The organism is Mesorhizobium sp. B1-1-8, assembly GCF_006442795.2.
Taxonomy (GTDB): domain Bacteria; phylum Pseudomonadota; class Alphaproteobacteria; order Rhizobiales; family Rhizobiaceae; genus Mesorhizobium.
Map to the genome: position 1 here is coordinate 458,819 of NZ_CP083956.1, position 53,387 is coordinate 512,205.

The following is a 53,387-nucleotide window of genomic DNA, read 5'->3' on the forward strand; positions in this document are numbered from 1 at the left end:
CGGGTGCGATGGCGTTGACGTTGATGCGGTGCTTGATCAAATCCAGCCCGGCCGATTGCGTCAGCGAAATGACGGCCGCTTTGGTGGCGCAGTAGACGGCGACCAGCGGCTCGCCGCGCCGGCCGGCCTGGCTTGCCATGTTGATGATCCTGCCACCCCGGCCAGCGGCGATCATCGAGCGGGCAGCCGCCTGCAGCATGAACAGCGTGCCCGCGACATTGACCGAAAACAGCCTGTCGTAGCTCGCCTTGCTGATCTCGACGATCGGCGCCAAATCGAAAAGCGCGGCGTTGTTGATCAGGATATCAAGGCCGCCGGTTTTCGCCTCGACCGCCTTCACCGCCACCGCGATCGAGGACTGATCGGTGACGTCGAGCTTGACCGCATGGGCGGCCGGACCGATCGCCTTGGCGGTGGCTTGCGCCGCTTCGAGGTTGATGTCGGCGATCGCCACCGTCGCCCCTTCGCGCGCATAGGCCTCGGCGAAGGCCCTGCCGATGCCGCGCGCCGATCCGGTGATCAGCGCCGATTTGCCTTTCAGCCTCACTGCGCCATCGCCTTGCCGTCGGCGCCGAAGCGATGCAGCTTGGCCTTGTCCGGCGTCAGGTAGATGGTGTCGCCATGCTGGACGGCGAGCTCGCCGTCGGCGCGCACGGTCAGCGGACCGACGCCGTCGGCCTGGACGTGCAGGAAAGTGTCGGAGCCGAGATGCTCGGCGACGCCGACGGTTGCCTTCCAGTCGCCCGCGGTGGTCGAGATCAGCATGTGCTCGGGCCGGATGCCGACCGTCTTGGCGCCGTATTTGGCTGCCGGCGCGCCTTCGATCAGGTTCATCTTGGGCGAGCCGATGAAACCGGCGACGAACAGGTTCCTCGGCGTCTTGTAAAGCTCCATCGGCGAGCCGACCTGCTCGATGTTGCCGGCGTTGAGGACGACGATCTTGTCGGCCATGGTCATCGCCTCGACCTGGTCGTGGGTGACGTAGATCATCGTCGTATTCAGCTGTTGGTGAAGCTCGCTGATCTCGAGGCGCATGGTGCCGCGCAAGGCCGCGTCGAGATTGGACAGCGGCTCGTCGAACAGAAAGGCCGAAGGCTGGCGAACGATGGCGCGGCCGATGGCGACGCGCTGGCGCTGGCCGCCGGAGAGCTGGCCGGGACGGCGCTCGAGGTAGTTGGTGAGGTTCAGGATGCGCGCGGCGTCCTTCACCTTCTTGTCGATGGTCGCCTGATCCTCGCCCGCCATCTTCAGCGGAAAGGCGATGTTCTTGGCTACCGTCATATGCGGATAGAGCGCGTAGGACTGGAACACCATGGCAAGCTTGCGCTTGGCCGGGGCTTCGCCGGTGACGTCGCGACCGTCAATGTTGATGGTGCCGCCGCTGGTGTCCTCCAGTCCGGCGATCAGGCGCAGCAGCGTGGACTTGCCGCAACCGGACGGGCCGACGAACACCACGAACTCGCCGTCCTCGATGACGAGGTCGATGTTCGGAATGATTGTCGTCGACCCGAAGGACTTGGAGACGTTCTTGAGCGTGATGTTTCCCATGGTTTCCTCCCCGGGGTATTTTTCGTCGTCCGCCGCTAGGCAGGGCTGTTACTTCACGGCACCAAAGGTCAGGCCGCGCACCAGCTGTTTCTGGCTGAACCAGCCCATGATCAGGATCGGCGCGATCGCCAGCGTCGAGGCGGCCGAAAGCTTGGCCCAGAACAGGCCTTGCGGACTGGAGAAGGAGCTGATGAAGGCGGTGAGCGGCGCGGCGTTGGTGGTGGTCAGCCGGATCGTCCAGAACGCCTCGTTCCAGGCCAGGATGATGTTCAACAGCATGGTCGAGGCGATGCCCGGCACGGCCATCGGCGTCAGCACGTAGATGATCTCGTTCCACAGCGAGGCGCCGTCCATGCGCGCCGCTTCGAGGATCTCGCCCGGGATTTCGCGGAAATAGGTGTAGAGCATCCAGACTACGATCGGCAGATTGATCAGCATCAGCATAACGGTGAGGCCGATGCGGCTGTCGAGCAGGCCGGTGTTGCGGAAGATCAGGTAGATCGGGAACAGCACCGCGACCGCCGGCATCATCTTGGTGGAGAGCATCCACATCAGGACGTCCTTGGTGCGCTTGGACGGCGAAAACGCCATCGACCATGCCGCCGGGATGGCGACCAAGAGGGCGATGATCGTCGAGCCCACCGACAGGATCACCGAATTCAGGAAGAACTTGAAATAGCCGTTCTGCGCCTGGACCTCGGAATAGCTTTCCATGGTGCCTGACGGGATCAGGTTGAAGCCCTGGATCGCCTCCTGCTCCGACTTGAACGAGGTGATGATCGTGTAGAGGATCGGGAAGAAGATCAGAAAGGCGACGATCCAAGCCGCGGCCGTGGCGATCGTCTTGTGCTGGGTGGTGACTGCGCGGGCCATCTTACCCTCCCTTACCTGTCGAGGTTCTTGCCGACGGCGCGCATGGCGAAGAAGGCAACGATGTTGGCGAGAATGACGGCGATGACACCGCCGGCGGATGCCTGGCCGATTTTGAACTCAAGCAATGCCTTCTGGTAGACGAGGAAAGGCAGGTTGGTGGAGGCGTAGCCGGGGCCGCCATTGGTGGTAACCAGGATCTCGGCATAGACCGAAAGCAGGAAAATCGTCTGGATCAGGATGACGACGGTGATCGCCCGCGACATGTGCGGCAGCGTCAGATACCAGAATCGGCTGAGGAAGCCGGCGCCATCCATCTCGGCCGCTTCCTTCTGCTCGCCGTCGAGCGACTGCAACGACGTCAACAGGATCAGCGTCGCGAAGGGCAGCCATTGCCAGGCGACAATGATGATAATTGCGGTGAGGGGATGCTGGCCGAACCAATCGATCGGCTGCAGGCCGAAGAAGCGCGCAATGTCGGCGAAGACGCCGTATTGCGGGTGCATGATCATGTTCTTCCAGACAAGGGCGGCCACCGGCGGCATGACGAAGAACGGCGAAATCACCAGAATGCGAACGATGCCCTGGCCCCACATCGGCTGATCGATGAGCAGCGCGAGAAGAATGCCGCCAACCACGGTGATCACAAGCACGCTGACGACGATGGTGAGCGTGTTGAGGATCGAATACAGGAAGGCCGGGTTCGAATAGAAAAGCTTGTAATTTGCGAACCAGACGAAGCCGTCACGGATCGGATTCAGCGGGTTGTACTGGAGCAACGAAAACCAGATCGTAAAGGCCAGCGGGACGATCATCCAGACGAACAGCAGCACCACGGAAGGCGCCAACATGAAACGCGCAAGCGAACGGGTTTGCTGAGTAGCCATGACGGTACCCTTCGACGGTCAGCGAATGTTTCTTCAGAGGTGAAAGAGGCCGCCCGAACTGGGTTTCGGACGGCCCTGGCCGGTCATGATGCGCTACCGGCTCTCGGCACCGGGAGGAGCCTTACTTGATATAGCCACCTTCGGTCATCGCCGCGGTCGCGGCGTCCTGGGCCTGCTTCAGCGCGTCGTCGACGCTCGACTGGCCGGCGAGGGCGGCCGAGAAGAGCTGGCCGACGGTGGTGCCGAGGCCCTGGAATTCAGGAATGGCGACGAACTGCACGCCGACATAGGGCACCGGCTTGACGGTCGGATGCGTGGGATCGGCGGCGTTGATGGAGTCCAGCGTCATCTTGGCGAAGGGTGCTGCCTTCTGGTACTCCGGATTGGCGTAGAGCGAGGAGCGCGTGCCCGGAGGAACGTTGGCCCAGCCTTCTTTCGAAGCGACGAGCTCGGCATAGTGCTTGCTGGTCGCCCAGGAGACGAACTTCTCGGCGGCGTCGGCCTTCTGCGTGCCGGCCGGAATGGCCAGCGACCACGCCCACAGCCAGTTGCCGCGCTTGCCCAGGCCCTTGTCGGGCGCCAGTGCGTAGCCGACCTTGTCGGCGACCTTCGAGCTCTTCGGATCGGAGACGAAGGAGGCGGCGACGGTCGCGTCGATCCACATGCCGCACTTGCCCTGCTGGAACAGCGCCAGGTTTTCGTTGAAGCCGTTGGAGGAAGCGCCTTCCGGCCCGTCGGCCTTCATCAGGTCGACATAGAATTGCAGCGTGTTCTTCCATTCCGGCTGGTCGAACTGCGGCTTCCAGTTCTCGTCGAACCAGCGGGCGCCGAAGGAATTCGACATGGCGGTGAGGAAGGCCATGTTTTCGCCCCAGCCGGCCTTGCCGCGCAGGCACACGCCGTTCACGCCGTTGGCGCGGTCGGTCATCTTGTCGGCGGCCTGCTTGATGAAGTCCCAAGTCGGCGCGTCGGGCATCTTCAAGCCCGCCTTCTCCATCAGGTCCTTGCGATACATGACGAAGGAGCTTTCGCCGTAGAAGGGCGCGGCATACAGCTTGCCGTCGACCGAGAGGCCGCCGGCGATGGCCGGGATGATGTCCTTGGCGTCATAGTCTTCGCCGAGCTTGTCGAGCGGCAGCAGCCAGCTCTGCTTGGCCCAGATCGGAACCTCGTAGGTGCCGATGGTCATGACGTCGTATTGGCCGCCCTTGGTGGCGATGTCGGTGGTGACGCGCTCGCGCAGCACGTTCTCCTCGAGCGTGACCCAATTCAGCTGGATGTCGGGGTTAGCCTTGGTGAAGTCGTCGGTCAGCTTCTGCATGCGGACCATATCGCCATTGTTGACGGTGGCGATGGTGATGGATTCGGCATGCGCGGCGAAAGCGAAAGCGCTGGCCGACAACAGGCCCAGTGTGAGCGTGCGAAGTTTCATCAAATTCCTCCCATAAACCAAGATGAGCATTTGCCTTGGCTTTGAGCAATTACTCACCTAACATTAATTATGTCAAGCAGGAATCGATGCTGCAGCGCAGCACGCCATGAATGCCGGCGGCTAACCTGCGCATTGAAATTGCGTCGACTAAGCACAGCCGTGCCGAGTGCCAGATGAGGGAACAGAAAGGTCTCGGGCAGACCGAACCTTCAGCAGGCGATCTCGGCCAGCAGCCAGTCGCGGAAGGCCCGGATCTTCGGCACATTGCGGCGCGACTCCGGGTAGACCAGCCAGTAGGCATGGCCATCGTCGCCAACAAGGTCGAAAGGCTGGATCAGGCGGCCGTCGGCCAGTTCCGCCTTGAACAGCGCCCGGGTCAGGATCGCAACGCCATGGCCGGCGATTGCCGCATTGGCCTCGTAGGCCTGCGCGCCCATGCTGCTGCCGGGCCGCGTGGCAAGGTCGTGCGAATGAACGCCGGCGGCTTCGAACCACTGCGTCCACCAGATGTCGCCAGGATCGAGGATCGGCAGCCGCAGGAGGTCGGCCGGCTCCTTGACCCCGCCGATGCTCTGCGCGAGCTTCGGGCTCAGCATCGGCGTAAAATCGGCATCGAGCAATTTGAAAGCTTCAAGACCCGGCCACTTGCCGCCCCCCGACCGGATGGCGAGATCGACATCCTCGCGCGCGAAATCGGTCAGGCGGCTCGACGTATCGAGCCGCACGGCAAGCGTCGGATGAGCAACCTGGAAAGATCCTAGATGGTGCGCCAGCCAGTTCGAGGCAAAGGTCAGCACCGTGGTGATGCACAACAGCCCGTCGGCGCCGGTGCGGGCGGCGGCATAGGCGCTGCTCAGCAAGGAGAACGCCTCGCTGACGGCGGGCGCCAGGCGTTGTCCGGGCTCGGTCAGCTCGATCTGACGGGGACGGCGCAGGAACAAAGGCGCGCCAACGCGCTCCTCCAGCAGCTTGATCTGATAGCTGGCGGCCGCCTGCGTCATGCCGAGCTCCTCGGCGGCCTTGGTGAAAGAAAGGTGCCGCGCCACGGCTTCGAACACCCTGATCGCCTGCAGCGGCGGGAGTTGCGAAACCTGTCGCGAGCTGAGGTCAGGCATAAGGCCTCCTTATGGGCCATGATCGACGTTTGATTGGAAGCATTGTGCCGCCGGCACGATATTTGGGGTCGACGATCAATCCAGTTCAAGCATAGCGAAGGCTGACGATCATGGCCACGGTACAGGAAAAGCTCTCTTCGATCCCGGCACGCGGATTGTTTTCACTGCTGGCGCGTGAATTTTCATGGTTTGCCGGCCGCAGACGCCGCTACGTCGATCTCAGGGACCTGTCGCCGCATCTGCTGCGCGATATGGGTTTTCTGGACGGCAAAGACCCTCACGGGCGCCACGATTAGCCACTTCGAATTGATCGGTAATCAGCCGCCGAGCAGCGCCGTCGCGGTGCGCTCGTCGGTGATCAGGCCATTGACCAGCCGCCGGTTGACGGCGGCGAGGATGCCCGGCAGCTTGCGCTCGCCCATGGCGAGCGCAATGACCAGCGACCTCTCGCGCGACGGCAGCGCCGCCGACGACACCCGGTCGTTGGTGATGCCCTCGATCATGCGGCCTTCGCGGTCGAACACCCAGCCGACGATCTCGGCGATGCCGCCGGCCTTTTGCAGCGCTTTCAATTCCGCTTCGGAGATGAATCCGTCCTCGTAGAGCGGCGCCCTGGGCCCGAGGTCGCCAATGCCGACGAAGGTGACGTCGGCCTCCGCCGCCAGCGCCAGCGTCGGCTGGATCATCGGCTGGTTGAGCAGCATTTCGCGCTCCTGCGACGAGGATGCGATAACCGGCAGCGGCATCGGGAAGGAGCGCGCCTTGACGCGGTCGGCCATGGAGAAGATGACGTTGTAGAAGGCGGCCGAGCCGTCGGGCGAGATGTTGCCGGTCAACGACACCACCTTGTGATGCGGGCAATCCATCGGCGGCAATAGCTCGATCGCCGCCTTCAGCGTGCGGCCGGTGCCGATCGCCATGACAATGGGCGTCGGCGAACGCAGCCGCCGTTCGATCTCGGCCGCGGCCGCCTCGGCGACGCCGATCGTCGTCGAGGACGAGGTCGGATCGCTCGGCACCACCTCGACCAGATCGAGCGCGAAGCGCGACTTCAGCCGCGCTGCGAGGTCGAGGCAATTGGCGATCGGATGATCGACCCGCACCTTGATCAGGCCTTCCGACACCGCCAGCGATACCAGGCGCTGCGCCGTCTGCCTGGAGATGCCAAGTGTGGCGGCGATCTGGTCCTGCGTGTTGCCGGCAACGTAATAGAGCCAGCCGGCGCGCGCGGCGTCGTCCAACCTGGTGCTGCCGGTTTCCTGTCGCGAATTCACGTCCTGCCTCCCCAACCCGCGATGCTTCAGACGGGCGCCATAGCTTACAGCGAATGCAACGGCGCGCAATTGTCTATCGACAAGAGCAATTGCTTGCTCGATCCGGCTCGGGGCAATGGCTGAATTCGCCCCTGTGCCCACCATTTGCCGGCCGGGCGGTTTATCTCGGCCGGGAAACGCATTAAGGGGATGGCAAAAGGAGCCTCGCATGACGCCGAAAGCGGTTTTCTGGGACATGGACGGAACGCTGGTCGACAGCGAGCCGCTGCATGAGGCCGCCCTTGTCGCCGCGCTGCGCAGCGTCGGCATCGCGCCGCCGGCCGATCTGCACAACCGCGTGCTCGGCATCGCGGCATGGCCAGTCTATGAGATGCTGCGCGACGAGTTCGGCCTTGCGCTGCCCTTCGACGACTGGATCGTGCGCAAATACGACCATTATCTGCCAATGGCCGAGACGCTGAAGCCGCGCCCCGGGGCGATCGAGGTCTTCAATGAATTGCAGGCGCTGGGCGTGCAGCAGGCGGTGGTATCGAATTCCGATCGGCTGATCGTCGACGCCAATCTCAGCGCGGTCGGACTCACCTATCCAGGCATGCGGACGATCAGCCGCAACGACGTGATCGATGGCAAGCCGCTTCCAGAACCCTTCCTGCGCGCTGCGTATCTTGCCGGCGTCGACCCGGCGGACGCAGTCGCGGTTGACGACAGCTTGACCGGCGCCATGGCCGGACTGGCCGCCGGGATGAAGACGATTTTCTGGCCGGAGGCGCCGATGGAAGGCCCGCCGGGCGCGGTTGTTATCAACAGTGCGAACGAATTGCGGACGCAATTGGGGCTCTGAGGCGCGGGCGAGTTTGGCGCGGACATCCGTGGCTTCACGCGGACATCGTTGGCCCCGCGCCTCTACCTTTAGCCCAGCGCCGTCATCCTTGGGCTTGTCACAAGGATCTGCCGTCCGACGAGAATATGACGCGATCAGTCTTGGGTCGGTAGATCCTCGGGACAAGCCCGAGGATGACGGCGCGAGGCCCGAAGACGATTGCGGTAGGCCGGCAATTCCCGCTCCCGATCGCCGACCAGTCATTCCGAAACCCGCAGCCCTCAATTCCGGTAGACCGGCTCTTCCTCGTCGAGGATCGCCTTCAGTTCGGCAAGGTGGCGTTCGGCCTGGCCGGGATAGTCGTCCATCTCGCTGGCCGTCTTCTCGGCGATGGCATCGGACAGCGTGCGCAACGGCCGGCCTGTCCACAGCGCCTTGATGTAGGTCTCGGCGGCGCGCTCGAAATAGAACATGCGGTTGAAGGTGTCGGCGACGCTGTCGCCGATGACCATCACGCCGTGATTGCCCATGACCATGACCTTGACTTTGGGATCGGTGAGCAACTGCGAGCAGCGCTCGCCCTCCTCCTCGAAGGCCAGCCCGCCATAGTGAGGGTCGACGACATGGCGGTTGAAGAACATGGCCGAGTTCTGGTCGATCGGCGGCAGGGTCGAGTCGGCGAGCGAGGCAAGCACGGTGGCATGGATCGAATGCACATGCATGGCGCAGCGTGCATGCGGCACGTTGCGATGGATGGCGCCGTGCAAGCCCCAGGCCGTCGGATCGGGCGCATTGGGGCCAGACAGCGTCTCGGGATCGTTGGCGTCGATCAAAAGCAGGTCGCTCGCCTTGATGCGCGAGAAATGCACCTGGTTGGGGTTCATCAGGAATTTGGTGCCGTCCTCGTTGACGGACAGCGAGAAGTGATTGGCCACCGCCTCATGCATGTTGAGCCGAGCCGTCCAACGGAAGGCGGCGGCGAGATCGACGCGCTCTTCATAGAAAGGCAGATTGGTCAGTTGTTCCTTTTGCAGACGGGCAAGGCTCATCGAAAATCCTCCGGTTTCCGGGAGCATGCCGTGCGCGGCGCAGGCCAGCAACCGTAAACTGGTAGGTCAGACTACGCCAAGCTCAGGCCGCCGGGCGCGTCGATTGCAGCCCGCCATGCTCGAGGATGAACTCGATCACCTCCCGCAGGCCCTTGCCGCGCGACAGGTCGGTGAAGCCGAAAGGCCGCTTGCCGCGCATGCGGGCGGCATCGCTTTCCATGACATCGAGCTTGACGTTCACATAGGGCGCCAGGTCGCTCTTGTTGATGATCAGGAAATCGGAGCGGGTTATGGCCGGGCCGCCCTTGCGCGGGATCTCCTCGCCCTGGCAGACCGAGATGACATAGAGCGTCATGTCGGCGAGGTCGGGCGAGAAGGTGGCGGCAAGATTGTCGCCGCCGGACTCGATGAAGATGATGTCGAGATCGGGGAATTTCTTGTTCAACTCGGCGATGGCCCGCAGATTGATCGAGGCGTCCTCGCGAATGGCGGTGTGCGGACAGCCGCCGGTCTCGACGCCGATGATACGCTCCTCGGGCAGCGCCTGCAGGCGGGCCAGCATCATGGCGTCTTCCCTGGTGTAGATGTCGTTGGTGACGACCGCGATGGAAAAGTCGTCGCGCATGGCCTTGCAGAGCTTTTCGGTGAGCGTTGTCTTTCCGGATCCGACCGGGCCGCCGATGCCGATGCGAAGAGGACCGTTTTTCGACTTCATGCCGGAAACTCCGTGATGGCGAGGGTGGCGAAGCCTGCCCCGATCAACAGGCAGAGCGGCGAATAGAAGCGCTGATCGAGCCGCGCGAAAGGCTGTTCGGGTGCCAGCCGGCGCCACCAGGGCGTGAAGCCGGCGATGCCACGCCCAAGGAAGACGAGCCCGAAAAGCAGCGAGGTGGCGGCAAGCCCTTCTTTCGGGAAAGGCGCGGCGAAAACGCCTGCTAGCGCCAACGGCCACAGCGTAGCGAGCGCCAGGCACGCGGCGACGGCGAAGCTCGCAAAGGCCGAGGGCATTTCATCGACGCCGCGGAAGCCGACGACGGCACGCGCGCAGGATGCCTGATCGGTGCCGGGCCAGATGCCGCCAATGCCCCAATAGACATGCAGCGTGGTGATCAGGAGCAGGACGACAGAAAGGGCGAAGGCGAGAACGATCATGAGCGGAACAGCCGTGAATACTGGGTTTCGTGCTTCATCGCCATGATGTCGGAGACGAAGGCTGAGCCGCCGAGACCGTCGAGGGTCGAGCCGGCGGCGCGGGCGGCGGTCTCCAGCGCCAAAAGTTCGAATCCGGCCAACAATGAGACAGCGTCGTTCTGGCCAACGACGCCGAGCCTGATCGCAGCTTGCATGAGGTTTGAAAAGAAGGCTTGCAGGAAGGCGGCCAGCGATACCTGCAGGCCAATGCCATTGCCGCCGGCAATAGCGCCGACCGCGACGCAATACGGGCAATCGGCAGGCAGACGTGAGAGCACCAGGCTCGGCCAGGCAGAGGCCGCCTTGAGGAAGGCCGCGCCCTGCAGCATGGTTTCCATGTGGCGCTCTTGCGATCCGGCAAGCGCCTCGGCCAGCGCGGCGATCTCCCGCAGATCGCCGCCGTCACGCGCGCGCCGCCAGCTTTCGGCAAACAGCACCGCATCGTTCCATCCCGAACCCATCTCGACCAGCGTCTCCAGCCACTCGGCGAGATCGCCGCGATTGGCGACCAGCCCGTCATGCACGGCGCGTTCGAGACCGTGGCTGTAGGCGAAGCCGCCGACCGGAAAGGCCGGCGACAGCCACGCCATCAGCCGCAGCAGTGCGGTGCTCGACAGTTCAGTCATGATCGTGATGGTGGTGATCGTGTGAATGCGAATGGCTATGCGAATGCGATTCGCTGTGGCTGTGACCATGGCTGTGCGCCCCGGCGTGGGCATGAGCATGGCCGTGGTCGCCGGAATAGGCGCCGCGCACGGGCGTGAACGGCTCCAGGACCTCGCTGACCGTGGCGCCCAATCCTTCCAGCATCACCTTGATGACGCGGTCGCGCAGGATGAGCATGCGGTTCGCTTCGATCGCCGCGGCGAGATGGCGGTTGCCGATATGCCAGGCGAGCTCGGCCAGGTGCACGGCGTCGCGGGCACGGACGTCGTAGACTTCTTCCGGCGCCGCTACGATCTCGAGCTGCCGGCCGTCCTCCAGCACCAGCCGGTCGCCGTTGTTCAGCGCCACCGGCTCGGGCAGATCGACCAGCACCCTGTCGCCGCCTGCTGTCTCGACGGCGCGGCGGCGCAGATGCCGTTCGTCATGGGCAAGGATGGCCTTGTCGTAGGGTGCTTTCGCTCCGGCCTCGCCGGCGGAGAGCACTGACACGGCGCGCGGGAATTTGGTGAAATCGGTGGTGATGTTGAGCTTCATTTCATGGCTCCGCCATTAGAGCGCCGCGCGTCCTCTTGGACGCGCAAAGGACGCTCTAACACTTTTTAAATCTACGCATCGTGCTTTCCGAAAATCGGTTCCGATTTTCGGGCCGATGCGGTGGCTTGCGCCCGCGCCCGAGCGGGACGGGAAAGCACGCGATCGAGATAGGCGTTGACGCGTTCCGAGTCGATCGGAAACCGGCCGGCACGGGCCCAGCCGCCCATGTCGCCGAGCAGCACATCGACAGCGGAGAAACGGTTCCCGAGCGCAAAAGGCCTGTCGCCAAGCCGGCGGTCCAGCGCCTTCACCTCGGAGGCGAAGTCATAGGCCGCTGCCGGACCGACATCGACCCGCAGGTCCTTAGGCAAGAGGAAGCGGTGACGCAGCTTGTTCCACAGCGGCGCTTCGAATTCGCTCTGGGCAAAATGCATCCAGGAATCCATCTCGGCCCGGCCGGCAAGGCCGGGATTGGCGCCCATGCCTTTGTCGGGATGCTTGTCGGCCAGGTAGACGCAGATCGCCGCCGAATCCGTCACCTTCACCTCGCCGTCGATCAGGATCGGCACTTTCCCGGACGGATTGAGCGCGTAGGCTTCCGGCGAGCGCAGCCCGACCTCGACGAATTCATAGGGCTGCCCGAGCTCCTCGAGCATCCAGAGCACGCGGCTGACGCGGGACCCGCGCGATCCGACCGCCTTGTACATGGTTGAACCTCCTTTCCCGAAAACCTAGACGATCCTGAGCATCGGCCCAATGGTGGTCAGACGATGGTGTCGAAGAGCCGCAGGATGAACGAAATCTGATAGATGAGCGCGGCAACGACGAAAGCGATGTGAAAACGACGATCGCGCACCAGGATCGCGGCGATGCAGAGCGCGACGAAGACCGGCGTGCGGAACAGATATTCGATGCCGAAGCGGGCGAAATGCTCCGGACCTTTCAGCAATGTGTCGATAACGTCGAGCAGATAGGTCGCCGCCAGCAGGCCGAAAAACCAGGCGCGACGCGAGTAGAAATAGTCCTCGTAGCTGGTGTAATCGAGCATCGAATCCGGAAACAGCAGCGCGCAGAGCAGGAACAGCGTAATGGCGTAGAAGATGATGAAAAGGTATTTGCCGAAGGTCCAGGACTCGATGGCGTAGAGCCCGAACTCCCACCACCAGAAATGCACCAGCATCAGCAGCACCGAGCCGACCCAGGCCAGATGCACCGCATAGAGCCGGTACTGGCCGGGATGCTGGACGGTGCGGGCCACGCCGGACAACAGCCGGGTGACGCCGAGACCGATCACCATGCCCATGACGATGCGGATATGCGGGAAAATGTCATGCGGGGAGGCGATTTCGGTGGGCATGCTAATCACAATGCAACTGCTGCTTTGCCGCATATTGCGGTCTGCGCGCGCGAGCCGCAACGATATTTGCCCATTCACCGATCAGCCTCCTGTCAAAACAGGAAATACCGCTGCGCCATCGGCAGCACGGTCGCCGGTTCGCAAGTCAGCAGCTCGCCGTCGGCGCGCACTTCGTACGTCTCCGGATCGACCTCGACATGCGGCGTGGCGTCGTTAAGCACCATCGAATGCTTGCCGATGCCGCCGCGGGTGTTTTCGACCGCGACCATCTGTTTGTCGACGCCCAACCTTGATTGCAGACCCGCATCGAAAGCGGCCCTGGACACAAAGGTCACCGAGGAATTGGTCAGCGCCTTGCCATAGGCGCCGAACATCGGCCGGTAATGCATCGGCTGCGGCGTCGGGATCGAGGCGTTGGGGTCGCCCATCGGCGCCGCGGCGATCATGCCGCCGATCAGCACCATCTCGGGCTTGACGCCGAAGAAGGCTGGGTTCCACAGCACGAGATCGGCTCGCTTGCCCACGCTCACGGAGCCGATCTCCTTCGACAGGCCGTGCGCGATGGCTGGGTTGATGGTGTATTTGGCGATGTAGCGGCGGACGCGGAAATTGTCGTTGTCGCCGCTTTCCTGGGGCAGCGACCCGCGCTGGCGCTTCATCTTGTCGGCGGTCTGCCAGCAGCGGATCGCCACCTCGCCGACGCGGCCCATAGCCTGGCTGTCGGAGGAGATAATCGAGAAAGCGCCGATGTCGTGCAGGATATCCTCGGCGGCGATCGTCTCCTTGCGGATGCGGCTTTCGGCAAAGGCGATGTCCTCGGGGATCGACGGCGACAGATGATGGCAGACCATCAGCATGTCGAGATGCTCTGCCAGCGTATTAACCGTGTAAGGCCGGGTCGGATTGGTCGAGGACGGGATGACATTGGGCAGGCCGCAGACCTTGATGATGTCGGGCGCATGGCCGCCGCCGGCGCCTTCGGTGTGGAAGGCGTGGATAGTGCGGCCCTTGATTGCCGCGACGGTGTTCTCGACAAAGCCGGACTCGTTCAGCGTGTCGGTGTGGATCATCACCTGCACGTCGTAAGCGTCGGCGACCGACAGGCAGCAGTCGATCGCCGCTGGCGTCGTGCCCCAGTCCTCATGCAGCTTCAGCGAACAGGCGCCGGCGAGCACCATTTCTTCCAATGCCGCCGGCAGCGAGGCATTGCCCTTGCCGGACAGGCCGATATTCATCGGGAAGGCGTCGAAAGCCTGGATCATGCGCGCCATGTGCCAGGGGCCCGGCGTGCAGGTGGTGGCCAGGGTGCCATGCGCCGGACCGGTGCCGCCGCCAAGCATGGTGGTGATGCCCGACATCAGCGCTTCCTCGATCTGCTGGGGACAGATGAAATGGATATGCGCGTCGAAGCCGCCGGCGGTGAGGATTTTGCCCTCGCCGGCGATGATTTCGGTGCCCGGCCCGATGATGATGGTGACGCCATCCTGCGTGTCCGGATTGCCGGCCTTGCCGATGCCCGCGATGCGGCCGTCCTTGAGGCCGATATCGGCCTTGACGACGCCGGCAATGGCATCGATCACCAATGCGTTGGTGATCACCGTATCCACGGCGCCCCCAGCCCGCGCGACCTGGCTCTGGCCCATGCCGTCGCGGATCACCTTGCCGCCGCCGAACTTGACCTCCTCGCCATGCACGGTGAAATCCTTCTCGACCTCGACGAAGAGCTCGGTGTCGGCAAGCCGCAGCTTGTCGCCGACAGTCGGGCCATACATCTGCGCATAGGCGGCGCGGTTAATTCTGGCCATCAGCGATTGTTCCCGAAAATGAGGTTGATTGAGGTCCGGCCCCACATTGTCGCCACCCAATGGTCACGCAATGACCCGCTCGGCGACACTTTGCGCGCCAATTTGGGCGTTCCCATTTGGCCGTTAAGGTGGATGGGGCCATCCCGAAACGACCGTTTGCCAAATCGACGGAAGGATAATCCATGCGCAAGACGATACTTCTCGCCGCAGCCGCCACGCTCGCGCTGGCGGGCGCCGCCGGCGCCCAGCAGCAGCCCTCGCCGCAGCCCAGCCCGGCGCCGGCCGCCCCAGCTTCGCCCGAGGCCCGGCCACCGACGATCCAGAGCGTCAACATCGTCGATATCACGGAGCTGCCCAAGGACACGCAGACGCAGGTGAACCAGGTGGTCGCCCAGCGCGGCGATGCCGGGCTGCAGAAATTGCGCAGCTCGATCGATGCCACACCCAAGGTGAAATCCGCGCTGGAAGCCAAGGGCATGACTTCCGCCCAGGTGATCGCCGCCAGTATGCAGCCCAACGGCGCGCTGACGTTGATCACCAAAAAGGCAAGCTGATTGCGCGCGCCGGCGGGCCGGGTCTGCGCCCGCCGGCAATTTTGAAGGAACTTCTCCCCAACGAGAGTCGTTTCGCTTTTTTCGCCCCGCCACGAATTCTGCCAGGAGCGAGCGATGGCGAACGTCCCGCGCGTCAGAAATTGGTTCCCAGCCGTAGCTCTTGTCGCGCTTGTCGTGGCTGCTCCCGCACTCGCGGTGCAACCCCTGGACACCAGCAAGCCAGCCGCGGCGATCGTCGGCTCCGACATCCGTCAGGAAGAGGTGCTTTCCAGGACAGAAGCCGGAAAAGTCATAACAGCGATCGACCGCACGCGCGAAAACATCGGCACGGTGCGCAAGACGACCAAGCTCGACACGGTGGATATCGTGTTTCTCACCGACGCGGCGCGCAGCGAAGGCGGCCCGCCGCCGGCGATCGAGAACAAGGTCAAGCAGCACCAGGACGATGTCACGGAATTGCGCCAGGAGATCGAGGCCAACGCGCTGCTCTTCAACGCCATCGATTCCAGGCGCGTGCTGGCCGAGGATGTTCTCGCCGTCGACTTCGACAATCCCGGCAAGGTCGTCATCTATGCGGCCGCCAAGCCGCCAAAATGAAGTGAGCGCGCCGGCATCCTTCACAGCTTGCCCATCACCTTCTGCTGGAAACCGTAGACTTCGCGTTTTCCCCCGAGCGGCACCAGCGTGACGTCACGCTCCTGCCCCGGCTCGAAGCGCATGGCGGTGCCGGCGGCGATGTCGAGGCGCATGCCGCGCGCCTGCTCGCGGTCGAATTTCAGACCCTCATTGGTCTCGAAGAAATGATAGTGGCTGCCGACCTGGATCGGCCGGTCGCCGCTGTTGGCGACCTTCAGCGTCACCGTCGGCAGGCCTTTATTCAGCTCGATGTCGCCTTCCGCCGTGATGATTTCGCCCGGGATCATCGCTCCCCTCACAGCATGCCGAAGGCGAGGCCGGCACCGACGGCCGAACAGGTGGTGCGTTTTGTCGAAGCGGAGATCATCCGTCTGCCTTTCAAACTGGAGCAGTCCAGCGTTTTACCGAAACGCCGAACCGCTCTGACCATTTGTTTTTACGCAATTCCGGACGAAAAACCGTTACACACTTTTCCTGGAATTGCTCTGGGGATGTTCATGCGGCCTTGCGCGGCCCGCAGCCCTCTGCTTTCAGCACGCGCTTGGCCGATGGCGGATATTTCGTCAGCTTGGCCGCTGGCCGGATCGGCCGCGGCGAGAAATTGCCGCCGCAATTCGGGCAGACGCCGCCCAGCACATTGTCCACGCAGTCGGCGCAGAACGTGCATTCGAAGGTGCAGATCAGCGCATCGGTTGCTTGCGGCGGCAGATCCTTGTCGCAGCATTCGCAATTGGGCCTGAGTTCCAGCATCGGTTTTCTCCTCACCTGATCGGTTCGTGCACGGTCACCAGCTTGGTGCCGTCGGGAAATGTCGCCTCGACCTGGACGTCGGGAATCATCTCGGCGATGCCGTCCATGACCTGCGCACGGGTGACGACATGGGCGCCGGCCTCCATCAGCTCGGCAACGGAGCGGCCGTCGCGGGCGCCCTCGACGACGAAGTCGGTGATCAGCGCGATCGCCTCGGGATGATTGAGCTTGACGCCGCGCTCCAAGCGCCTGCGCGCCACGATCGCCGCCAAGGCGATGAGCAGCTTGTCCTTTTCGCGCGGCGTCAGATTCATACGTCTTCCCGGTATCACAGTGACCATAATTTGGGCAGGCCCGCCTGTCCGTTGAGCAGTTCGACCAGCGGAACCAGCCGCTTGCGGAGCTGGTAGCCGTCGCCGGCGGTGAGCCTCGCAAGAAGCTTGCCAGATCGTCCGACGCTCCAGCAACTGGCGCCGCCCCGATCGCCGACGATCGCCCGGGCCGGCTCCAGCAGGGCCTCGGCGCGCGGCGAAACGAGCAGCAGCGTAACCATCGCTAGCGCGCCGCCAGCCACGGCCGGTCGCCCTAATCGTGCCGCAATATCGGGTCCGATGCGGAAATCCTCGGCATGGATGAGCGCGCCGCCCCGGCGCACCCGCCAGCGGTCGTGGAAGCTGCCATCGATTACCCGCTCGCCCATCGCAAGCCGGCCGAAGAGCGTGGCCTCGAGCAGCAGCGCCTCGGCGCCCTCTTCAAGCTCGACATCCAGGGTGCGGGCGAAGGCGGCGCGGTCGAAGACGATCGTTTCCTGCGGCAGCCAGGCGACACGGCCGCCGGCGCCGACCCGCAGGCTGGCGCGCGTTTCGGCCCGGTCCGATGCTGCCCGGTAGACCTTCTCGCAGGCCTGGGTGGTGATGGAGGCCGAGGCGCCTTCGCCGACCTCGATCATCCAGCCCAGCCGGTCGCCGCCCGTCAGCCCGCCGGCGGTGTTGATCAGCACGGCCTCAAGCGGATCGCCTTGCACCGCGGGCATGCGGATCTTGGCCGATCCATCCTGGTAGAGGCGCTGGAGACGGGTCCGGCCGCCGGTCCTGCCGCAGAAAAGCCGGGCAGTGCCCGCAACACGCTGGGCGGCAGGCGGGGCGGCAGGCAAGCAAGCCGGGCTATTGTCGATCATGTCCACGGCGCTAAGGTTAAGCACTGCGGCGGCTTTGTCGATATATCGCTTGTTGCTTGACATCGTTTCGGTTTCTATAGAGGGAGGGCACCCTGGAGCGGTCACGCGGTGCCTGGCGAGGTAAGGCGACGTTCGAATCCGGGAATAAAGAGGCGCTGATCAGTTGGCGTCGAGAAACGACAGGGGAAGGAACCGAATGGCTGACCAGCTGACGACCGAGATCATCGAAAAGATCAAGGCCCATGCCGAGCCCGGCGGCGAGGAAATCACCACCAGCACCGATCTCAACACGTTGGGCATCCATTCGCTGGAGCTGACCGAGATCATCTTCGATCTCGAGGAAAAGTACGGCATCGAGATCGAGATGAACACGGTCGACGCCTGGAGCAATCTGAAGAACGTCGGCGACATGGTCGAGGCGGTTCGCGACCTGATCGCGAAAAAAGCCTGACCGTATGCTGAAGCGTGTCGTCATTACCGGCATTGGCGGGATATGCGGGCTCGGCAACGATGTAGCCGCGATATGGGACGCAATGCGCGCCGGCCGTTCGGCGATCGGCCCGATCGACAATCCGTCCCTGCATGACCTGAAGGTCAAGGTCGGCTGCGAAATCAAGGCCCTGCCAGATCACGGCATCGATCGCAAGCAGGTGGTGTCGATGGACCGCTTCAGCCTGCTGGCGGTGATCGCCGCGCGCGAAGCCATGCGGCAGTCCGGTCTGACGACGCATGCCGACAACACCTACCGGATGGGCGCTGTCGTCGGTGTCGGCGTCGCCGGCTTCGAGACGATCGAGGAAAACTATCGCGCGATCCTGGTCAATGGACGCAACCGCGCCGCCATCTTCACCGTGCCGAAGGTGATGCCGGGCGCGGCCGCCGGCCAGGTCAGCATGAATCTCGGCCTGCGCGGCCCGGTGTTCGGCGTCACCTCGGCCTGCTCTTCGGCCAACCACGCCATCGCTAGCGCCGTCGACCAGATCAGGCTCGGCCGCGCCGACGTCATGGTCGCCGGCGGCACCGAAGCACCGCTGGTGTGGGGCGTGCTCAAGGGCTGGGAGGCGCTCAGGGTGCTTTCGCCCGATACCTGCCGGCCGTTTTCCGCCGACCGTCAGGGCCTGTCGCTCGGCGAAGGCGCCGGCATGGCGGTGCTGGAAAGCTACGATCACGCCATGGCGCGCGGCGCCACCATCCTCGCCGAGATCGCCGGGGCCGGCCTTTCGGCCGATGCTTCCGATATCGTCGCGCCGACGATCGAGGGACCGGAAGCGGCGATGCGCTTCTGCCTTGTCGACGCCGGGCTCAACCCCGAAGATGTCGACTACCTCAACGCGCATGGCACCGGCACCAAGGCCAACGACCAGATCGAGACGACGGCGATCAAGCGCGTCTTCGGCGAGCACGCGCGCTCGCTCTCGGTTTCCTCGACCAAGTCGATGCATGCGCATTGCCTGGGCGCGTCGGGCGGGCTGGAGATGATCGCCTGCGTCATGGCGATCCGCGAAGGCATTGTGCCGCCGACGGCCAATTACCGCGAGGCCGATCCGGAATGCGATCTCGACGTGACGCCGAACGTGGCGCGCGAGCGCAAGGTGCGCGCCGCGCTCAGCAACGGCTTTGCTTTCGGCGGCACCAATGCGGTGCTGGCCTTCAAGGCAATCTGATACGGGCGATCTGACACGAACGCCCGCCATCGTCGCAAAGCTTGCATCCTCCTGGATTGCATTGGTTGACTGTCCGTGCACGGCGGGTCGATTGGCGGCATATTGATCCCGAAGGGCCGGGATCCTAATTCTTACCGACCCGCCTCGCGCGCCGCTCGGCGCCAGTCCGCACCGGAGCCCCCCGATGACCGATCTGTCCGCCTTTCCGATCGCCAAGCGCTGGCCGGCCAAGCACCCCGACCGGCTGCAGCTCTATTCCTCGACGACGCCCAACGGCGTGAAAGTATCGATCGCGCTGGAGGAGATCGGCCTGCCCTACGAGGCACACCGCGTCGACATCGGCAACAATGAGAGCTGGACGCCGGAATTCCTGTCGCTCAATCCGAACGGCAAGATACCGGCGATGATCGACCCGAACGGTCCCGGCGGCAAGCCGCTCGGCCTGTTCGAATCCGGCGCCATCCTGCTCTATCTCAGCGACAAGACTGGTAAGCTCATTCCGGCTGATCCGATCCGGCGCTACGAGACGATCCAGTGGGTGTTCTTCCAGATGGCTTCGATCGGGCCGATATTCGGGCAGGTCGGCTTCTTCAACAAATTCGCTGGGCGCGAGATCGCCGACAAGCGGCCGCTGGAGCGCTATCGCGACGAGTCGCGGCGGCTGATCGGCGTTTTGGAGACGCGGCTGAAGGGCCGCCGGTGGATCATGGACGACGATTTCACCATCGCCGACGTCTCGATGCTCGGCTGGGTGCGCAATCTGATCGGCTTCTACGAGGCGCGCGACCTCGTCGGCTTCGACGACTTTCCCGAAGTCGGGGCTTGGCTGGAGCGCGGCCTTGCCCGCCCGGCGGTGCAGAAGGGGCTTACCATTCCGGCCAAGGGCTGAAGGCCGTCTATTTCGCCTTGGCTTTTGCGCCGCCTCTGCCGAGAACGGAAGCGGCGAGGCGCGCGGTCGCCACCACCGCGCCAGCCGCGACGCTCGCCACGGTGCGGATCGGGCCGGATTTGCTCGCCGGCGGCGTGCGCGGCTTAGCGGCGTTTGCCGCAACCTTGTGTGTGGCGCCGTGCGCCACCTTCTTGGGCGCTGCCTTGCCGAAAGTTGGCTTGGCGTCTTTCGACCGCTCGGCGACCGCGGGACCGGCGCCGGCTTTTGCCTGGGCTGTCCTTGATCGATTGGCCCGGCTTCTTGCGGGCGCGGTTTTTCTGGTCTTGGTTGCCATGGGACACTTCCCTTACGCGGACAATCGGGGATAGGGGCATAACGACCCGAAAGTCTTAAGGTTCCCGTCAAAAAATCCTGAAAATTAAGCGGGTTAACCAATCACCAGATCGGCCGACCGGCGCCGCGCCAGGACGCGTTCGATGTTGGGCATGTCGTTGGAAGCGATCCAGGCGCGGGCGTCTTCGTCGGAGCGGCCAAGACCGCGCCAGCGCTCCATCAGCCGGCGCTCGAGCTCGCCCCGCGGCACATCGACGAAGATGGTGAAATCGAACAGCGGCGCCAGCCGCGACCAGGGCTCCTCGTCAAGCAAAAGATAGTTGCCCTCGACCAAGATGAACTTGGTGTCGGCGGAGACGATGGCGGCGGCGGCGCGCGACAATTCCATGCTGCGGTCGAACACAGGAATGGCAATATCTGGCTCGCCGGAGCGGATGCGCTTCAAAAGCGCCTCGAAACCGCCGAAGTCGAAGGTTTCCGGCGCGCCTTTGCGCGCCCGCAGGCCGCGGCGGTTGAGCACGATGTCGTCATAATGGAAGCCGTCCATCGGCACGATTTCGGAGGTGCCTTCGGGCAGCAATTCATGCAGCCTGCCCGATATGGTCGACTTGCCGGCTCCCGGCGGGCCGGCGATGGCGACGACGAAACGCTTGGCCTTGCCGGCGCGCTTGAAAATGGCGGCGGTAATATGGGCTAAGTCGGACATCGGCGCCTCTCCGCTCTTTGATGCAATTCCGGACGGAAAACCGTTTCACACTTTTCCTGGAATTGCTCTGGCGATCTCGGCCCACATCTTGGCGGGTGTGGATGGAAATTTCAAACCCGGATTGGCCGCAGGCCTTAGGCTAGAACGGAGCGGCCGATGCGCAGGAACTCGCCGTCGAACGGGATGTTCCTTGCCGTGCCGTCAATGGCCAGGATGCTCATGCGGTCGCGCGCGGTTTCGATGCCGCGCGGCGGCTCGACGTCCGCGGATGGGACGGCGCCGATGACGTGGCGGAAGGAAACCGAGCGCCCTTCTGCCAGCGCGAAGGCGGTCGCCACGCCTTCATGCTTGAGCCAATTGTCGCCGAGCGAGGCGGCATGGCCCATGGCGGCGCGGCCATCCTCGATGCCGAGCACGCCGAGATGGCGGCCGCTCCACGGCGCATAGTCGCGGCCGCCATTCGAGAACCACAGCATGGTCACCGGCAGTTCGGCCGGGTTCTTCAGCACCAGCACCAGATCCTGCTCGGCGCGGCGGGCAATGGCCGTCCAGCCCGGTCCGCCGTGATCGGCCTCGACCAGGGTGACGAAATCCTCCCGCTGGTCCTCCATGCGGTAGTCGGTGAGGTCGGTGGTGCCGCCGGCGGCGATCGGGAAATGCGTCAGATCGGCGGCGCGTGCCGGATAGGCAAGGCGTGTCCGGCCGCGCGCCGGGTCCGGCTCCAGCGAGGTGTCCGGCGTCGCCGCCAGCCGCTTCGGCGAGAACGCCAGCCGGCCGCCTTCGCGCATCGCCGTCATCGGATGATGGGCGACGGAAATGGCGCCGGAGCCGCCGGAAAAGACATGCTCCTGGTAGAGGAAAGGATGGCCGTCGCGCAGGGTAAAAATCTTGTCGACGGTAGCGCCCATGACCTTGCGGCGCAGCCGGAAGACGGCCCGCCGGCCACCGGCGATGGCGCCGTCCTCGACGACATCCCACGGGCTGTTGGCCGGCCAGCCATGCAGGGGCGCTTCCTCGACGTCGCTGGTGGAAAACGGCGCGCAGAGGAAATCGCCGGACAGGCGCAATGTGCCTTCGGGCAGGTTTTCCGGCAGGCTCTCGCGCGGCTCGCCGATCCAGGGGGCGCGGTGCAGCGGCTTCAGGACGCGGCCGCCGGCTTCGACCTCCATGCCGGCGATATGGCCGACAGCGAGGTCGAGCGAAACCGAGATGCCTTTTGCGCCGATCGCGACCGTGTCCATGGATGCCCTCCCGAATCTGCCGGTGCCAGCAAAGCCTGTGCAATGCCCTCCGCGCAAGCGGGGTGACAGGCATTTTGCATCAGATCGTCGCGCCTACGAAATCCCGTCTCTTGGGGTGTATCTAAAGGACAATGGCAAACGGCGGCGCTGCCCCTCATCCCCCTGCCGGGACCTTCTCCCCGTGAACGGGGAGAAGAGGGCTGTTTCCGATAATTTCGCCAATCGCCGACGTTGCAAGAAAAGCAGCAAAGTCGCGGCCAGCCACTTTCTCCCCGTGCACGGGGAGAAATGCCCGGCAGGGCAATGAGGGGCGGCGCAAACCTCTGAAACCTGGGCAGATGCCTTACTTCCGCCGTTAACCAAATGGACGCGGCAGATGCGTTACGTTAGCTTCGCCGCATTCTTAGCAACAGCCGTGTTCCTGCCCTTGTTCCATCCCTTCCCGCTCTTCCGCAAATTGATCGCCGTCTTCGCCGTGCTGGTGCTGGCGACCGGCTGCACGACCGCGGCGCCGCCGGAAAGCGTACTGACCGTGCCGGCGCAGCCGCAGAAATATGCGGCGATCGTGGTCGACGCCTCGACCGGCAAGACGCTGTTCGAGGTCAATTCGACGGCGCAGCGCTACCCGGCCTCGCTGACCAAGATGATGACGCTCTATATGCTGTTCGAGGCGCTGGAGAGCGGCCGCGTCAGCAAGCAGACGCAGATCCCGGTTTCGGAGCACGCCGCCTCGCAGCCGCCGACAAAGCTGCGTTTTAGGCGCGGCGAGACGATCGACGTCGATTCCGCCATCCGCGCCATGGTGGTGAAATCGGCCAATGACGTGGCGGTGGCGGTGGGCGAATATCTGGGCGGCTCGGAGGAGCAGTTCGCCGCCATGATGACGGCCAAGGCGCGCCAGCTCGGCATGACCAGCACCAGTTTCCGCAATGCCTGCGGCCTGCCCGACGACGGCCAGGTGACCAGCGCGCGCGACATGGCGGTGCTGGGCATGGCGCTCGAGCACCGCTTCCCGCAGCATTTCCACTATTTTTCCGAGAGCGACTTCATGTTTCGCGGGCGGCTGGTGCGCGGCCACAACGACATGCTCGGCCGGGTGCACGGCGTCGACGGCATCAAGACCGGCTATATCCGCGCCTCCGGCTACAACATCGTCACCTCCTACAATGCCGACGGCCGCCACCTGATCGTGGTGGTGATGGGCGCCAGCAGTGCGCGCCAGCGCAACGACCATGTCGAGGCGCTGATCCAGCGCAGCCTTGGGCCGATGACGGCTGACGCCAGGACAACGCTGATGTATGCCGGGCAGGCCGGTTCGCCGCTTACCGGCCTGGCGACGCCTGGTTTGCCGGCGCCTGGTTTGCCGGCTCCCGGTTTGCCCGCACCATAAGCAGCCGGCGGCGCTCCCCCGCTGCGCTGCCGCAGGCGATTAAAAGCCGACCAGAGGCGCCTTCCCGACATCACAAGTGCTTGCACGGACAGGCGAAATTCACCGGGACGGTGGATATGCCGCGCCGGCTTGGCGTATCGTGGCGGCAGCGACCAAAGGAGACGGCATCATGGGCACCGCCCCCAAGACCCCCGAGCATATGGATGCGGACAACGAGAACGAGAGCGGCGGCGAATATCTCGAGGCGGCCACCGTGCCCGAGGACGCGCATGAGGCGGCCGACGAGCTCCTCGAAACGCCCGACGTGCCGGATTCCGAGCCCGCCGCCCACGGCACGGCGCGGATCAAGCCGAAGAAGAAACCCTCGGCGATCAGCGGCAGAAAGTTCCGCAAGCGCGACCTGGTGCGCATCGACGATCTGAGGCCGAGCCTCGCCGACCGCATCCGCTCCGACCATCCCGACCTGCCGCGCGGCGCCCGCATCAGCCGCGAGGAGCTCGGCCGCTACCGCATGCGCTACATGGAGGAGTTGCTGCAGCAGGAGCATGGCGAATTCTCCGAGCTCGACCGCCAGGTGGTGGAATCGATCGCCAGGCAGGACACGATTTCGGAAAACTCGGAAGAGGAGTTCGAGGAGCACCGCTCCTTCGCCGACCGCGTCTCCGACACCATGGCCGAATTCGGCGGCAGCTGGTGGTTCCTGATTTCCTTCGCCGCCGTGCTCTTGATCTGGATCGGCATCAACCTCGTCGCCGGCACGATGCACGCCTTCGATCCCTACCCGTTCATCCTGCTCAACCTCCTGCTCTCCTGCATCGCCGCCATCCAGGCGCCGGTGATCATGATGAGCCAGAAGCGGCAGGAAGCCAAAGACCGGCTGCGTTCCTTCAACGACTACCGGGTGAACCTGAAGGCCGAGCTGGAAGTGCGGCACCTGCACGAAAAACTCGACTACCTGATCTCGCGCCAATGGCAGCGGCTGGCCGAAATGCAGCAGATGCAGCTCGATGCCATGCACGAGCTGACGGGCGCGAAGAAGCCGAAGCGGGCGGCGCGAGGGGTGCGGACAAGGGCGGTGAGAGGCGAGGCGGGGGAGTGACGCCCGAAAGCTCGGGTTCCTCGCCCCCATGAAATGGGGGGTCCGAAGGACGGGCGAGACCCGCGGCTCGCCCCGGAATGGTGGCTCGGCGAAACCGAGACGGAGGGCGCCATATCCGATTGGCCGCATCGGTGAGACCCCATCAAAGGGTGCCGCGCCGCACAATCGCCAATTGCCCGTTGAAGCCCGCCCCCGCTTCCGCTAAGAAGCCATGGCTGGCCGGCTCACCGGCCGGTTCGTTTTCCGGTTTCCCGGGAAGCACCCGTAGCTCAGCTGGATAGAGCGCTGCCCTCCGAAGGCAGAGGTCACAAGTTCGAATCTTGTCGGGTGCGCCAATTATTTCGGATATTTAGCCGAGTCTCACCGCTTCAAATGGTCGATTTGAAACGATTTTGCATTGCCGTATAGATCCGCGCGGTTGAGAGAGCTGCAGCGGAGGATCGGCGCTTCGGTTGAGGCAAGCTGCTACGTCACAGGCGATCATCCCGCAGAACGAGATGATCGCCTGCCGTATTGCTCTGAACGGCGGTCCGAGGACTTACATCTCTTTTTCCCACCAGCCGCGGGTGTTCACGTCAGCGGCGTCGGCGAGAGCTTCCAGGTCTGCAACGTCATCGCTGGAGAGCGTCATGCTGGCGGCCCGAACCAGACCATCGATATAGCTGGGCTTGGTGACGCCGATGATCGGCGTCGCGCCCTTTGCGATGGCCCAGGCTGTCGCGACATCGGGCGCTGCGGCACCCTGGCTCTGGCCGATCGAGGCGAGCTTGTCCGTCAGCGCCTTCAGCTGAGCCAGCATGCCGTTGTAATTTTCCGCCCGGCTGCTGCCGCCGCCGGGAGCGCCATCCCGGCCCATAGGCAAGACGGTGTCCGACGCCGGCGCCGGTCTGCTCGACGCGGCGCTGCGCCTGCTGCGCCTGCTCGACGATCCGGCAGCGCTGCCCGTGCTCGGGCCGCTTGCCGAGCAGGAAATTCTCTATCACCTGCTCGCCGGCCCGGACGGCGCCAGGATGCGCCACATCACCTCCAGCCAGGGTCGGGTGGCCCAGGTCGGCCGCGCCATCGCCTGGATCGGGAAGAACTTCCGGGACCGGTTCAGCGTCGAGCGGCTTGCCGCGGACGTAAGCATGAGTCCGTCGAGCCTGCACGAGCATTTTCGAGCCGTGACGGCGATGACGCCGCTGCAGTTCCAGAAGCAGCTCAGGCTGTAGGACGCGCGCAGCCTGATGCTGGTCCAGGACATCGACGCCACGACTGCCGCCTTCCACGTGGGTTACGAAAGCCCGTCGCAGTTCAGTCGCGAATATCGCCGCCACTTCGGAGAACCGCCGGCGCGCGACATTGCCCGCTTGCGCGCTTCGCCGGGCTTGGCAGTGGTAGCTTGAGTTCAGCCTGCCCGGCATCGTTCAAATCGGCGTTCATGCGCGTGCCAAAAACCAATTGCAAAATAAAATCAGTCGGCCTAACCTGAACTGATTGCATGGCGCAATCAGATTGCGCGGATGCCATTTGAGGCACAGGCATGGCCAAGCTCGTCTTCGGAATGAATCAGTCCCTCGACGGTTACGTCGATCACACGGAGTTCGGGCCAAGCCCTACGCTCTTTCGCCACTTCATCGAGGAGGTGCGGCGGAAGGCAGGGAGCGTCTACGGTCGCCGCATGTATGAAACCATGCGTTACTGGGACGACGAGCATCCCGAATGGGATGCCGAGCGACAGGCCTTCGCGGCGGCGTGGCGGAACCAGCCGAAATGGGTCGTCTCGCGCTCGTTATGGTCTGTAGGTCCCAACGCCAAGCTCGTCGAAGATGATCTCGAGGGCTTGATGCGCAAGCTGAAGGCTGAGCATGACGGCGAAATCGCGGTCGCCGGCCCGGATCTGGCGCGAAGCCTCACCGAACTTGGCTTAATCGATGAATATCGCATCTACCTGCATCCCGTGGTGCTTGGTCATGGCAAGCCCTATTTCGCCGGACCACGGCCGCCGCTCCGCCTCATGGCTCATGAGCGGATCGACCAGAATGTGATCCGGTTGACCTATGGTCCTGCCTGATCTTGCGACGCCCTCCCGTGCCGCACAGGACTGCTTGCCTGGAGCGTTCACGGTTTCACGGAAACGGCGAACCGCAGTAGAGCGATCGTCGAATGCAATTTCTCGCCCCGTTCGTGTTTTAAGGGTCGAGACCCCAAACATCGGGATTTCGTGCGAAATACTCGATCAGCGTTTCGATGAGGACCCGGACTTTCCGTGTGGGGTTCTTACCCGGCGGTCGGACGACATACGCGCCTGCCGAAAGTAGGGGATCGCGTGTCATCACCGGAACGAGCGCGCCGGAGGCCACATATTCGTGTGTGAGGCAATCGGGGAGCCAGGCGACGCCGAGGCCTGCCGCCGCGGCAGCGGCAAGCGCCGTAGCTTTGTCGGAGGGCCTGATGGTCGAAGACCTGCTTCACAGTCTCAGGTGAACCGCGCGCTTTGAAGTAATCCGGGCTTACGATAAGCTTTCCATAGATCGGCCCGACGCGCTTCGCGATCAGGTTGGAGTCCTGAGGTAACCAACCCGGATCGCACGATCGAAACCTTCGGCGATCAGATCGACGAAACGATTCGCGTGGAGCTGGGGGTGGTGTTGCGCCATTTCCGCAAGCACGGGCAGTCGTCTTGCCGACCGCTCACGACATTGAAGTTGGACCCTCGATCTCGTCGCCTTGCTGCATGGCCACCAACTGCCTCAGCATCCGCCTCATCTCCTTCACCAGGGCTTCCTTCTGCTCTCGCATGCGCTTGCTGCTGTTGAGCGTCATGTCGTATTTGCCACTCCACTCCGTCATCGCCAACAGAAGTGGAAGCAGGTCCGCACCCTTTCGAGTAAGCGAATAGAGCTCGCTTCGTCCGTCATCGGGGTCGGGCCGCTTTCGCACGATCCCTTCTCGCTCCAGGTAATCGAGTCGATCCGCCAGGATGTTGGTCGCTATGCGCTCGCTGGATTGCCGGAAAGCGCCGTGCGTGCGCTTTCCGCGCAGCAGGATGTCGCGCACGATCAGTAAGGACCATTTGTCGCCCAGCGCGTCGAGCGCGCAGCTCATCGGGCAGTTGGACCTGCGTCTCTGCTTCCGCATCGGAACTCGCCTCTCAATCCGCAGTTCGTGGCCTGCTCGGGTGTTTACCGAAAATAGTTTGCGTTTTGCAAACTAAATGAATAACGTCGCCTGGTCAAAGTCAACCAAACGGAGGCCTCCAATGAACATATCGTTGCGCAACCGTCCAACCGCCCTGGTGGCCCTCTACTGGGCGGCAACGGCCGTCATCTTCCTCGTCTTCATGGGATCCGGCATCGCGCTGCTTGCCGGCGCGCCGGCAATGGTCGCGGGCATGGCACATCTGGGGTACCCCGCCTATTTCATTCCTCTCCTCGGCGTCTGGAAAGTGCTTGGCGCGCTCGCCATCGCCGCGCCCCGACTGCCGCTCGTAAAGGAGTGGGCCTATGCCGGCATCATGTTCGACCTGACTGGTGCGGTCACGTCGCGGCTTGAGGTCGGGGATACCGGGATGGATGCGGTGCTTCCGGCGCTCTTCATTGTGGCCGCTGTCGCATCCTGGACGCTGCGGCCGACCGACCGGAGGTTGGTACCCGCGGCGAGCGTGCACAGGCCGTGAGTTCGGCGACGGCAAACAAGCGGCCATAAGCCGGCGTGCTGCTGCCGGCGATGCCCGGAGAGGCAGCGGCACGTGCTCTCGACTGGCGCCGAACCCGGCCTGTGGTCGAGTCGGTCGGGCGCGTCCCGATCGTCGCAAAGACCTATTGCGGCGCGTGCGCGAATCGTATAGCCATATGGCTATGCAAATCACGCCCACGAATTATGCCGCCGAGCTGCGCCGCCATTTGGACGCGACGCCGGAGCTGGTGTTCGCCGCCTTCGCGGATCCGGCATTGGTGCGCCGCTGGCTTACGCCAGCTCCGCAGGTGAGGCTCGAGGTGCTGAGCTTCGATTTCCGCGTCGGCGGCGCTTACCGGTTCGCCTATCATGTGCCGGGCGGCGCGATCATGCACGTCAACGGTGTGTTTCGCGGCATCGAACGGCCGTCGCGGATCGCCTTCTCCTGGAATATCGAGCCGCCGGATGAGCACGCAGGCGTGCAGTCCGAAGTGCGGGTCGCGATCGCACCGGACGGCGATGGCGCGCTGCTCCACATCCGCCATGTCAAGCTCGATCGCATCGGCGCGCCGCAGCGCCATGCCGAAGGCTGGCGCGGCGCGGCCGAGCAACTGGCTGGGCTATTGAGGGAGCGTGAGAATGGAAGCTGACGCCATCGCGGCCGCCGTGCGCACAGCGCTCGCGGCCATTGACGAAGTCAGGATGTTTGGCGGCGCGGGTTTCATGCTCAACGGCAACACGCTGGTCGCCGCCTCGAAGCGCGGTCTCCTTGGTGCGGGTCGGCAAGGACGCGCAGTCCGCCGCGCCTGCGCGTCCAGAGGCGCTCGCGCGGAAAACGAGGCGGCAGGAAAGAGGAGGAAAAACACATGATGCGCTTCGGGCTTGCCGTGCTCGCCTATGTCCTGCCCACTTTCGGGCTCGGCTTTGTTTGGCATCTTGTTCTGTTCGATGATTACTACCGCGCGCTGCATATCTACCGGGACGACATCATCATCCCGTTCGGCCTGCTTTCGATGCTCATCCAGGGCGGCATCTTTGCGTGGATCTACGGCAGGACACTCGCCCAATCGGCGACGAGCTTCGGCTCACGCGCGCTGCTTTACGGCCTGTTGGGCGCGGTCCTGTCATGGAGCTTCACGACGCTCGCGGTCGCGGCGAAGAACATCATGACCTCCGTGCCAGGCTACCTCCTGATCGAAACGGGTTTCACGCTCGCGCAATGGATCATGGTTGCGCCGCTGACGGTTCTGGCGTTCCGCCGATCGGTCAAGGACAGCGCGCTGGCGCAAGCCTGAACCCATGGCCATCCACTACACGGATACGCTGGACCGCACCTTTCATGCGCTGGGCGATGCCTCGCGCCGGCGCATGCTCGCCGCCATCAGCAGGAAGGGCACCTGCTCGGCCGGCGAGCTGGGTGCGCTATTCGACAGCGCACAGCCGACGATCTCGAAGCATCTGCGCGTGCTCGAGGAGGCCGAGCTGATCGCAAGGCGCGTCGAAGGTCGCCGTCATGTCTTCACACTCGCACCATCGCGCATGCGCCAGGCGCAGCACTGGCTGGAGCGGCATCTCGCCTTCTGGGAAGGCAGCCTGGATCAGCTCGAAGAACTGCTTGAAGAGTTGAAGAAGCCGCAGGGCAACGAAGACATGAATGAGTGAGCTGCCTACCTAAAGCAGGTCTCCCGAAAGTGTGCATTGGTTTCGGGACAAAAAGCGGGCGCGCCATTATTTCAAGTGCTTAGATGGATGCTGCGGGAGTCACGCTGACCTCGCGGCAGCCATCGTTCGATCCGCTCTCACGGAAGCGGCCAGGAACCTGCCGCCGATCAGATCGTTTCGCGATATCTGGCCAGATCAACCGGACGGAGAAGAGCTCGAAATTCGGCATGCTCGCAACCGCGCGGCACCGAACACCGGTCGGTCTGCCAGTTTAGGACTTGGCGCAATGTTGCATGACGTCGACTATGTCCTGCGAAAACTCGATTGGCTGCGCGCCGAAGGCATCTGGCCCAACGGCTTGCGGTATCTGTGGACCGATGCATTCGGCGTCGTGCTCTATGTCTCGCTTTACACAGAAACTGGCGAAGAGCGCTGGCTGGGCGCGGCCGACCAGCTGGTGGCCGATGTCGAGCGTGTGCTCGGCCGCCGGCGCGGATTGAGGATCGGCGAAGCGGCGGATCGCGATGGCCAGTATTTCCATTATCTGGCGATGTGGCTGTTCGCCTTGGCGCGTCTCGGCGATCTAAAGCCGGAATACCGCACGCGCGGCATTGCGCTGGCGCGTGACATTCACCCGGCCTTTGTGATCCCCGGCCGCGGCGTGATCTGGAAGATGCAGGAGGATCTGAGCAGCTCATATCCTGGCTACGGTCTCGGCAGCATGGATGCTTACGACGGCTACGTCTCTTACCGGATGCTCGATGAGGATGCACTGGCGGTCGAGATCGCGCAAATGCGTGACCTGATGGAGCGCGATTGGCGCACCCTCGACATCGAGCAGGACCTCGGCCTGGGCATGATGCTGTGGCTCGCCCATTTCTTTCCCGACGAGCCGTGGGCAGAGGCGCAGACGATGCGTTCGCTGCGAACCCTGGAAACGATGTGGGTCGACCCGCCCGGCTATTTCGCCCGCGCCCCATGGCTGGGCGATACCAAGTTCGCCTTCACCAATTACGGCGTTTCGCTCGGCCTGCAGGCCGCCGGTATCTGGCCGGGGCGTGTCGATAGGCTGAACGCCTTCTTCGAGGACTGGCGCTCCGGCGACGAATACGACCGCGAGGCGATCACTTGGGTGATGGCCTGCACCTCGCACCTTCCCGGCGCTTTTCTGACCCGGGGTGGTCGCCGTGCTTAACAACGGTGTCATCGGATATCAAAAAAGACGCCGAGATGGCCAAGTTCGGCCGCTACGCCGCGGCAGGGCACCTCTGCCATGTGGATCGCGCCGCAATTGCGCATGCCTGCGGCGGCTATAGGGAGCACGTGGACCGCGCGCGCGATCTCGATGCCGCGTTCGAGTCCGACAAACTGGCCTTGCTCGACGTGCTGACCGATCCGGAGCCCATTCGCCCATTGCGCTTCATGACGGCACGCTCGATCGGCTGGAGAACGGACGGGTGATCCAGAATCCAGTGCCATAGGGGCGTCGAGACGTTCTTTTGAGAATGCGCTGCGTGCACGGGATCACGCGACATCCTTTATGTGCTGGAACGAAACTTCAACGCTCCGCGCGAACCGGCCTGCGTGGAGCCACCACCATCGGCTGGAGCGCGGCGGCGCCGAAATCGCGCGCCGCCAGAAGCCCCTCGTAGTCGCTCGGCGCCGAATCGTTGGACAAGATAATTGAGCCTAAAATCAGTTGGGATGCTGGCGCATGTCACAATCGTCCAAACTGGCTCGTCATGGAGGTGTGAAACAGACTCGACAGGAGAAACGACATGCTGAAAAAGATACCATACGTTGCGCTGTTGGTAAGCGACCAGGACAAGGCGCTCGATTTCTACACGAACGTCATCGGTTTCGAGAAGCGGATCGACGCGCCAACGCCGGTCGGGCCGCGGTTCCTGACCATCGGCGTTCCGGGACAAGATTTCGAACTGGTTCTGTGGCCAGGTTCGCCAGCTCGAGCCGAGCTCGGTTCCGCGGTTTACACCATCGAGGTGGACGATTGCCGGTCGACTTTCGAAACGCTCGCATCGCGCGGCGTGAAGTTTGAGCCGGCGCAGGTGCTTGAGTTCCCGTGGGGCTACGCCGCTCGGTTCAAGGATCCTGACGGGAATCTGCTTCAGCTGCGCCAGGGCCGCGGGGCTGCTCAGCATTGAGCGAAAGCCACGAGCGGCGAAGTTACGAGATAGGTGGGCGGAATCATTTTATGTCCGGTGTCCGCATCAGCAAGCCTACGCCCAATGTGAGGACGCCAATCGCAAGCACGATAGCCCCGAGATAGGTCGAATAGATAAAGCCGTTCGGCGCCTTCGCGTCAGGACTTGCAACTGAAAGGAAGAAGCCGAGCGGCATCAGGATCGCGGCAATCGGAATGAAACTGCGGGCGATCCACTTCCAGAAGCCGGACAACGGCGTCTCGTCGACATAACGGAGCGCGACGAGCGACAGGACCAGAAGGACACCGGCATGAGCGTGTCCAGCCCGCCAAAGGTTCTGACGCAAAGGATTCGCCAAGTAGCTCGGATCATTGATAAGCATCGAAAGCAATGTGACGCCGCCGTACATCACTGTCGGCAAGAGAATGAGGAGCATTCCCGCCAGCCGTCGGGATTCGATTGTCATGGCCGTTTCGCTCCAGCTCGAGGAGCCGTCATTGGGACCGGGGCCGCCTTGTCGTCCGGAGCGGCGTCACCCACCTAACGTCTTGAGCGGTGAATGGTTTCCGGCGTTACGAGGAGATGCCGGCCGCTGCGTCCACTCGTCCATGAGCACGCGCGTGGGCATGGCAATGATGAGCGGCGGCACTCCAGCGACTGCGCACGGTTCCCCCGACTTCCGAATTATCCAGGCCTGATATTCTGGTTCAACCGGAAGAAATTGGTCGGGTCGTATTGCTTCTTGATGGCGGCGAGGCGCGCAAAGTCTGCGCCGTAAGCCTCCCGCACGCGCTCGTCACCCTCGTCGCCTAGATTGTTGGCATAGACGCCGCCGGTGGAGAAGGGTCTGACCGCGTTCCACAGGTCGCGCGCCCAGCGGATGTTGACCTCGTCATCGGCCGGATCGTCCCAGATGGCGATCGGGAAGCAGTCAAGCGCTGCATCGCGATTGGCGTAGGGCGAATGCGACGCCGGCACCCGAGCGATCGCGCCGCCGACCTGCTGCAAAACCAGCAGCGACGAGCGATTGGGGGCCTGCGCATAGCTGTTGAGCAGCGCGTCGATCGCACCGTCGCTGATCTCGCGCAGAAACTGCGCCTTCCAGTAATAGCGCCGTCCGCGAGGAAAGAGGCTATCGGCCGCCGATTGGATCTGAAGATAGGGAACCGCCTGAAGCCGGCTTTCGATGGGGGATCCGAATGCCATCAGCGGTGCGATGACGGCGTCGCCCGCTTCGGGTGCCCCGACATGGCAAGCCGAGATGCTGAAGGCTCGGTCGCCTGACGGCAGCGTAACCAGCGCGGCGTCGACGCTCAGCTCGTCCGGGGCATCACGCGAGAATTTGTCGTAAAACCGCATCGCCTCGCGCGCATGATCGTAGGCGTGCAGCACCGAGCCCACGAGAAGGTCCGGGCCGAGCGGATGCAGCCGGTATTCGAACGCCGTCACTATGCCGAAATTGCCGCCGCCGCCGCGCAAGGCCCAGAACAGGTCGGAATGCTCGGCTTCGCTCGTTCGCAACAGCCGTCCGTCGGCCGTGACGATGTCGGCGGCGACCAGATTATCGCAGCTCAGACCGTGCTTGCGCCCGAGCTTGCCGAAGCCGCCGCCCAGCGTGAGGCCGGCAATGCCGGTGTCGCCGTTGACGCCCATGGTCGTTGCAAGTCCGTGCGCCTGTGTGGCCGCGTCGAACTTGCCGAGGTTCAGACCGGCTTCGGCCCTGGCGATGCGGCGCGCGGGATCGACCGCGATCTTCTTCATGCGTGACAGATCGATCACCATCCCATCGTCGCAGACCGACAGACCTGCGACGTTGTGGCCGCCGCTGCGAACCGCCACGACACAGCCTTGCGACCTGGCATAGGTCACGGCCCGGGCGACATCACCGGAATCGGCGCAAAAGACGATTGCGGCAGGGCGTCTGTCGATCGCCCCATTCCAGACCCTGCGCGCCTGATCGTAGGCGGCGTCTGTCGGCAGCACCAGTTCGCCCCGCAAGCCTTGCCGCAGCTGTTCGAGCGCCGCGCCCGAAGAATGGGATTGGCCCAACAGCGCATCGATCTGTCGTGGAAGCTCCATCGGTATCGTCCCCGGTTCTCGGCGGGACGATGGTCTCACAGGGAAGCGACCTTCTGCAAAAGCGAAATTCTTGGCTGCCGGATGAGAAAAATTCATCTACGCTGCCGGCATGAGCAACCGCCCGCCGCTGCGCGCTTTGCACGCCTTCGAGGCCGCCGCCAGGCACGGCAGCTTCAAGGCCGCAGCGGCGGAACTCGGCGTGACGCCGACGGCAATCAGCCACCAGGTCCGTTTGCTGGAAGAAATATGCGGCCGCAAGCTGTTCCAGCGCCGGCCGCGCCCGCTCGTGCTGACGAGTGCGGGAGCGCGCCTGTTTCCTATCCTGCGCAACGGTTTTGATCTGCTCGCCCGCTCCCTTGCCGCAGTTGCCGAGCCGGATGTTCAAGCGCCGCTAAGGGTAACGAGCCCGAACGCTTTCGCGAGCCGATGGCTGGTGCCCCGGTTGCCGAAATGGCGAGAGGCCAACCCTGCCGTGCCGCTGGAGATCATCGGCACGGACGCGCTGCTCGATCTGCGCGGAGGCGCTGCGGATGTGGCGATCCGCTACACACGCCGCCCGCCTTTGGGCTTTGCCGCGCAGGAGATATGCCGCGATATCTTCTTTCCCATTTGCAGTCCCCGATTATTGACAAGCGACGGGCGAGCAATTGAGCGTGCCGCTGATCTCCTGCGTTATCCGTTGATTCATTTCGACTGGATGAACCGGGATCCGGATGCTCCCACCTGGTCCCGATGGCTGGCGACGGCCCGTTCGATCGATCCGGATCAGATCCCGGACAAAGCCTGGGATTTGAGCTTCCGCGAGGAACTGCATGCGATCGATGCGGTTGTCGCCGGGCAAGGCATTGCGATTTTGAGCGACGTCGTCGTCGGCCGTGAACTTGAAAACGGCTCGCTCGTCAAAGCGCATCCTTTGTCCTTGCCGGGCTACAGCTTTTATGTCGTATGGATGCACCACAGTCCGCGATCCACGGTGATAGAGTCCTTCCTGGCGTGGATGAGAGCCGTCATATGATACGAAGCTGGCGCGCCGGGTCGGCCCGAGGGATAGGCATTTCGGTCCCCCCTTCACCGACCTGTTTGATTTTATCAGCGCGTGCGGCGCCTTGCGCTTGAGAACGCGAACGCTGTCATTCCGCCAAGGCAACGAACCGTCGTCGTTATCCGCCCACAGTTCGACATAGGCTCAGTAGCTTGGTGGCTCTTCGGTTGCTCCGCCAAGCAACCTGACATTGAGCCGGCCGCCCGTGAACAGCATGTCGTCAAGGGCCTCCGCAAGATCCCTGGAGGTCACGACCTCTCCGTCGCCCTGCATGATGCTGGTTTGTGCGGCACGGCGCATAAGCTCTTTGATGAAGGCTGCGCTGACGCCCTTCGTACGCGCCACCGCCTCACTCACGATCTTGTCGGAAAGTTTCAGCCCACCGCCATAAAGGCGCACGAGCTTCTCCCGGCAGTCATCGTCCGGCAGCGGCACCTCGATGGCCTGGTCGATACGACCTGGACGCCCTGTGAGAGCACCTTCAAGTTGTTCGGGCCGGTTGGTGGTCAGCACGAACAAGATGTCTGCATTGTCCTTCAATCCGTCCATCTCGTTGAGCAAGGTATTGAGGAGGGATTCTTCGCACGGTCCCCCCATATTCTCGCGGTCGCGGGCAATGAGGTCCACATCCTCAATCACTACCGTCGCCGGCTGCAGCAGGCGTGCTAGTGTCATGTATTGCGACAGAAGGCCCATCTGGCCGGCAGTAATGATCAGCGTCGTATGTCCAGGGAGGTTGGCGGCGAGGTAGCGAATGGTGTGCGTCTTGCCGGTGCCTGGCGGGCCGTAGAGCAGGATGCCTTTGCGCGTCGATTGCCCAAGCCGCCTCAGCGCTTCTCGGCTCTCGATGAATCGGATCACGTTGCGATCGAGAAGCTTCAGGGTCTGTTCCGGCAGGATGATCGCTTCGCGTCGCACTTGCGGCAGGCGATGGACCATCACGCCTTTCGAGCGGCCCTGATAGTCCCCTTCAGTTTCGAGGGAAAGAACCTTGCCGCGGTAGGATCGCGCGGCATTGATGGCAGTCTCGAGCTGCGAGAAGCAGCGGTCCACAAGTGCCATACCATCCTCGCCGGCCGGCACGGCGATCTCGACGCAGGTCCCGGACTCGCGGCCGTATTCGCGGTGGAAGGACAGCACGACCGCGTAATGCAGGTCACCATCGCGATTGAGCCACAAACCGTTGTTGAGACATTTTATTGGCTCGCTCTCGCCGATATCGACATCTTGATATTGCGCGGCCGAGATGGTGACGGCGAACTGTCCATCTTTCGTCAGGGCGGCATAGGTCAGCGTCTCGTAACGATGTTGCTCGTAGAGGCCGAAGAAGCGAACGGGCGAGACTGAGAACAGTTTGTCGAGCGCTACCTGCACGTCGGCGCGCATATGACCGGGAAACTGGCGGGATGTTGTGACGATCTCGTCATGCGCCAGTCCTGCGAAATGCCAGGCGATTGCCTCATGGGCGTATTTGAACTTTTTGTCGCGCGAAGCCTGCGCCGGTTGGTCGGGTGAGGTTGCGTCCTCGGTTCCGCCAGGAGCGGCCGTGATGCGAAGTGGATGATCGGCTGCCTTGATGCGCTGCTGGGCCGTATCCAGCATCGCCTTCGCGACCGCGGAAGGATAGCTGCCGCACACAGCCTTTCCCTGCTGCGAGACCGTCGCGGTCAAGGCCTCGGCCTCCGACTCGGACCGGCTGAAGACCGAGCGAATCAGATCGGCGACAAACGCCCATGGAGTCTGGTCGTCATTGTGGATGACAAGTTGTAGTGCCTCGTCGGGTGTATGGCGCACTGTAACGGCTCGCTTTCTTAGGCTGCTGTGGGCCGACAATATCTGCGTCATATTGCATGATTTGTTAACAGATCAACGACCGACAGCTTGGGAACTATTCGGCTGGCAGTCGGGCGAGCGGAACTGCACGCCGCTGATCGTATCGCGCCCGTTGGCCGACTGCGGCTCGGCGCCCGTCGCGCTGACCGTCTGAGCTGGCGTCGCACTGCCAACAAGCGGCTACCGCGCCACAGTCAGCGCTGCAACCCCGGCAATCTCACAGATCAACCCCACGGATCGAGACTTCCATAAGGAGGTTGGTGAGCCGACGAAGTTCCTGTCCAGATAGCGTCTCATCTGCGCAGACGCTGGTGAACTGAGCCGCAAGTCTGCTGGCACCGCGCGCCTAATCGCCAATCGGTCGGATATCGGCATCGGCCACGCAATAGGGCGCGTAGCGGAAATCGCGGATGCCGGCGACCTGGTCGCCGCGCCATTCGAGCAGCATGAAGCCGCGCACGTCCCCATCCCCGTGCGGATCGCGGATCAGGATAGCCGGCTGGTTCTCGACGAAGCCGAGCGACAATGCCCAGTCGCTGATGCGGTCGTAGTTGCCGAAATAGGTCGAGGCCTGCTTCTTGCCGCTGAGGCGGATGCGGTTGACGACCTCGAGCTGGATGTCCTCGGCAATCAGCGCCCTGACCGCATCGAAATCGCGCGCGTTGAACAGGTCGACATAGCGGCGCAGGCGGCGTTCCTCGTCGGCTTCGAGTTTCGGCATGGGGGCTTCGTCCGGCACCGATGCCAGCGTTCTCAATTCCGCCCGGCCGCGATGCAGCGCCGCCTTGGTGGCGGCGAGCGTGGCGCTCGTCACCTCGCAGGCTTCCTGCAGGCTGAGGCCGAGCACGTCAACCAGGATCACGGCGCTGCGCTGCGCCGGCGAGAGCCGCATGAAGCTGCGCAGGCTGGTGGCCGCGGCAATCCGCGCGTCCGCGCTTTCTGCGGGGTCCTCTATTGTCGTCATGTCGGTCTCGATCATGCGCGAGCGCTCCCGCTGGCGGCGGCGCAGATGATCCTGCGCCGCGTTGTGAGCGATGCGAAAAAGCCATTGCTGCGGACGGTCGACCACCGCGCCGCCGTCGAGGGCCTGCAGCGCCTTCAGTACCGTCTCCTGCACGATATCCTCGCCGTCGATGACCGAACCGGCCATGCGGGCCGCGTAGCGGTGCAGTTTCGGCCGCAGGCCGGCCAGCATCGCTTCCAGCGCCGCGCGGTCTAGTTTTGCTGCGCTCATCGGTTTCCCTCTCCGCACGCGATCCGGCACGGCGCAAGGGCCGTGCCGGATATCGCTGGTCAGGCCGGCACGGTTTCGGCGGCGCCGGCCAGCATACGATAGTCGCCGACGATCTTCGCCGCCGATCTGGCAAGCGGCGTCGAGCGCCTTTCGCTATGATCGGCGCCGAAGGCCTTGAAGGCGTCAAGCTCTGTGATCGCCGAACTATCCTTGTCGAAGCCGACGAGATGGACGAATTCGCCATTCTCCAGTTCCAGCACGAGATAACGCACCGATTGCGGCTGCTTTTCGTTCAGCGCTTCGAACACCTTTGCCACCAGCGCGCGATTCTGCGCGATGCTGGCATCTTTCACGCCGTAGCGAATGAGGTTGTAGGCCATGGTTGGTCTCCTGTCTGGCAAGTCTGCACGAAGAAGACGTTCCATGTAGCCGAAAGGATTCTCTGCACCCGTCGGAATCTTTTTGGCCACCTCGATCGTCTTTCACCGTTGAGACCGCGTCGCGGTCTCCGCGATGAGGAGAGACATCATGCATATCCAGTTTGCCGAACTGCCGGTCTTCGACCAGGACCGCGCCAAAGCGTTCTACACCGGTCACCTTGCTTGCCAAGTCATAACCGACCAGCCGATGGGCGACGGCGGTTGGCGCTGGATCGAGCTGGCGTTTCCGCATGCGGTTACCAATCTGCATTTCATCAGGCGGCCCGACAATGCACCAGGCGCGGAGCCGGTGCTGGTTCTGGTCGATGAGGATGTCGAAGGGACGGTCGCGGCGCTGAAGGAGCGCGGCGTCGAGATCGTCACCGAGCCGCAGCAAGCGCCCTGGCAGCCGGGCCGCACCGTCGCCGAGTTCCGCGACAGCGAAGGCAACCGCATGATGCTGGCCAACCGTTAGAGCACGGCTCCCGAAAGTGTGCAGCGGTTTCGGGACTTAAAATCAAGGACCTGAAGCAGGTCGCGTGAATCCTTTTTCACGCGACATGTCAGGCGACCGCCTTGGCCATCGCCCGCCTGGCGCTGCGGCAAGCGCAGCGGTCGGATCAACGAGTTTAGGGCGTATAGGCCAGTGCCAAAATTCGTGGACGGGCGGTACAACGCACCAGCAAACGTCGGCCGGATGACGTGGCCGCTTCGCCTGATTTCAAATCCACGGAAATGTCATCGAATTCCAGCATTCGGCCGTCGAGCGGAAACGACGCCTTGTAAACTGCCTCTTTCGCCGCGAACAGCAGGCGGCCGCCTATTCCCTGATCGAGGTTGCCCAACCTGTCATGTGACGTGATCACAACAGCTCGGAGGTCGGGAGGCAATGGCAACATTGGCTCGACGTCGACGCCGACGCTTCTCACCGACGGACTTCGCATAGCGACCGCCGCGACTGCCAGCTCTTCGTCATGTGCGATGGAACCGACGATCCCCGGCGGCCACATGGGACTGCCCAAGGGGCCCCGGAGTACGGCTACATCCTCACATCGCAGGCGTCGCAGCAATTCATGCACGATCCTGCGACCCGCTCCACTCGCGGCACGAGCCTTGCGGTCGCGCGTGGCCATGGAATCGCGCTCCGCCGGCAGCAGGAACTGTTCGTCGCCGCCGCGAATGCGACGGCAACCGGTCAACAGGCCGGGCGGGCCAAGGGCTTTCAGTGCCTCGGCGACGGCTAGCTCGGATGGTGCACTGTCCGGCTGGATGGCCAACCCGTTATGGCCCCAGTTCGCGTACGGCGATCATCTCGTTCTCCTCGTCCAGCCCCTTCTCGACGAATCCGAAACTTGCATAAAGACGGCGCGCGGCCAGGTTTGCCGGCTCATAGCAGATCGAAATGCGGCGTACATGCTCCAAGCGCCCAATCTCTTCCAGCAGCCTCGTGATCGCGGCGCGGCCAAGTCCCTTGCCCTGTTCGCGGCGATCGATCATGAAACGGTAAATGGTTGCCTCATCGTCGTCTTCGGGCGCGCTGTACATCAAAAAACCGACGACGCGGCCGGTTGCGACTACGGCGCGAGCTATGGCTTCGTCGTCCTGCCGAGCCTCTTCCAGCGATTCGGCATTGGAGGCGACAAAGCCCTGTTGTTCAGGCATCAGTTCGAGATCGAGGACCGCGGATCGATTGCCTTCGCCGACAGGTTCAAGCAGAACCGGCTGTTCAGTGTTGCGCATTTCGGCGGAGCGCGTCACGGCGCCTGGCCGATTTTGATCGCGCGGGCATCTATCGGCGTCACGACGCTATAGAGCTTGGCCGGATTGCCGCGCCAAACAGTGTTGGGCTCGAGGACTTCGCCTTTCATCACGAAGCAGTCGACGTCAGCGACCGATCCTTCCCCCATGACTACCGCATAGTGGATGAAAGAGGAGGGGGCGAGGGTGCAGCCGTCGCCGATACGGATATAGTCGGACTTGAACGCACCTTCCTCCAGCGAATGCGCCTGGATGACGCAGCCCTCGTTGAGGGTCGCGTCGTTGCCGATCTCGACCAGCGACCGTTCGGTAATGATGCTTCCACCGTCATAGACGCGCCGCCCGACCTTCACGCCCAGCATGCGCAGGATGAGCGGCCTGAACGGGGTGCCGGTGAACAGGCCCATGATCGGCGAATCCGACAATTTCCAATGGCGTTCGTGCCGCCAGAAGACAGGGTCGTAGATTGTGGCCATGCGCGGCTTCAGCCGGCGGAACCCGAGGCTGGCGCGTTCGAGGAAGATGTAGAACGGAATACCAATCGCCGTGGTCAGCACCACCGCCACGAACAGAGCCGTCTGCCCCCATTCGGTATAGTAATTGAGCCCCCGGTCCCAAATGGCGAGCGTCAGGAACAGGATCAGCCATTGCGCTGCGACGAACAGCAACGCTGTGACGAGATTGTGGAGGTTCTTCAGCGGCAGGCGGCGATGCTTCTCCTTGTCGGAAATCAACCCGAGCAGTTCTTTGTCGCGGTTGACCATGCGCGGGATCTCGAACGGTGGCGAGCCCAGCAGGCCGACGTTCTCGCGGACAGGGCCATCCACCGGGACATGGACCTTGGTTCCGAGCAGGCAGTTGTCGCCGGTACGGGAATCCGGTGAATAGATGATGTTGTTGCCGAAGAAATTGCGATCGCCGACCCGCGTGTGCTCGAGGCGGAAGGAGTTGGCCGACTTTTGCATGTTGACCATGAACAGGCCGTCGGACACCATCGTATGCGAGCCGATTTCGCTCAGCTGCGGATTCTCGTGCCTCTGGTTGGTGCCGAAATTCGAGCCGGTCTGATCCACCTTGTTCAGTCGCCAGCCGATGGCGCGCAGATAGTAGACGACGGCCGAGCTGTCGCCGAACAGCACGTTCAGCAGGCGTACATTGCTGACCAGTTCCAGCATCGATTGCAGCCAATAGTGGAAGCCGTAAAGCGAATAGTCTCGGCCGGGTTTGAGCAAGAGGTTGAAGAGCCGCGGCACGATGGCGGCCAAGAGCACCCCGCCGACAATGAATCCGGCGACGGTGACCGTGGTGCCGATCGCTACGATGCCGATGGTCTCCTGATAGTCGTCGCCGACATTTTCCCAATAGGTGTGGAAGAGCAGCGGGAACGGCGTGACGATGGCGAAGAGGATGACGAGCTGGATCGTCTCATAGATGACCCGGCGCACTCGCGACAGCGGCATGTTGGGGACGGTGCAGTAGTTCGCGTCGGTCGGGATCGCCGGCGAACCGTGCCAACGCTCGCCGGCGGGGATAACCTGTCCGCGATGCAGCGAGGAGGCGTGGCCGAGTTGCGCGCCATCGCCCATCCTTGTGTCGATGTCCAGGGTCGAGCCGACGCCGACGAAAGCATTGTTGCCGATGTCGAGCGGCCCGGTGTGGATGTAGCCCGCCTGCGCGCGGAAGCCGAGGATCATCGAATCCTTGCGCAGGATCGAGTTGTCGCCGATCGTAATCAGGTCCGTGCAGACGGGAACGGAGCGGCACTCGATGACCGTGCGGTTGCCGAGCCGCGCACCGAGCAGGCGCAGATAGAGGCTGTAGAGCGGGCTGCCGCGAAACAGCACCACCGGCGCGCTGCGGACCAGCGTCTTTACGACCCAGAAGCGATAGTATCGCCAGCCCCAGATCGGGAACGTCTCGGCCTTCCAGCGGCCAACCAGCAGCCATTTGGCGACGATGGCAACGCCGCTGAGCCCGAAGAACACGGCGGCGGACAGAAGAACGCAGCGCAGATAGAGGCTCGGCGCGTCGTCCAGGGCATCATAGACCCAGTTGAGGCCGTCATTGATCGCCCACAGCGAAAGATAGCTGTAGACCGCGTAGAACATCAGCTGGCCGAAGCCCGTCCTCCAATAGGCAAGATTGGAGGCCCGATGTGTCAGCATCGGCTCGCTTGCGGCCACCGCGGTCATCTGCGGCGCGCGCAGGTGATCGGCGAGCTTCGCAACAGTGGGATACAGGTAGATGTCGCGCATCGAGGTTGTCGCCCAGGCCTTGCGGGAACGGATGCGCGCGCAGAACCGGGCCATGAGCAGCGAATTCGCGCCGAGATCGTCGAAGAAGTGATCCTCGATGGAGATGTCCTCGAATTTCAGCACGTCCGCGAGCGTGTCCACGAGAAACTTCTCGTCCTCGTTGCGCGGATCGATCATCGCGTGTCCGGCCGCGACGCGCGCGCTTGTCGGCTTCGGCAGTTTCCTGAGATCGACCTTGTTGGAAACCGTCATCGGGATGGCGGGCAGCTGCTCCAGATACGCCGGCACCATGTAGTCGGGCAGCCGTCGCTTCAGCTCCTGCACGAGCATGGTGCGGTCCACGCCTTCGCCGCCGCTTTTGGGCGCATAGTAGCCGACCAGCTCCGTGCGTTCGGGCTCGATCTCCCACGTCGTGACTGCCGCCTGCGCGACGCCCGGCTGATCCAGCAGCACGGCCTCGATCTCGCCGAGCTCGATGCGATAGCCGCGGATCTTGACCTGTGTGTCGATGCGGCCGTGATATTCGATGTCGCCCTGGTCGTTGATGCGGCCAAGATCGCCCGTTCGATAGATACGTCCGCTTGGATTATTCGGCAGACCGATGAAATCGTGAATAAATTTCTCGTCCGTCAATTCCGGCCGGTTGAGATAGCCGACCGCCACGCCCATGCCGCCGATGCAGATCTCGCCCAGCTCGTCGCCAGTCAGCACCTTCGGGTTTTTCGGGTCGAGAATGGCTATCGAATAAGTGGGCAGCGGGCTGCCGATGGTCACCGGCTTGTCCGGCGTCAGCAACGCCATCGTGGCGGTTACCGTGGCCTCGGTCGGGCCATAGGTGTTCAGGATCTGGCGGCCGGGCTTTGCCCAGCGCGTCACGAGCTTCTGCGAGCAGGCCTCGCCGCCGACCAGGATGGCGCGCAGACTGGCCGCGTCGCTCTCGATCGAAGAGAGCAGTGTCGGGCTGCAGGCCATGCATGTGATCTGGTGTTCACGCAGGAAGCTGGCCAGCTCCTCGCCCACGAGAGGCTGCTGGCCGGGTGCCGGCACGACGGTGGCGCCTGCGGCAAAGGGCACCCAGATCTCCTCCGAGGAGAAGTCGAAGGCGATCGTCATGCCCTGGTACACGCGGTCGCCCGGCTGATAGCCGTAGGATGCCGTGGCCACCCGAATGAAGTTGCAAAAGCTCTGATGGGTGATGACCACGCCCTTCGGCTTGCCCGTGGTGCCCGACGTGTAGAGGATGTAGCAGGTCTGGTCCTGACTGCCGTCCGGCAAGGGCGCAGTTTCCGGCTTGAGCGCGATTTCGGACTCCGCGGAGTCGATCGAGATGTGCGGAACCGGCAGGCGCGCCACGCGGGCCGCATAGCCGGAGACGCTGATCACCATCGTGACATTGGCGTCCTCGATGATCATCACCATGCGATCTTCGGGGAACGCGGTGGCCAGAGGGACGAAAGCCGCCCCAGCCTTCATCACCGCAAGGATGGCGATATAGGTCTCTGCCGATCGGTCCAACAGAAGGCCGATCCTGTCGCCCGGCTTCACTCCGCGCTCGATCAGCAGATGCGCGAACTGGTTGGCACGGTTGTTCAGCTCTCGGTAAGACCAGGGCCGGCCGTGAGAAATGACTGCCGGCGCGGCATCGAAGCGGCTCGCCAGATCGCTGAAGAACCGGTCGAGTCTCTCATGCGGCTCACCCTTCTGGATGAAATCTGGGCCGATGAGGATCTGCTCGCGGGCGGGCGGTCCTGCCGTTACTTTCGCATGGCGGGAGTTTTGCCCGGCGGGCTTGGTTGCTTCATTGAGAGACATTGGGAACCCCGCGAGCTCGTGTTCGCTCGCACATGCCGGGATTGGCGAAAAGACGATAAGTTGGTGATGTCGGGTCAGTTGTCCCCCTGACCCGACCGACTTGGCCGGGCGTGTCGGAACGGAGCTGGACCGATTTCCGCCAGCCCTATGGTGCTGCTCTGATGGCCGATCCGTGACGATCAGGCGACCTCACGATTATTTGATCAGGTCGTGCCTTATGCGGCGATCAATCGCCGGACTCGTCGTCAACCGACCGCCCTGGCCGCCGCCCGCCCGGCGCTGCGCCCAGAAAAGATGCAGCCGCCGAGGAAGGTGCCTTCCAGCGCCGCGTAGCCATGCACGCCACCTCCGCCGAAGCCCGCCGCTTCGCCCACCGCAAAGAGCCCCGGCACCGGCTGTCCGGTGGCATCGAGCACGCGGCTGTCGAGGTCCGTCTGCAGCCCGCCCAGCGTCTTGCGGGTCAGGATGTTGAGCCGCACCGCAATCAGCGGACCGTTTTCCGGATCGAGCATCTTGTGCGGCTTCGCCGTGCGAATCAGCCGGTCGCCGAGATAGGCGCGCGCACCGCGCAGCGCCGTGATCTGCATGTCCTTCGAGAACGGATTGTCGAGCTGCAAGTCGCGGGCGCGGATCTCGCGCTCGACTTGCGCCACGTCGAGCAGCGGTTCGCCTCCGGCCAGCGCGTTCATTCGCGCCACCAGCTTCGAAAGGTCGGCCTCGATGATGAAATCCTCGCCTTTTTCCATGAATGCCTTTACCGGGCCGGGAATGCCCGAGGTGGCGCGTTTCAGCACCTGGCGCCAGCTTTTCCCCGTCAGATCCGGGTTCTGCTCCGAGCCCGACAGCGCGAACTCCTTCTGGATGATCTTCCTGGTCAGGATGAACCAGGAATGGTCGAAGCCGGTGCTCATGATGTGGCTGAGCGTGCCGAGCGTGTCGAAGCCCGGATAGAGCGGCACTGGCAGTCGTTTGCCGCGGGCGTCGAGCCACAGCGAGGACGGGCCGGGCAGGATGCGGATCGCATGGTCGGTCCAGATCGGCGCCCAGTTCTTGACCCCTTCGACATAGTGCCACATGCGGTCGCGGTTGATGACCCTGCCGCCGACCGCCTCCGTGATCGCCAGCATGCGGCCGTCGACATGGTCGGGCACGCCGGTGATCATGCGCTTCGGCGCCGCGCCCAGCCGCTGCGGCCAGTTCTCGCGCACAAGCTGATGATTGCCGCCGATGCCGCCCGATGCGACGATCACCGCTTGCGCATGAAGTTCGAAATCGCCGGCTGCATCGCGCGAACTCTTGCGGCCGCGCTCGACGGTGCTCGGTTGCAGGATGTCGCCGCACACCCCGGTCACGGTGTTGCCGGTCCGTGTCAGTTCGTTGACCCGGTGGCGGAACCTGAAACTGATCAGCCCGCGTCTTTCAGCCTCGCGGACGCGCTGGACGAACGGTTCGAGCACGCCGGGTCCGGTGCCCCAGGTGATGTGGAAACGCGGCACCGAATTGCCGTGGCCGACGGCATTGCCGCCGCCGCGCTCGGCCCAGCCGACGACCGGGAAGAACTTCAGCCCGCGCTCGATCAGCCAGGAACGCTTCTCGCCGGCGGCGAAGCCGACATAGGCTTCCGCCCATTTGCGCGGCCAGTGATCCTCCGGCCGGTCGAAGGCGGCGGTGCCCATCCAGTCCTCGAGCGCCAGATCGTGGGAATCGTGGATGCGCAAGCGCCGCTGCTCGGGCGAATCGACCAGGAAAAGCCCGCCAAACGACCAGAAGGCCTGGCCGCCCAGCGACTGCTCCGGCTCCTGGTCGACGATGACGATCTTCCTGCCGGCCTCGGCCAACTCGGCGGCGGCGACAAGGCCGGCCAGCCCAGCGCCGACGATAATCACGTCCGCGTCGTCAGCCATTCTTCCTCCCCATTAGCCGGCTAAAGCAATTTCAGGAAAAGTGTGAAACGGTTTCCGTCCGGAATTGCGTTAAGACAAAGGGTCAAACGGTCTCCCAGCCGTCCTTGCCGCCGGCGCGGAAGATGGCGTCGATGACCTTCTGGTTGAGCACCGATTCCTCCAGCGTGAAGACGCGCTCGCTACCGCCCTGGGCGGCGCGCGCAAAAGTCTCGACCTCCAGCCGGTACTGTTGCGTGCCGGGAAAGCGGAACACCTGCGCCTCGGTATGGTTCTGGTTGTGCAGCTCGATGCGATGGTGGTCGTAGAGCCCGGCGTTGAACGGGGAAAAGACCTCGATGAAACCCTTCTCGCCGTGGAACACCATCACCTGGCGTGCCGCCATCTGCGTCGACAAATAGAAGGACAGCTCGAAGTCGCCGAAATCGGCTCGGATCGAGGAGTAGATGTCGGTGCCGAAAGTCTTGTCGCGCTCGATGCTCGCCTGTACGCGCAGCGGCTCCTTGCCGGTCGAGAACCGCGTCGACACCGTCGGATAGACGCCGATATCGGGCAGCGCGCCGCCGCCGAGATCGAGCTGGTTGCGCATGTTCCTGGGGTCGACATTGTAATAGGAAAACGCGCCCTGCACGTGGCGCAGCCGGCCGATGGCGCCGCCGGCGATCAGGTCGCGCACCTTGATCCATTGCGGATGGTAGACGACCATGAAGGCTTCGCAGACCAGCACCTTCTTCTCGTCGCGCAGCTTGATCAGCGGCGGGATGTGCTTGGCGTCGAGCGCCAGAGGCTTTTCGACCAGCACATGCTTTCCCGCCTCGATGGCCTTGGCCGTCCATTCGACGTGCTGCGATGTCGGCAGCGGGATATAGACGCCGTCGATGTCGGGAGAGGCGAGCAGTTCCTCATAGGAACCGAAGGCATGCGGCGCGCCGAAGCGGTCGGCCAGCGCGCGGGCCTTCGACAGATCGCGGCTGGCGATCGCCGACAGCACGCCGTTCTCCGCATCGACGATTGCCGGCAAAAGCTGCTCGCGGCCGATCTTGGCCGTCGACAGAACACCCCATCGGAACATCGCGCTTCTCCATGTCGATTTACATCGATGGAGGTGTGCCTCAATTCAGGAGAAAAGCCAATTGGGTACTGGCGCATCGACCGCACCGTCGTCATCCTCGGGCTTGACCCGAGGATCCATTCCGTGACCTATGACCTAAAGTGCGACGGTGCAGAATTCTGTAACCGTTGCAATGCCTTAGCGTCACGGAATGGATCCTAGGGTCTGCGCGCGTCGCTTCGCTCCTTGCTTCGCCCTAGGATGACGAACCCGAGGAGGCGGGGCTTAGAACTAACCCCTCTTCCCCGTCAGCGTCATGTTGAAGTCGACGACGTTGGAATAAAGCGGCGTGCCGACATCCATGCCGTAGCGCGACCGCAGCACCTTTCCGGTGACGTGGAACTGGATCGTACCGGCTTTCAGGCCGCCGAGCTCGGCGGTGAATTTTTCCGGAAACGTCTTGCCGCGCGCCGTCAGCCGGCCGGTGACGGTCGCCGTCGTGTCGCTGGTGCGGGTTACACTGGTCGAGTGGAACTGGATCTCCGGGCTGTTGGCGGCGTCGAACACCGCGTCGGAGCGCAGGAAGGCGTCGATGCGGCTCTGGCCGGTGCCGACGCTTTCGGGATAGATGGTAAGGTCGACCTTCGAGCGTCCGACATCGCTGTTGTCGATGCGGATGGTGCCCTTGAAGCGGGCGAAGGCGCCATCGAAACCGCCGCCGCCGGCCTTGCCAATGGTGAAGCGGACGGAGGAGCCCGCCGCGCTGATCGTATAGCTGCCGGCGGCGTCGTTGAGCGCCACCGCCGCAACCGCGGGCACGGCAAGGCATGCGGCAAAGGCCGCGAATCCAAGGATGCGCGCATACATGGGTTTTTTCCTTCTTGAGACACGCAAAAACTTGCGTTCGTGGGTATGAACGAATGAGCCCTCCGCTCTATTCCCGGCTACGAAGGCGTGATCATGCGCGTCAGCACGCTGTCGCGCAGCAGGAAATGATGGCGCAGCGCCGCCACGGCATGCGCGGCGACCAGCGCAATGCCGGCATAGGCGAGATACCAGTGCGCCGACGTCCAGAAACTTTCGGCGGCATCGGATTCGGCCAGCGGCAGGTTCGGCATCACGAACAGATTGAACGGCATGCTCGGGATTTCCAGCGTCGAGACCGAGACCAGCGCCCAGCCCGAGAGCGGCAGGGCGATCTGAAACGCATAAAGCGCCAGATGCGCCAGGGGTGCCGCCCGCCGCTCCAGGGTTCCGACGGAGGGCGGCAAGGCCGGCGCCGCATTGCCGATCCGCCAGGCGATGCGCAGGATGACCAGCCCAAGCAGCAGGAAGCCGAAGGATTTGTGCAGCTGGATCAACTCAAATGATGTACGCTGGCTTGCCGCCCGCACCATGGCGAAGCCGAGCACGAACTGGCCGATGAAGATGATGCCGATCAGCCAGTGGAGGGCGATCATCGCCCAGCCATAGCGGGTTGCGGTGTTGGTGAGGGATTGCATGCGAGGCGAACGAAGCCGGCGATCAGATGGTCCTCGTCGAGGATCAGCGGCCCTTGCGCGGCGATTTCTATTTCCTCGCCGTCCCTTTCGAATTCCCAGCGGTAGAGGATGCCGCTGGAGAAACGAAAGCGGATGCAGCGGTGATCGGCAAGCTCGCGCGGATGGCGTGGCTTCGGCATCGCCTCGAAATAGGACGGCGCGCCGACGACGGCGCCGCGAAGGTCGGGCCCGATGCGCACCGCGATCATGTCGCGCTGCAGGCTTTCGCCGAGCCGCACGCCGGCGTCGAAGCCGCCTTCGACGACGTCGGTGAAGCGGTCCTCGATGACGATCTCCAGCACGATGTCGGGATAGGCCGCGGCAAAGGCGCCGAGCCGCGGCGTCAGCACCAGATGTGCGGCGGTGCGCGGCACGCTGAGCCGCAGACTGCCCGCCGGCCGGTCGCGCGCCTCCACCGCTGTCTCCAGCGCCAGGTCGATCTCTGAAAGCGCCGGCCGCAGCCGTTCCAACAGCTGCGCGCCTTCCTCGGTCGGCGCGACGCTGCGGGTGCTGCGCGCCAGCAGCCGCACGCCTAGCCTCGCCTCGAGGCTCGACACCGCATGGCTGACCGCGGACGGGGCGATGCCAAGCTCGCGCGCGGCGCCGCGGAAGCTGGCGCATTGGGCGACCGTGGCGAGCACGGCCAGTTGGGAAAGGTTGGTGCGGTTCATTGATCTATATTACAGAACAAGCTGTGCAAAAGCGACATGGTTATCGAACGATTGGCAAGCCGCTATCTCCCTGGCATCGCAACAAGGAGAGCGACGATGCAAACCCGCAAGCTAGGAACTGAACTGAACGTCTACCCCGTCGGCCTCGGCTGCATGGGCATGAGTTTCGCCTATGGCGGCCAAGAGGAAGCCGACGCGATCGCCACGCTGCGCCGCGCCGTCGAGATCGGCGTCACCTTTTTCGACACGGCCGAGGTCTATGGTCCCTATGAGAACGAGATCCTGCTCGGCAAGGCGCTGAAACCGCTGCGCGACAAGGTGACGATCGCCACCAAATTCGGCTTCAAGATTGCCGAGCAAGGCTCAGGCATTGACCGCATGGTCGGCGTCGACAGTCGCCCCGAACATGTCAAGGCGGTGGCGGAAGCATCGCTGAAGCGGCTGAACACTGATGTGATCGATCTCTATTACCAGCACCGCGTCGACCCGAACGTGCCGATCGAGGACACGGTCGGCGCCATGGCCGAGCTTGTGCGCGAGGGCAAGGTGCGCGCGCTCGGCCTGTCGGAGGCGAGCGCCGCGACAATCCGTCGGGCGCATGCCGTGCATCCGATCGCCGCCGTGCAGAGCGAATATTCGCTGTGGAGCCGCGATCCCGAGGACGAGGTCTTCGCCGTCTGCCGCGAGCTCGGCATCGGCTTTGTCCCCTACAGCCCGCTCGGCCGCGGCCTGCTCACCGGTGCGATCGGCAAGCCCGATGTGCTGGGCGCGGATGATTGGCGCCGCGGCCTGCCGCGCTTCCAGGCCGACGCCATGGCGGCCAACAATGCCGTCATCGCGGTGCTGGAAAAAATGGCGACTGAAAAGGGCGTGACCCCGGCCCAGCTGGCGCTGGCCTGGGTGCTGCACCAGGGCGATTTCATCGTGCCCATCCCGGGTGCGCGCAAGATACGCCACCTCGAGCAGAATACCGCGGCGGCGGGAATTGAGTTGAGTGCAGCCGAGGTCGCAGCGATCGGCGAAGCGCTGTCGCCCGACAAGGTGATCGGCAAGCGCTACACCGAAGCGGCGCTGGCGCTTGTGAATGGGTAGGCAAAAGGGGCGCTTCGGGTTTTGTTGAAAGGTCGGCGCTTGAACCCCCCTCTCTGTCCTGCCGGACATCTCCCCCTCAAGGGGGGAGATTGGCTGTCATCGCCGCTTTCGCCAACTGCCAACGTTGCTTTCGCCAATTACCAACGTTGAAGGAAGGGTGGAGCGCCAAAACTGCTGATCTCCCCCCTTGAGGGGGAGATGGCCGGCAGGCCAGAGAGGGGGCCTCGCGCCGACGTATCTCCCTACCAAGGCACCACGCTGATCTCCGGCCAGCACTCCCTCGCCCTCGTTCCCTTCGCCTCATGCGTCCGCCGATTATCCATCACCCGGTTCGGCGTGATCCGAAACGAAAACACATCATCCAGCCCAAACGGCGCCACCAGCTCCAGCTGCCCGTCTCCACCGAACCGCACCCCGACCGCATGTGTCTTCGAGGCAAAATAGCCGACGGATTCGCTTGAGCTCATGTAGCGCGGGCACTCCTGACCGAACTTCTGCGGATACCACAGATGCACCCGCGCCTGGTTGCGCACCTCGACCGGCAGCGGCAGCCTTTCGAAATGCGGCGCCGCCCGGCGGATGACCGTGTCCTCGGCCTCGTAAGAGAGATCGGCATCGTCGAAATAGAACAGGTCGACGTCCTTGATGCCGTAACCCGAAGGCTTGCCGGTCAGATGGTTCCAGATGCTGTTGTAGAGCGCGCCGGACACCACGAGCCAATCCGGGAGAGCGAGCGCGCGCACCCGCGCCAGCGTTTTTACAAGCAGCGGGTCAGTGGCGACGATGTCGAGAAACGCCGCGCGCTGCTCTTCGAAGGGGAGTCCGGAATAGCGGAGATGGTCCATCGCCCTTTGGAGGGCGATTCGCCATCGTTCCGCAATGCCTTACGCTCTGAGCACGCCGCCGGTCTGCTTGTTGACATTCTCGACAATGCGCCTGGCCAGCGCTTCGAAATCCTCGTCGGTCAGCGTTTTCTCGACCGGCTGGATCGACACTTCTATCGCGATCGACTTCTTGGCCGCGCCCAGCGAAGCACCTTCGAAGACGTCGAACACCGAGACGCCGGTGACCAGCTTCTTGTCGGCGGCGAGTGCGGCTCGCACCAGCGTGCCGGCCTCGACCGACCTGTCGACGACGAAGGCGAAGTCGCGCTTCACCGCCTGGAAGGGCGAAAGCTCCAGCTTCGGCTTGGTGCGCGTCGGCTTGGCCTTGGGTTCCGGCACCGCGTCGACAAAGACCTCGAAGCCGCAGAGGGGCCCGGAGACGTCGAGCGCTTCAAGCGTCTTCGGATGGAATTCGCCGAACGTGCCGAGCACGGTCTTCGGCCCGAGCTTGATCGTGCCGGAGCGGCCTGGATGGTACCAGGCCGGACCACCGGGCTCGATCTGCAGCCGGTCGACCGGCGCGCCGCAGGCTTCCAGTGCTGCGATGGCATCCGCCTTGGCGTCGAAGACGCCGACGGAGCCGGCATTGCCGGCCCAGCTGCGGCCGGAGCCGTCGAGCTTGGCCGTGCCGCGCCGCACGCCGGCGGCGACGCGCCGCTGCTGGTCGGCGCCGTCGCCCTCATAAGTGCCGGAGACCTCGAACAGCGCCACGTCGCCGATGCCCCGGTCGGCGTTACGCTGTGCGGCCGCGATCAGACCGGGCAGCAGCGAGGGCCGCATGTCCGACATGTCGGCGGCGATCGGGTTGGCGAGCTTCAGCGCCTGCTGGCCGCCGCCGAACAATTCGGCGTGTCTGGCCGGGATGAACGACCATGTGACGGCCTCCATCATGCCGCGCACGGCCAGCGCGCGCTTGGCCGCGCGGGTGCACACCTGCAGCGTGGTCAGGATCTTGCCGTTGACCGCATCGTGCGCGGTCAGCGGTTGCGGCGCGATGTTGTCGACGCCATGGATGCGCATAATTTCCTCGACCAGATCGGCCTTGCCGTCGACATCCGGCCGCCACGACGGCACCTCCACCTTGACGACGTCGCCCAATCCCTTCGGCTCGAAGCCGAGGCGCGTCAGGATGTCGAGGCTCTCCGCCTTCGGCACTTCGATGCCGGTCAGCCGCTTAACCTCCGATAGCGGGAAGGCAACGATCTTCGGTTTGTGGCCGGCATAGCCGGCCACCTCGATCTCGCTCGGCGTGCCGCCGCAGAAATCGAGCACCAGCCTGGTCGCGAGCTCGATGCCCGGCACCATGAATTCGGGATCGACGCCGCGCTCGAAGCGGTAGCGCGCATC

Annotated in this window: 61 protein-coding genes, 1 tRNA gene and 2 pseudogenes (2 of these 64 running past the window's edge); 24 read left to right on the plus strand and 40 right to left on the minus strand. The window is 63.7% G+C overall.

All coding sequences use genetic code 11. The features are described from left to right. The 6 genes from FJ974_RS02055 to gcvA form a co-directional block, all read right to left on the minus strand. Positions 1-547, minus strand: the 5' portion of a protein-coding gene (locus FJ974_RS02055; RefSeq protein ID WP_140531277.1) for an L-iditol 2-dehydrogenase. The gene continues 224 nt to the left of window position 1, outside the view; the window shows 547 of its 771 coding nt (coding positions 1-547); it begins with the start codon at positions 545-547; its stop codon lies beyond the left edge, outside the window. Further along, the gene (locus FJ974_RS02060; protein ID WP_140531274.1) at positions 544-1,548 is read right to left on the minus strand and encodes an ABC transporter ATP-binding protein; all 1,005 of its coding nucleotides are present in this window, start codon (positions 1,546-1,548) and stop codon (positions 544-546) included. Before FJ974_RS02060 ends, FJ974_RS02055 begins: the two co-directional genes overlap by 4 nt. 48 nt (positions 1,549-1,596) lie before the next feature. Then, positions 1,597-2,421 carry a carbohydrate ABC transporter permease gene (locus FJ974_RS02065; protein WP_140531271.1) on the minus strand — a complete coding sequence of 275 codons (825 nt, stop codon included), beginning with the start codon at positions 2,419-2,421 and terminating at the stop codon, positions 1,597-1,599. Between the two features lie 11 nt (positions 2,422-2,432). Continuing rightward, on the minus strand, positions 2,433-3,305 hold the full coding sequence (locus FJ974_RS02070; RefSeq protein ID WP_140531268.1) for a carbohydrate ABC transporter permease: 873 nt from the start codon (positions 3,303-3,305) through the stop codon (positions 2,433-2,435). A gap of 121 nt (positions 3,306-3,426) precedes the next feature. Continuing rightward, positions 3,427-4,737 carry an ABC transporter substrate-binding protein gene (locus FJ974_RS02075; protein WP_140531266.1) on the minus strand — a complete coding sequence of 437 codons (1,311 nt, stop codon included), beginning with the start codon at positions 4,735-4,737 and terminating at the stop codon, positions 3,427-3,429. A 209-nt stretch (positions 4,738-4,946) separates the two neighbouring features. Beyond that, positions 4,947-5,852, minus strand: coding sequence for a transcriptional regulator GcvA (gene gcvA, locus FJ974_RS02080; protein WP_140531263.1), 906 nt, complete (start codon positions 5,850-5,852; stop codon positions 4,947-4,949). Between the two features lie 110 nt (positions 5,853-5,962). Between gcvA and FJ974_RS02085 the strand changes: the two genes are divergently transcribed. Further along, complete coding sequence (locus FJ974_RS02085; protein WP_140531260.1) at positions 5,963-6,148, plus strand: hypothetical protein; 186 nt, start codon at positions 5,963-5,965, stop codon at positions 6,146-6,148. A gap of 21 nt (positions 6,149-6,169) precedes the next feature. Here FJ974_RS02085 and FJ974_RS02090 read toward each other — a convergent pair whose 3' ends face one another. Next, positions 6,170-7,126: a sugar-binding transcriptional regulator gene (locus FJ974_RS02090; RefSeq protein ID WP_140531257.1), complete on the minus strand. Its 957-nt coding sequence runs from the start codon at positions 7,124-7,126 to the stop codon at positions 6,170-6,172. A gap of 208 nt (positions 7,127-7,334) precedes the next feature. Here FJ974_RS02090 and FJ974_RS02095 point away from each other — a divergent pair, with 208 nt between their 5' ends. Next, the gene (locus FJ974_RS02095) at positions 7,335-7,967 is read left to right on the plus strand and encodes an HAD family hydrolase (RefSeq protein ID WP_140531254.1); all 633 of its coding nucleotides are present in this window, start codon (positions 7,335-7,337) and stop codon (positions 7,965-7,967) included. A 260-nt stretch (positions 7,968-8,227) separates the two neighbouring features. Here the strand turns inward: FJ974_RS02095 and FJ974_RS02100 are convergent, their stop codons facing one another. From FJ974_RS02100 to ureC, 8 genes are all read right to left on the minus strand, one after another. Next, positions 8,228-8,995, minus strand: coding sequence for a class II aldolase and adducin N-terminal domain-containing protein (locus FJ974_RS02100; RefSeq protein ID WP_140531251.1), 768 nt, complete (start codon positions 8,993-8,995; stop codon positions 8,228-8,230). Positions 8,996-9,077: 82 nt separating this feature from the next. Beyond that, positions 9,078-9,710, minus strand: a complete 633-nt coding sequence (ureG, locus tag FJ974_RS02105) for an urease accessory protein UreG (protein WP_140531248.1) — start codon at positions 9,708-9,710, stop codon at positions 9,078-9,080. Beyond that, positions 9,707-10,147 (minus strand): DUF3995 domain-containing protein, encoded by a 441-nt coding sequence (locus FJ974_RS02110; RefSeq protein WP_140531245.1) that lies wholly within the window; start codon positions 10,145-10,147, stop codon positions 9,707-9,709. The genes ureG and FJ974_RS02110 overlap by 4 nt, the downstream gene beginning before the upstream one ends. Continuing rightward, positions 10,144-10,812, minus strand: a complete 669-nt coding sequence (locus tag FJ974_RS02115; RefSeq protein ID WP_140531569.1) for an urease accessory protein UreF — start codon at positions 10,810-10,812, stop codon at positions 10,144-10,146. The genes FJ974_RS02110 and FJ974_RS02115 overlap by 4 nt, the downstream gene beginning before the upstream one ends. Beyond that, positions 10,805-11,386, minus strand: a complete 582-nt coding sequence (ureE, locus tag FJ974_RS02120; protein ID WP_140531243.1) for an urease accessory protein UreE — start codon at positions 11,384-11,386, stop codon at positions 10,805-10,807. The genes FJ974_RS02115 and ureE overlap by 8 nt, the downstream gene beginning before the upstream one ends. 71 nt (positions 11,387-11,457) lie before the next feature. After that, a complete protein-coding gene (locus FJ974_RS02125; RefSeq protein ID WP_140531240.1) occupies positions 11,458-12,093 on the minus strand; it encodes a glutathione S-transferase family protein in 636 nt (211 codons plus the stop codon). 56 nt (positions 12,094-12,149) lie between these two features. Then, positions 12,150-12,743 carry a hypothetical protein gene (locus FJ974_RS02130; protein ID WP_140531237.1) on the minus strand — a complete coding sequence of 198 codons (594 nt, stop codon included), beginning with the start codon at positions 12,741-12,743 and terminating at the stop codon, positions 12,150-12,152. 92 nt (positions 12,744-12,835) lie between these two features. Then, on the minus strand, positions 12,836-14,548 hold the full coding sequence (gene ureC, locus FJ974_RS02135; protein ID WP_140531234.1) for an urease subunit alpha: 1,713 nt from the start codon (positions 14,546-14,548) through the stop codon (positions 12,836-12,838). Positions 14,549-14,730: 182 nt separating this feature from the next. Between ureC and FJ974_RS02140 the strand changes: the two genes are divergently transcribed. Then, positions 14,731-15,102 (plus strand): hypothetical protein, encoded by a 372-nt coding sequence (locus tag FJ974_RS02140; protein WP_140531232.1) that lies wholly within the window; start codon positions 14,731-14,733, stop codon positions 15,100-15,102. 114 nt (positions 15,103-15,216) lie between these two features. Next, positions 15,217-15,699 carry a hypothetical protein gene (locus FJ974_RS02145; RefSeq protein ID WP_140531229.1) on the plus strand — a complete coding sequence of 161 codons (483 nt, stop codon included), beginning with the start codon at positions 15,217-15,219 and terminating at the stop codon, positions 15,697-15,699. Between the two features lie 20 nt (positions 15,700-15,719). Here FJ974_RS02145 and FJ974_RS02150 read toward each other — a convergent pair whose 3' ends face one another. The 4 genes from FJ974_RS02150 to FJ974_RS02165 all read right to left on the minus strand — a co-directional run bounded on the left by FJ974_RS02150 (position 15,720) and on the right by FJ974_RS02165 (position 17,665). Continuing rightward, the gene (locus FJ974_RS02150; protein ID WP_140531227.1) at positions 15,720-16,025 is read right to left on the minus strand and encodes an urease subunit beta; all 306 of its coding nucleotides are present in this window, start codon (positions 16,023-16,025) and stop codon (positions 15,720-15,722) included. Between the two features lie 208 nt (positions 16,026-16,233). Beyond that, positions 16,234-16,488 (minus strand): DUF1272 domain-containing protein, encoded by a 255-nt coding sequence (locus FJ974_RS02155; RefSeq protein WP_140531224.1) that lies wholly within the window; start codon positions 16,486-16,488, stop codon positions 16,234-16,236. Between the two features lie 11 nt (positions 16,489-16,499). Beyond that, positions 16,500-16,802: an urease subunit gamma gene (locus FJ974_RS02160; protein WP_140531221.1), complete on the minus strand. Its 303-nt coding sequence runs from the start codon at positions 16,800-16,802 to the stop codon at positions 16,500-16,502. Positions 16,803-16,816: 14 nt separating this feature from the next. Continuing rightward, entirely contained in the window at positions 16,817-17,665 is an 849-nt protein-coding gene (locus tag FJ974_RS02165; protein WP_140531566.1) for an urease accessory protein UreD, read from the minus strand. A gap of 196 nt (positions 17,666-17,861) precedes the next feature. On the opposite strand from FJ974_RS02165, the gene FJ974_RS02170 reads away from it, so the two are divergent. The 3 genes from FJ974_RS02170 to FJ974_RS02180 all read left to right on the plus strand — a co-directional run bounded on the left by FJ974_RS02170 (position 17,862) and on the right by FJ974_RS02180 (position 20,218). Beyond that, complete coding sequence (locus tag FJ974_RS02170) at positions 17,862-18,116, plus strand: acyl carrier protein (protein ID WP_140531218.1); 255 nt, start codon at positions 17,862-17,864, stop codon at positions 18,114-18,116. A 4-nt stretch (positions 18,117-18,120) separates the two neighbouring features. Further along, positions 18,121-19,329 (plus strand): beta-ketoacyl-[acyl-carrier-protein] synthase family protein, encoded by a 1,209-nt coding sequence (locus FJ974_RS02175; protein ID WP_140531216.1) that lies wholly within the window; start codon positions 18,121-18,123, stop codon positions 19,327-19,329. A gap of 184 nt (positions 19,330-19,513) precedes the next feature. Continuing rightward, positions 19,514-20,218, plus strand: coding sequence for a glutathione S-transferase family protein (locus tag FJ974_RS02180; protein WP_140531213.1), 705 nt, complete (start codon positions 19,514-19,516; stop codon positions 20,216-20,218). A gap of 7 nt (positions 20,219-20,225) precedes the next feature. Here the strand turns inward: FJ974_RS02180 and FJ974_RS02185 are convergent, their stop codons facing one another. The 3 genes from FJ974_RS02185 to FJ974_RS02195 all read right to left on the minus strand — a co-directional run bounded on the left by FJ974_RS02185 (position 20,226) and on the right by FJ974_RS02195 (position 22,498). Then, entirely contained in the window at positions 20,226-20,552 is a 327-nt protein-coding gene (locus tag FJ974_RS02185) for a hypothetical protein (RefSeq protein WP_140531211.1), read from the minus strand. A 93-nt stretch (positions 20,553-20,645) separates the two neighbouring features. Next, complete coding sequence (locus tag FJ974_RS02190; protein WP_140531208.1) at positions 20,646-21,257, minus strand: nucleoside triphosphate hydrolase; 612 nt, start codon at positions 21,255-21,257, stop codon at positions 20,646-20,648. A gap of 134 nt (positions 21,258-21,391) precedes the next feature. Next, positions 21,392-22,498, minus strand: a complete 1,107-nt coding sequence (locus tag FJ974_RS02195) for a hypothetical protein (protein ID WP_140531205.1) — start codon at positions 22,496-22,498, stop codon at positions 21,392-21,394. Between the two features lie 376 nt (positions 22,499-22,874). Here FJ974_RS02195 and FJ974_RS02200 point away from each other — a divergent pair, with 376 nt between their 5' ends. The 3 genes from FJ974_RS02200 (at position 22,875) to FJ974_RS02210 (ending at position 25,322) form a co-directional block, all read left to right on the plus strand. Next, entirely contained in the window at positions 22,875-23,888 is a 1,014-nt protein-coding gene (locus FJ974_RS02200; protein ID WP_140531203.1) for a D-alanyl-D-alanine carboxypeptidase family protein, read from the plus strand. 169 nt (positions 23,889-24,057) lie between these two features. Next, entirely contained in the window at positions 24,058-24,987 is a 930-nt protein-coding gene (locus tag FJ974_RS02205) for a DUF1003 domain-containing protein (protein WP_140531200.1), read from the plus strand. A 258-nt stretch (positions 24,988-25,245) separates the two neighbouring features. After that, a tRNA-Arg gene (locus tag FJ974_RS02210) sits at positions 25,246-25,322 on the plus strand. Between the two features lie 203 nt (positions 25,323-25,525). Here FJ974_RS02210 and FJ974_RS02215 read toward each other — a convergent pair. Next, positions 25,526-25,843: an aldo/keto reductase gene (locus tag FJ974_RS02215; protein WP_226891598.1), complete on the minus strand. Its 318-nt coding sequence runs from the start codon at positions 25,841-25,843 to the stop codon at positions 25,526-25,528. A gap of 10 nt (positions 25,844-25,853) precedes the next feature. Here FJ974_RS02215 and FJ974_RS02220 point away from each other — a divergent pair, with 10 nt between their 5' ends. The 3 genes from FJ974_RS02220 to FJ974_RS02230 all read left to right on the plus strand — a co-directional run bounded on the left by FJ974_RS02220 (position 25,854) and on the right by FJ974_RS02230 (position 27,040). Next, positions 25,854-26,198 carry an AraC family transcriptional regulator gene (locus FJ974_RS02220; RefSeq protein ID WP_264296798.1) on the plus strand — a complete coding sequence of 115 codons (345 nt, stop codon included), beginning with the start codon at positions 25,854-25,856 and terminating at the stop codon, positions 26,196-26,198. A gap of 15 nt (positions 26,199-26,213) precedes the next feature. Continuing rightward, positions 26,214-26,372, plus strand: coding sequence for a helix-turn-helix domain-containing protein (locus FJ974_RS02225; protein ID WP_226891445.1), 159 nt, complete (start codon positions 26,214-26,216; stop codon positions 26,370-26,372). A 137-nt stretch (positions 26,373-26,509) separates the two neighbouring features. Beyond that, a complete protein-coding gene (locus FJ974_RS02230; protein ID WP_140531197.1) occupies positions 26,510-27,040 on the plus strand; it encodes a dihydrofolate reductase family protein in 531 nt (176 codons plus the stop codon). A gap of 118 nt (positions 27,041-27,158) precedes the next feature. On the opposite strand, the pseudogene FJ974_RS02235 reads toward FJ974_RS02230, so the two are convergent. Both FJ974_RS02235 and FJ974_RS02240 read right to left on the minus strand, forming a co-directional pair. Then, positions 27,159-27,641: pseudogene (locus FJ974_RS02235) on the minus strand (LysR substrate-binding domain-containing protein); the annotation flags it as partial. Positions 27,642-27,660: 19 nt separating this feature from the next. Continuing rightward, positions 27,661-28,074, minus strand: coding sequence for a winged helix-turn-helix transcriptional regulator (locus FJ974_RS02240; RefSeq protein ID WP_181177034.1), 414 nt, complete (start codon positions 28,072-28,074; stop codon positions 27,661-27,663). 154 nt (positions 28,075-28,228) lie between these two features. Here FJ974_RS02240 and FJ974_RS02245 point away from each other — a divergent pair, with 154 nt between their 5' ends. From FJ974_RS02245 to FJ974_RS02280, 8 genes are all read left to right on the plus strand, one after another. Beyond that, a complete protein-coding gene (locus FJ974_RS02245; RefSeq protein ID WP_140531191.1) occupies positions 28,229-28,645 on the plus strand; it encodes a DoxX family protein in 417 nt (138 codons plus the stop codon). A gap of 154 nt (positions 28,646-28,799) precedes the next feature. Beyond that, entirely contained in the window at positions 28,800-29,294 is a 495-nt protein-coding gene (locus tag FJ974_RS02250) for an SRPBCC family protein (RefSeq protein WP_226891601.1), read from the plus strand. Further along, positions 29,284-29,514, plus strand: a complete 231-nt coding sequence (locus FJ974_RS02255) for a hypothetical protein (RefSeq protein ID WP_140531185.1) — start codon at positions 29,284-29,286, stop codon at positions 29,512-29,514. Before FJ974_RS02250 ends, FJ974_RS02255 begins: the two co-directional genes overlap by 11 nt. Beyond that, positions 29,511-29,939 (plus strand): hypothetical protein, encoded by a 429-nt coding sequence (locus tag FJ974_RS02260; RefSeq protein WP_140531183.1) that lies wholly within the window; start codon positions 29,511-29,513, stop codon positions 29,937-29,939. Before FJ974_RS02255 ends, FJ974_RS02260 begins: the two co-directional genes overlap by 4 nt. A gap of 4 nt (positions 29,940-29,943) precedes the next feature. Then, a complete protein-coding gene (locus FJ974_RS02265; RefSeq protein ID WP_140531180.1) occupies positions 29,944-30,306 on the plus strand; it encodes an ArsR/SmtB family transcription factor in 363 nt (120 codons plus the stop codon). 286 nt (positions 30,307-30,592) lie between these two features. Further along, positions 30,593-31,501 (plus strand): hypothetical protein, encoded by a 909-nt coding sequence (locus FJ974_RS02270; RefSeq protein ID WP_140531178.1) that lies wholly within the window; start codon positions 30,593-30,595, stop codon positions 31,499-31,501. 35 nt (positions 31,502-31,536) lie between these two features. Then, entirely contained in the window at positions 31,537-31,767 is a 231-nt protein-coding gene (locus FJ974_RS02275; protein WP_140531175.1) for a hypothetical protein, read from the plus strand. Between the two features lie 317 nt (positions 31,768-32,084). After that, on the plus strand, positions 32,085-32,468 hold the full coding sequence (locus FJ974_RS02280; RefSeq protein WP_140531172.1) for a VOC family protein: 384 nt from the start codon (positions 32,085-32,087) through the stop codon (positions 32,466-32,468). Between the two features lie 43 nt (positions 32,469-32,511). Here the strand turns inward: FJ974_RS02280 and FJ974_RS02285 are convergent, their stop codons facing one another. Further along, complete coding sequence (locus FJ974_RS02285; protein WP_210240691.1) at positions 32,512-32,934, minus strand: hypothetical protein; 423 nt, start codon at positions 32,932-32,934, stop codon at positions 32,512-32,514. 218 nt (positions 32,935-33,152) lie between these two features. Continuing rightward, positions 33,153-34,547, minus strand: a complete 1,395-nt coding sequence (locus tag FJ974_RS02290) for an FAD-binding oxidoreductase (RefSeq protein ID WP_140531169.1) — start codon at positions 34,545-34,547, stop codon at positions 33,153-33,155. Positions 34,548-34,656: 109 nt separating this feature from the next. Between FJ974_RS02290 and FJ974_RS02295 the strand changes: the two genes are divergently transcribed. Continuing rightward, the gene (locus tag FJ974_RS02295; RefSeq protein ID WP_140531166.1) at positions 34,657-35,562 is read left to right on the plus strand and encodes a LysR substrate-binding domain-containing protein; all 906 of its coding nucleotides are present in this window, start codon (positions 34,657-34,659) and stop codon (positions 35,560-35,562) included. Positions 35,563-35,733: 171 nt separating this feature from the next. Here the strand turns inward: FJ974_RS02295 and FJ974_RS02300 are convergent, their stop codons facing one another. The 3 genes from FJ974_RS02300 to FJ974_RS02310 form a co-directional block, all read right to left on the minus strand. Continuing rightward, positions 35,734-37,383 carry an ATP-dependent Clp protease adaptor ClpS gene (locus FJ974_RS02300; protein ID WP_226891446.1) on the minus strand — a complete coding sequence of 550 codons (1,650 nt, stop codon included), beginning with the start codon at positions 37,381-37,383 and terminating at the stop codon, positions 35,734-35,736. Positions 37,384-37,768: 385 nt separating this feature from the next. Beyond that, positions 37,769-38,656 carry an RNA polymerase sigma factor gene (locus FJ974_RS02305; protein ID WP_140531162.1) on the minus strand — a complete coding sequence of 296 codons (888 nt, stop codon included), beginning with the start codon at positions 38,654-38,656 and terminating at the stop codon, positions 37,769-37,771. A gap of 59 nt (positions 38,657-38,715) precedes the next feature. Continuing rightward, on the minus strand, positions 38,716-39,036 hold the full coding sequence (locus tag FJ974_RS02310; RefSeq protein ID WP_226891447.1) for a hypothetical protein: 321 nt from the start codon (positions 39,034-39,036) through the stop codon (positions 38,716-38,718). A 148-nt stretch (positions 39,037-39,184) separates the two neighbouring features. Here FJ974_RS02310 and FJ974_RS02315 point away from each other — a divergent pair, with 148 nt between their 5' ends. Next, complete coding sequence (locus tag FJ974_RS02315) at positions 39,185-39,550, plus strand: VOC family protein (protein WP_140531158.1); 366 nt, start codon at positions 39,185-39,187, stop codon at positions 39,548-39,550. Positions 39,551-39,704: 154 nt separating this feature from the next. Here the strand turns inward: FJ974_RS02315 and FJ974_RS02320 are convergent, their stop codons facing one another. From FJ974_RS02320 to FJ974_RS02355, 8 genes and pseudogenes are all read right to left on the minus strand, one after another. Then, positions 39,705-40,352, minus strand: a complete 648-nt coding sequence (locus tag FJ974_RS02320) for a 4'-phosphopantetheinyl transferase family protein (protein ID WP_140531155.1) — start codon at positions 40,350-40,352, stop codon at positions 39,705-39,707. A 4-nt stretch (positions 40,353-40,356) separates the two neighbouring features. Then, the gene (locus FJ974_RS02325) at positions 40,357-40,833 is read right to left on the minus strand and encodes a GNAT family N-acetyltransferase (RefSeq protein ID WP_319023053.1); all 477 of its coding nucleotides are present in this window, start codon (positions 40,831-40,833) and stop codon (positions 40,357-40,359) included. Continuing rightward, the gene (locus FJ974_RS02330; protein ID WP_140531152.1) at positions 40,830-44,900 is read right to left on the minus strand and encodes a Pls/PosA family non-ribosomal peptide synthetase; all 4,071 of its coding nucleotides are present in this window, start codon (positions 44,898-44,900) and stop codon (positions 40,830-40,832) included. The genes FJ974_RS02325 and FJ974_RS02330 overlap by 4 nt, the downstream gene beginning before the upstream one ends. A 245-nt stretch (positions 44,901-45,145) precedes the next feature. Then, the gene (locus FJ974_RS02335) at positions 45,146-46,804 is read right to left on the minus strand and encodes an FAD-binding dehydrogenase (RefSeq protein WP_140531148.1); all 1,659 of its coding nucleotides are present in this window, start codon (positions 46,802-46,804) and stop codon (positions 45,146-45,148) included. 82 nt (positions 46,805-46,886) lie between these two features. Next, entirely contained in the window at positions 46,887-47,873 is a 987-nt protein-coding gene (locus tag FJ974_RS02340; protein ID WP_140531145.1) for a Gfo/Idh/MocA family protein, read from the minus strand. 270 nt (positions 47,874-48,143) lie between these two features. Then, the gene (locus FJ974_RS02345; RefSeq protein ID WP_140531142.1) at positions 48,144-48,719 is read right to left on the minus strand and encodes a YceI family protein; all 576 of its coding nucleotides are present in this window, start codon (positions 48,717-48,719) and stop codon (positions 48,144-48,146) included. A 77-nt stretch (positions 48,720-48,796) separates the two neighbouring features. Beyond that, positions 48,797-49,354, minus strand: a complete 558-nt coding sequence (locus FJ974_RS02350) for a cytochrome b (protein ID WP_140531140.1) — start codon at positions 49,352-49,354, stop codon at positions 48,797-48,799. Positions 49,355-49,371: 17 nt separating this feature from the next. Then, positions 49,372-50,064: pseudogene (locus FJ974_RS02355) on the minus strand (LysR family transcriptional regulator); the annotation flags it as partial. Positions 50,065-50,160: 96 nt separating this feature from the next. On the opposite strand from FJ974_RS02355, the gene FJ974_RS02360 reads away from it, so the two are divergent. Further along, a complete protein-coding gene (locus tag FJ974_RS02360) occupies positions 50,161-51,156 on the plus strand; it encodes an aldo/keto reductase (protein ID WP_140531137.1) in 996 nt (331 codons plus the stop codon). A 242-nt stretch (positions 51,157-51,398) separates the two neighbouring features. On the opposite strand, the gene FJ974_RS02365 is transcribed toward FJ974_RS02360, so the two are convergent. After that, positions 51,399-52,001 carry a nucleotidyltransferase family protein gene (locus FJ974_RS02365; RefSeq protein ID WP_140531135.1) on the minus strand — a complete coding sequence of 201 codons (603 nt, stop codon included), beginning with the start codon at positions 51,999-52,001 and terminating at the stop codon, positions 51,399-51,401. A 39-nt stretch (positions 52,002-52,040) separates the two neighbouring features. Continuing rightward, positions 52,041-53,387 carry the 3' portion of a phenylalanine--tRNA ligase subunit beta gene (gene pheT / locus FJ974_RS02370; protein ID WP_140531132.1) on the minus strand. The gene runs 1,062 nt beyond the window's last position, so 1,347 of the gene's 2,409 nt are visible here — the last part of the coding sequence; its start codon lies off the right edge, out of view; the stop codon is at positions 52,041-52,043.

Coding starts and splice junctions, on each gene's coding strand:
- FJ974_RS02170 (WP_140531218.1), top strand. CDS start 17,862: ATGGCTGACCAGCTGACGACCGAGATCATCGAAAAGATCAAGGCCCAT.
- FJ974_RS02125 (WP_140531240.1), bottom strand. CDS start 12,093: ATGTACAAGGCGGTCGGATCGCGCGGGTCCCGCGTCAGCCGCGTGCTC.
- ureG (WP_140531248.1), bottom strand. CDS start 9,710: ATGAAGTCGAAAAACGGTCCTCTTCGCATCGGCATCGGCGGCCCGGTC.
- FJ974_RS02150 (WP_140531227.1), bottom strand. CDS start 16,025: ATGATCCCGGGCGAAATCATCACGGCGGAAGGCGACATCGAGCTGAAT.
- FJ974_RS02130 (WP_140531237.1), bottom strand. CDS start 12,743: ATGCCCACCGAAATCGCCTCCCCGCATGACATTTTCCCGCATATCCGC.
- FJ974_RS02165 (WP_140531566.1), bottom strand. CDS start 17,665: ATGATCGACAATAGCCCGGCTTGCTTGCCTGCCGCCCCGCCTGCCGCC.
- FJ974_RS02095 (WP_140531254.1), top strand. CDS start 7,335: ATGACGCCGAAAGCGGTTTTCTGGGACATGGACGGAACGCTGGTCGAC.
- FJ974_RS02065 (WP_140531271.1), bottom strand. CDS start 2,421: ATGGCCCGCGCAGTCACCACCCAGCACAAGACGATCGCCACGGCCGCG.
- FJ974_RS02240 (WP_181177034.1), bottom strand. CDS start 28,074: ATGAGCTGCGCGCTCGACGCGCTGGGCGACAAATGGTCCTTACTGATC.
- FJ974_RS02185 (WP_140531211.1), bottom strand. CDS start 20,552: ATGGCAACCAAGACCAGAAAAACCGCGCCCGCAAGAAGCCGGGCCAAT.
- FJ974_RS02060 (WP_140531274.1), bottom strand. CDS start 1,548: ATGGGAAACATCACGCTCAAGAACGTCTCCAAGTCCTTCGGGTCGACG.
- FJ974_RS02230 (WP_140531197.1), top strand. CDS start 26,510: ATGGCCAAGCTCGTCTTCGGAATGAATCAGTCCCTCGACGGTTACGTC.
- FJ974_RS02345 (WP_140531142.1), bottom strand. CDS start 48,719: ATGTATGCGCGCATCCTTGGATTCGCGGCCTTTGCCGCATGCCTTGCC.
- FJ974_RS02175 (WP_140531216.1), top strand. CDS start 18,121: ATGCTGAAGCGTGTCGTCATTACCGGCATTGGCGGGATATGCGGGCTC.
- FJ974_RS02140 (WP_140531232.1), top strand. CDS start 14,731: ATGCGCAAGACGATACTTCTCGCCGCAGCCGCCACGCTCGCGCTGGCG.
- FJ974_RS02350 (WP_140531140.1), bottom strand. CDS start 49,354: ATGCAATCCCTCACCAACACCGCAACCCGCTATGGCTGGGCGATGATC.
- FJ974_RS02245 (WP_140531191.1), top strand. CDS start 28,229: ATGAACATATCGTTGCGCAACCGTCCAACCGCCCTGGTGGCCCTCTAC.
- FJ974_RS02075 (WP_140531266.1), bottom strand. CDS start 4,737: ATGAAACTTCGCACGCTCACACTGGGCCTGTTGTCGGCCAGCGCTTTC.
- FJ974_RS02160 (WP_140531221.1), bottom strand. CDS start 16,802: ATGAATCTGACGCCGCGCGAAAAGGACAAGCTGCTCATCGCCTTGGCG.
- FJ974_RS02200 (WP_140531203.1), top strand. CDS start 22,875: ATGCGTTACGTTAGCTTCGCCGCATTCTTAGCAACAGCCGTGTTCCTG.
- FJ974_RS02190 (WP_140531208.1), bottom strand. CDS start 21,257: ATGTCCGACTTAGCCCATATTACCGCCGCCATTTTCAAGCGCGCCGGC.
- FJ974_RS02315 (WP_140531158.1), top strand. CDS start 39,185: ATGCATATCCAGTTTGCCGAACTGCCGGTCTTCGACCAGGACCGCGCC.
- FJ974_RS02285 (WP_210240691.1), bottom strand. CDS start 32,934: ATGACAATCGAATCCCGACGGCTGGCGGGAATGCTCCTCATTCTCTTG.
- FJ974_RS02195 (WP_140531205.1), bottom strand. CDS start 22,498: ATGGACACGGTCGCGATCGGCGCAAAAGGCATCTCGGTTTCGCTCGAC.
- FJ974_RS02310 (WP_226891447.1), bottom strand. CDS start 39,036: ATGGCCTACAACCTCATTCGCTACGGCGTGAAAGATGCCAGCATCGCG.
- FJ974_RS02155 (WP_140531224.1), bottom strand. CDS start 16,488: ATGCTGGAACTCAGGCCCAATTGCGAATGCTGCGACAAGGATCTGCCG.
- FJ974_RS02215 (WP_226891598.1), bottom strand. CDS start 25,843: ATGGGCCGGGATGGCGCTCCCGGCGGCGGCAGCAGCCGGGCGGAAAAT.
- FJ974_RS02070 (WP_140531268.1), bottom strand. CDS start 3,305: ATGGCTACTCAGCAAACCCGTTCGCTTGCGCGTTTCATGTTGGCGCCT.
- FJ974_RS02340 (WP_140531145.1), bottom strand. CDS start 47,873: ATGTTCCGATGGGGTGTTCTGTCGACGGCCAAGATCGGCCGCGAGCAG.
- FJ974_RS02225 (WP_226891445.1), top strand. CDS start 26,214: ATGCTGGTCCAGGACATCGACGCCACGACTGCCGCCTTCCACGTGGGT.
- FJ974_RS02260 (WP_140531183.1), top strand. CDS start 29,511: ATGATGCGCTTCGGGCTTGCCGTGCTCGCCTATGTCCTGCCCACTTTC.
- FJ974_RS02145 (WP_140531229.1), top strand. CDS start 15,217: ATGGCGAACGTCCCGCGCGTCAGAAATTGGTTCCCAGCCGTAGCTCTT.
- FJ974_RS02305 (WP_140531162.1), bottom strand. CDS start 38,656: ATGAGCGCAGCAAAACTAGACCGCGCGGCGCTGGAAGCGATGCTGGCC.
- FJ974_RS02280 (WP_140531172.1), top strand. CDS start 32,085: ATGCTGAAAAAGATACCATACGTTGCGCTGTTGGTAAGCGACCAGGAC.
- ureC (WP_140531234.1), bottom strand. CDS start 14,548: ATGGCCAGAATTAACCGCGCCGCCTATGCGCAGATGTATGGCCCGACT.
- gcvA (WP_140531263.1), bottom strand. CDS start 5,852: ATGCCTGACCTCAGCTCGCGACAGGTTTCGCAACTCCCGCCGCTGCAG.
- FJ974_RS02100 (WP_140531251.1), bottom strand. CDS start 8,995: ATGAGCCTTGCCCGTCTGCAAAAGGAACAACTGACCAATCTGCCTTTC.
- ureE (WP_140531243.1), bottom strand. CDS start 11,386: ATGAAGCTCAACATCACCACCGATTTCACCAAATTCCCGCGCGCCGTG.
- FJ974_RS02295 (WP_140531166.1), top strand. CDS start 34,657: ATGAGCAACCGCCCGCCGCTGCGCGCTTTGCACGCCTTCGAGGCCGCC.
- FJ974_RS02110 (WP_140531245.1), bottom strand. CDS start 10,147: ATGATCGTTCTCGCCTTCGCCCTTTCTGTCGTCCTGCTCCTGATCACC.
- FJ974_RS02275 (WP_140531175.1), top strand. CDS start 31,537: ATGGCCAAGTTCGGCCGCTACGCCGCGGCAGGGCACCTCTGCCATGTG.
- FJ974_RS02255 (WP_140531185.1), top strand. CDS start 29,284: ATGGAAGCTGACGCCATCGCGGCCGCCGTGCGCACAGCGCTCGCGGCC.
- FJ974_RS02360 (WP_140531137.1), top strand. CDS start 50,161: ATGCAAACCCGCAAGCTAGGAACTGAACTGAACGTCTACCCCGTCGGC.
- FJ974_RS02365 (WP_140531135.1), bottom strand. CDS start 52,001: ATGGACCATCTCCGCTATTCCGGACTCCCCTTCGAAGAGCAGCGCGCG.
- FJ974_RS02270 (WP_140531178.1), top strand. CDS start 30,593: ATGTTGCATGACGTCGACTATGTCCTGCGAAAACTCGATTGGCTGCGC.
- FJ974_RS02265 (WP_140531180.1), top strand. CDS start 29,944: ATGGCCATCCACTACACGGATACGCTGGACCGCACCTTTCATGCGCTG.
- FJ974_RS02180 (WP_140531213.1), top strand. CDS start 19,514: ATGACCGATCTGTCCGCCTTTCCGATCGCCAAGCGCTGGCCGGCCAAG.
- FJ974_RS02335 (WP_140531148.1), bottom strand. CDS start 46,804: ATGGCTGACGACGCGGACGTGATTATCGTCGGCGCTGGGCTGGCCGGC.
- FJ974_RS02115 (WP_140531569.1), bottom strand. CDS start 10,812: ATGACTGAACTGTCGAGCACCGCACTGCTGCGGCTGATGGCGTGGCTG.
- FJ974_RS02205 (WP_140531200.1), top strand. CDS start 24,058: ATGGGCACCGCCCCCAAGACCCCCGAGCATATGGATGCGGACAACGAG.
- FJ974_RS02330 (WP_140531152.1), bottom strand. CDS start 44,900: ATGTCTCTCAATGAAGCAACCAAGCCCGCCGGGCAAAACTCCCGCCAT.
- FJ974_RS02085 (WP_140531260.1), top strand. CDS start 5,963: ATGGCCACGGTACAGGAAAAGCTCTCTTCGATCCCGGCACGCGGATTG.
- FJ974_RS02290 (WP_140531169.1), bottom strand. CDS start 34,547: ATGGAGCTTCCACGACAGATCGATGCGCTGTTGGGCCAATCCCATTCT.